The following is a 49,983-nucleotide window of genomic DNA, read 5'->3' on the forward strand; positions in this document are numbered from 1 at the left end:
CAAAAAGTCTGCAAGCTCTTCAGCGCCCTTTCGGCTTGAAACGAATATCACCGCCCCCCCCTCGCTGGCGCTTAGCTCTTCCTCAAGTAATGTCTGAGTATGGTGGCGCTTTTCTGACCGAGTACACGGCAGGACCTCGAAGTGCAGATTGGTACGCTCGTGGGTACCGATAAAGTGCTCGAAGGTGATGCCCAACTGCTCTTTGAAATGCTGCTCGATGTCCTCAAGCACATCGGGTTTGGCCGTAGCCGTAAAGCAGCCAATCGCCGCAAGCGGCCCGTCACCAGTGAACTGCTTGATGAAGCGCGAGACATAGAGGTAATCCGGGCGAAAATCTGCGCCCCATTTGGACAAGCAATGCGCCTCATCGAAGATCCAGGCACCTACCTGACGCTGGGAGATCGCGCGGCGAAAAGCCATATTGCGAAACTGCTCGGGAGATACCAGCAGAATGCCCACATCGCCTAATTGGATCTTCTCCAGCACCTCGGCCCGCTCGGGCATGGTCAACAGACCATTCAAAGTTGCAGCACATTGGACGTTACGAGCAAGTAGGCCGTCGACCTGATCTTTCATCCCTTCGGCCCCGCCGAACGGCGGGACCCCGGTGAACGGCAGGATCAGCGCCACCGGCAGGGCCACCGCGGCGGCGCCGACGAGCAGCCGCAGCCGGCGCGACGGCGGCGACACGGGCGTCGCGGGCTCGGCGGGGACGACCGCGGTGACCCGGCTGCCGCCGCCGGGCCGGGACCACACGGTCAGCGTCCCGCCGCACAGCCGGGCCCGCTCCTGCATGCCCACCAGGCCGTGGCTGCCGGCCCGCTGCAGCAGGCTCAGGTCGTCGGGCACGGCGAAGCCGGCGCCGTCGTCGCGGACCTCGAGGGTCACCTCGCCGCCGGCCCGGGTCAGCGTCACCGCGACCAGCTCCGCCCCCGCGTGCGCGGCCACGTTGCGCAGCGCCTCGCGCAGGATCCAGCACAGCTCGATGCCGACCTCGGGGGCGGCGTCGACGTCGGCGTTGTGCAGGATGACGCCGACGTCGCTGGTCACCGACCACTCCCGCCCGATCGCGGCGACGACGTCGGACAGCGGCGCGTCGGCCGGGTTGGACCGCAGCTCGTCGATGAGCACCCGGGCGTCGCGGGCCGCGTCGAGCGAGCCGTCGCGCAGCGTCGCCGCCAGCCGGCTGGCCCGGTCGGGCTCGGCGAGCGTGCCCGGCAGCGCGGCCGCGCCGAGGGCGATCGCGTCGAGCGTCTTGCTCAGCGAGTCGTGCATCTCCCGGGCGAGCCGGGCGCGCTCGGCGGCCGCGGCGGCGGCCCGGGCCTCGATCCGCATCCGCTCGCCGCGCGCCGTCCACGCCCGCCGCACCCGCATGGCGAGCACCGGCAGCAGCCCGGCGGCGGCGACGACCGCTACGGCGACGACCGGGTGCGGCTCCGGCCCGGCGGCCGCGGTGCCCGTACCGTCGCCGGAGCCGGAACCCGGCAGCAGCCACAGCAGCAGGACCGCCGCGGGAAGCCAGATCGCCGCGGCGGCGAGGCCGAGCAGGGTGCCCCCGACGGCCGCGGCCACCGCCAGGGGAAGCGTCGCAAGCCCCCCGGGGAGGGCGCCGGCCACCCCGAGCACGACCGCTCCCGTGGCGGTGAGGAGTGCGACGGCCGCACGAAGACGCACTGAGTCACGCATGGTTCGACGAGTATCACTCGCAGCGCGGCAACCCGCTACTGTCCCGTGGGAGCGCTGTCATCGGGGCGACGCGGCCGCCGGCAGCTGGCGCTCCAGGTCGGCGGCGGGGACGGGGCCGGAGAAGTAGATGCCCTGGGCCTTCTCGCAGCCCAGCAGGGTCAGCTCGCGCGCCTGGGCCTCGCCCTCGACGCCCTCGGCGACGGTGTCCAGGTGCAGCATCTGCCCCAGCCGCAGCACCGCCTGCGCGACCGCGGAGCCCTTCGACGTGCCGTCGAGCTCCGCGACGAAGCAGCTGTCGAGCTTGAGCGCGTCGACCGGCAGGCGGGTCAGGTAGCGCAGCGACGAGTACCCGGTGCCGAAGTCGTCCAGCGCGACCCGGATCCCGGCCGTGGTCAGCGCCTCCAGCTGCGCGATCGGGTCGGCCTCGGCGGTGTGCCCGCCACCGTCGGCGGCGCCGACGACCGCGCTCTCCGGCACCTCCAGCACCAGGTGACCGGGGAAGAACCCGGCCCGGTCGAGGATCTCCAGCACCTCGCCGGTGAAGCCCTGGTTGTCCAGCTGGCGGGGCGAGACGTTGACGTTGAGCTGGAGCGACGGCACCCGCCGCTGCCACGCCTTCGCCTGCGCGCAGGCCTGCTCCAGCACCCAGCGGCCCAGGTCCTCGATCACGCCGGCGCGCTCGGCGAGCGGCACGAACGTCTCCGGGACGAGCAGCCCGTGCCTGGGGTGCTCCCAGCGGACGAGCGCCTCCACGCCGGCGATCTCGCGGTGCGGGAGGGCGACGATCGGCTGGTACAGCAGCCGCAGCTGGCCACCGGCGATCGCGCCGCGCAGCTCGTGCTCCAGCGACAGCTCGGCCTCGTCGCTCAGGCTGCGGTCCCAGCACTGCCAGCGGGTGCCGCCGTCCCGTCGCTTCGCCTGCTGCATGGCGAGGTCGGCGCGGTGCAGCAGCTCGTCGGCTGTGCACTCGCCGGGGCCGCCGACGGCGACGCCGATGCTCGCCGACGCGCGCAGCGTCTGGTCCCCGAACGGGATCGGCTGCTCCGTCGCGGCCGCGATCCGCCGGGCGACGGCGACGGCGTGGTCGACCCGGCCGATGTCGTGCAGCACCGCGGCGAACTCGTCGCCGCCGAGCCGGCCGACCAGGTCGCCGCCGAGCACGCTGCGGCGCATCATCTCGCCGAACTCGACCAGCAGCCGGTCGCCCGCCTCGTGCCCGAGCGTGTCGTTGACCTGCTTGAAGCCGTTCAGGTCGAGCAGCAGCACGGCGGTGCTCCCGCCGGTCCGCTCGCCGCGGGCGAGGGCGCGGCCGAGGACCTCGTGGACGCGGGACCGGTTCGCCAGGCCGGTGAGCCCGTCGGTGACCGCCATCTCGCGGCTCTCCTGCTGCACGAGCGCCTGGCGCAGCACGACCAGCCCGGTGATGCCGGACGCGCCGGCGACGAGCCCGGCCCACTGGTACGCCTGCCCGTGCCGGACCGCGGCGAGCACCAGCAGCGCGTAGCCGACGGCGATCCCGGCGTACGGCAGCAGCCGCGTCCTGCCGGGCCACGCCCCGCCGCGATCGGCGGCCCGCCGGCTCGCCCGGCGGTTCTGCTCGACGGCGGCGACCGCCAGCAGGAACAGGGTCGTGCTCCAGCAGGCGAGCTGCCAGGCGGTGCGCTCGACCTGGTCGGTGTGGGCCCGCAGGTGGCCGAGGTGGCCGTCGCCCACGATGTACACGAGGATCCCGGCGGCCACGATGCCGAGCGGGCGGCGCGACGTCGGGTCGGCGCCGCGCAGGAGCACCTCGGTGAGCCCGAACAGCAGGGCGAGGTCGGCGGCGGGGCGGGCGGCCGCGGCGACGACCGTGCCGATCGAGGCGCCCTTCGCCACGATGTACGGCCCGACCACGAAGTACCACATCGTCACGGCGGCGCCGGCGAGGACGATGGCCGCGTCGAGGACGTACTTGTGGCGCTCGCCGCGGGTCGCGGGGTGCAGCGGGAACGCCCGCACCGCGAACAGCAGCACCAGCACGGACGCCAGGTGCGCCGCGTCGCCGGGCGACGGGAAGGGCCCCGGGCCGGTGACGGTGACGACGACCGGCACGCCGAGCGCGAGCCCGTAGCCGAAGGCCATGAAGCGCCAGGCGCGCCGGGTCCGCTGGTCGAGCCAGTCGTGGCGGGCCGCGCACACGGCGCAGACCACGCCGATCGCGCCGGACACGAGGATGCCGGCGCCCGCGGGCACGTCGGCCGGGACGCCGCCGCGGCCGAGCGCGGCGACGATGCCGGCGACGGTGAGCGCGTACAGGCCGCCGAGCACCCAGAGCACGGCCGCCCAGCGCCGCGTCCGCCGGTCCGCTCCCACCGCCTGGCAACCTCCGCCCGACACCGTCGTCAACCACCCATTCGGCGGCGGAGGGCCGCGGCTGAGCCAAACGGCCCGCGAGCCGCGGCGCCCGCTCAGGGACCCGGTCCCGGCCTCAGGCGGCGACCACCTCGAACACGGCCGCCTGCTGCGGGGCGAGCAGCGGCGCCGGCAGGCCCACCTCCGCCAGCAGCCGGCCCGGCAGGGTGGTCCCGCCGTCGAGCAGCCACGCGGGCGGCCGGACCTGCACGGTCCTGGGCGGGCCGCCGAGGGGCAGCGGCCGCACGGTGTACCGCCGGTCCGGGTCGAGCCCCGCGAACCGGACCGGGGGCGGGATCGCGGCGCCGGCGGCCCGCAGGGTCACCAGGGCGTACACGGCGGCGCCGCGATCGGCCGCGACGACGCCGTGCACGAGCCGGTCGGGGTCGTCGCCGCCGGAGCGGACCACCGTCCCGGTGTGCAGCAGCGGCCGGAGCCGCCGGTAGCAGCGCACCCACTCGGCGATCTCCAGCCGCTGCTCCCCCGACGCGGTGGTGAGGTCCCACTCGATGCCGGCGTGGCCGAACAGCGCCGTGGCGAGCCGGAGGCTCAGGTCGCTGGTGCGCCCGGTGACGTGCGCCGCGGGCGCGCCGACGTGCGAGCCGAGGTGTTCCGGCGGCACGAGGACGCCGGTCCAGCGCTGGATGCGCTGCCGCTCGAGGGGGTCGTTGCTGTCGGAGGTCCAGAACCGGTCGACGAGGTCGAGCACGCCGAGGTCGACGCGGGCGCCGCCGGACGCGCAGCTCTCCACCTCGACGTGCGGGAACCGCCCGCGCAGCTGCGCCAGCAGGCGGTAGAGCGCGGTGGTCTGCCGGTGCGCGGCGCCCTCCTGCAGCAGGTCCCGGTTGTGGTCCCACTTCAGGTAGGCGATCGGGTACTCCCGCAGCAGCGCGGTGAGGCCCTCCAGGACGTGCTCGTAGGCGCCGGACGACAGGTCGAGGACCCGCTGGTGCCGCCAGGTCGCCGCGCCGGGCGGGCCGAGCAGCCAGTCCGGGTGGGCCCGGGCGAGGTCCGAGTCCGGGGAGACCATCTCCGGCTCGACCCACAGCCCGAAGTCCATGCCGCGGGCGTGCACCGCCGCCACGAGCGGGTGCAGCCCCCGCGGCCAGCGGGCCGCGTCGACGGTCCAGTCCCCCAGCGCCCGCCGGTCGTCGGTCCGCCCGGTGAACCAGCCGTCGTCGAGGACGAAGCGCTCGACGCCCGCGTCCCCCGCCGCGTCGACGAGGGCCTGCAGGCGCTCCATGTTCTGGTCGAAGTAGACCGCCTCCCAGGTGTTCAGCACCACCGGACGCGGCGGGAGCGGGCCCCGGCGCGCACGGATCCAGCCGTGCAGGCGCTCGGAGAGGCCGTCGATCCCGGTCGCCGACCAGGCCGCCACCGTCCACGGCGAGGTGTAGGACCCGCCGGGCGGGAGCAGGATCTCGCCCGGGTCGAGCAGCTCGCCCGCGCCGAGCACCGAGCGGCCCAGCGGTTGCCGCTCGGCCCACAGCCGCTTGTCGCCGCTCCACGCGAGGTGCACGGCCCAGACCTCGCCGGCCCGGAAGTCGAAGCCGGGGACGCCGAGCAGCATGAGGAACGGGTCGTCGTGCCCGGGGCGGCCGTGCCGGGTCTCGCGGCTCCAGGCGCCGTCGCGCAGCGGGGCCCGCTGCGGCCGCCGCTCGTAGGCCCAGACGCCGCTGAAGTCGAGGATCTCCGCGGCCCGCGCGGGCACCGGCAGCACGACGTCGAGCGCGTCGAGCAGGAACGGGCCGGTGCCGTGGTTCGTCAGGGTGTGCCGCATCCGCAGGACGCCCTGCGGCGACAGCGAGATCTCGCCGACGACCTGGAGCAGCCCGTCGGCCGAGCGCAGGTCCGTCACGACGGCACCGGAAGCGGGGCGTTCGACGGCGGCGAGCCGCCACGTGGGGCGGGCCGTGCCCGTCGCCCAGGAGCCGCGCACCGCCGGGCGGCCCGTCCAGCCCTCCGCCAGCGCCGGCAGCGTCGACAGCCGCAGGGGCTCGTCGAGGGAGCTGGGCGGCACCGCGGGGACCGCCGCGCCGGCCAGCGCCGCCAGGTCGGCGTCGGCCAGGTCGCCCAGCGCGGCGCCCCAGTGCAGGATCGCGGGCGGCCGCGGGCCGCGGGCGTCCAGCACCAGGCTCGTGCCCGCGGCCTGCAGATGGATCAGCAACGCTGTCACCCCTCCATCATCGACCGCGGGGTGTCGAGCAGGTCCCCCGTTGCATCCCTGCTCGACACCCCTGCCGTGGGGCGCTCCCGGCCTGACCGCCGCCGGGAAGCGCGGGCGCGCCGGCCCGGAAGCCGGCGCGCCCCCTGTATCAGGACTGGACGTTGACGATCTCGCGGCCCGTGTTGGCGAAGAAGTACTGGTAGCCGGGGCTGCGGACCTGGATCTCGCCGAGGGCGTACGCGTCGCCCACCTTGAACGGTGCCGGCGAGGCCGTCACCGGGACCTTGACCTTCTGGGTGTAGCCGGTGCAGGCGATCTCGGACGTGCGGTTCGAGCCACCGGTGGTGATGTTGCCGACGGCCTGGGTGACGCTGACGTAGCCGGTGAAGACCCAGCCGGCCGGGCAGCTGACGTTCAGGGTCACGACGGTGGCCGCGCCCTTCGCCTTCAGCTGGGCCTGCTTGGCGATCTTCACCGTGCCGTGGCCCGGCGACTCGGACTGGAGGTTGACGGCCGCGCCGGCCGGGACGGCGAACGCGAGCACCCCACCGACCGCGAGCGCGGCGACGCCGAACTTGGACTTGGTGACCTTCATGGTGTTTCCTCCCCGTTGGGTAGTGGTGCGGACTCTTCGCCGTGGGAGGGACCCGCGATGCCCACCAGGACACCGACGAGCAGCGGGACGACCGCCAGCTCCCACAGGAAGTCAAAGGCGCTGTGCAGCGCGAGCGCGGCGATGGCGGCGACCGCCCCGGCCCACAGCGGGATGGGCACGCCGGCACGCCTGCCGGCGCGGACGTGCAGGATCAGGGCCGCGACGAACGCGAGCAGCAGCACGAGGCCGATCGCGCCCAGGTCGACGAGCCACTGCAGGTATTCGTTGTGGACCCACCGGCTCACGACCAGCTGGCCGGTGTGGTCGATCCAGAAGTACCGCCCCTGCCCCGGGCCGCTGCCGGCCAGCGGGTGGGCGGCGACCAGGTCCAGCGCCGAGGACGTGGCCCCGGACCGCCCGCGGGAGGCGAGGGTCGCCCGCCGGGCGAGCAGCGTGTCCAGCCCCGCCACGTGCCGCAGGCCCAGCAGCGCCGCGACCGCCAGCACCGCGCCGGCGCCCAGCAGCACGAAGGCGGGCAGCCGCGGCAGGACCAGCGCCACGACTGCGCCGGCGACCAGGCCGCCGACCGCGAGCAGCGGCCGCGGCGACGCGTCCGCCGGGAACGACGGGATGAGCGCCGCCAGGGCCACCCCCGCGCCCAGCAGGGCCGGGACGGCGTGGCGGAGCACGGGCCGTACACCGGCGGCGGCGGCGAGCACGACCAGCCCGGCGGCGAACGCGAGCGCACCCGCCCGGCTCAGCGTCGCGGCCAGCCCCACCTGCGTGAGATAGACGGCGCAGGGCCGCCACCAGACGTTTGGATCGTCGACCGCCAGCGCCAGGGCCAGCAGCGCGGCGGCCGCGAGGACCGCCGCCGCGGCGTTGGAGTAGGTCAGCGTGGACGCGGCGCGCCACATCGTCGACTCGACCAGCACCGACCAGCGCTCCAGCCGCCACGCGACGCCGGCCCAGCCGGTCACCGCGACCAGCGTGCCGAGCCCGACCAGGCCCGACATGAGCCATTGCCGGGCGGCCGGGCCGGTCAGGCGCACCGCCGCGAGCGCCGCGACGAGCGTGGCCAGGCTCGCCACGACCGCGGCCACGACCGGCAGCCCGCCGCTCATGACGCCCCGCAGCAGCGCCCACCCGACGACGGCACCGGCGGTGCCGAGGATCGCGACGAGCCCCGTGAGCAGGTCCCGCCGGGCGTGCAGCGCGAGGCCGAACGCGACCGCGGCCAGCACGGTCACCAGCGTCCTGCCCGGCAGGTAGAAGCCACCCTGAGCGACGACGCCGGCGGTCGCCGCGGCGACCAGAGCGATGTGGGACAGGACCGGATCCTGTTTGAGCACAAGCGTTTCCACCAGCACCACCCTTCCCCGTCAGGGTGCCTGTGCCGGAAACAGTATCGACGTCCGCGAAGATTCGCAGACCCCTATCCGATACAACCTTTTCGGCCGCCCAGGCGTTACAGGGCCCCGGCCGGCGGGCGCTGGGCGGCGGCGAACAGCAGGCCGAGCGCCGCGAACGTCACGACGAAGCTCGCCCCGTCGGCCGCGAACGGCAGCGTGGTGAGGGTCGGCGGGGCCGGCAGCCGGAGCACCCCGACCAGCAGCGGCGCGAGGAGCGACGCGAGGACCTGGCCGCCGAGCGCGACCGCCCACACCCGCTGGAACACGTGCCGGTCCGGCAGCTCGGCGTCGGGGCGGGCGGCCCGCGCCGCCAGCAGCCCCACCTGCAGCGCGAACACCAGGACCAGCAGCGTCAGCACCAGTTCGCCGGCCCGCCCGCCGACGTCGGCCAGCGACACGGCCCCGGCCGTCTCCCGCGCGACCCCGACGAGATCCCGGGCGGGTGCCGGCTCCCTGACGGCGACCTCCCACGGGTCGAACAGCCACAGGACCGTCGCGACGGCCACGACCGCGGCGACGCCGGTGCCGATCGGCCGGAGGGTCGCGGTCCACGACGACCGCCACAGCACCCGTCCCGCGCCGAACACCGCGCCCGCCGTGGCGCCGCACACGAGGGTCGCGGCGCCCGGGTCGCGGGTGAACGCGTAGACGGCCAGCGGCGGCACGGCGACGACGTGCGCCCGGACCGCCTCCCGCATGACCCGGTCCCGGCGCCACATGCACCCGAGCACCACGGCGCCGGACACGGCCACGGCGAGGACCGCCGCGGGGAGGGTCTGCCGCCAGTACAGGCGCGGCTCGAGCACGCCGTGCGGGGTCGCGACGACGGCGGCGACCGACCCGGCGAGCAGCACGCCGACCGTGGCGATCCAGAGCACCTGGTGCACCGGCCGGCGGGCGACTTCGTACACCGCGAGGAACAGCAGCGCCGAGATCATGAAGACGACCCATTCCAGGCCGGGAGCCACCGGCTCGCGGGCGCTGAGCCGCAGCACGAAGCCGATCTGCGCGAGCAGCATCGCGACCAGCAGCAGGCCCCGCAGCTCACCGGCGCCGGTGGCGGCGAGGCGGGCGGAGCGGGCGCCGGTGGCGGCGAGGCGGGCGGAGCGGGCGGCGGTGGCGGCGAGGCGGGCGGACCGGGCGGCGGTGATCAGGAACAGCCAGCCGCACAGGCCGACGCCCGCGAACGCCGCCCAGGCGACGCGGGGCAGGTCAGGGTCCCTGGCCGCCCACGCGAGGGTCAGCAGCAACGCGGCGAGCGCCTGTAGGCCTGCGCCGGCCGCGTCGCGGTACCAGTGCGGGTCCCGCAGCACCGCCCGGACGGCGCTCACTGCGCCGCACCCAGGAACATCAGGAGCATCACGAACAGCGCCGACCCGATCGCCAGGCAGATGACGAACACGGCGTACTCGCTCTCCTCGGTCCGCAGCACCGCCAGCTCCCTGGCCTGCCGCTCCGCCTGCCGGCGGGCATCCGGGGACCCGGACGGCACGCGCACCGGCTCCGGCATCGGCGGCTGCTGCGGTACGGGCTGCGGCACTGAATGCGGCACCGGCTGCGGTACAGGCTGCGGCACCGAATGCGGCACCGGCTGCGGTATCGAATGGGGCACCGGCCGGGGCAGCGAATGCGGCACCGGCGGCCGCCCGTTGTGGGCGGGCCGGTGCGGGACGGCGACGTGATACAGCGCGGCCTCCACGACCCGCGCGGCATTGTCGCGCGCCAGCGGGTCGACGAGCTCCGGCTGGTTGACGTCGATCCACGTCAGGTCGTCGCCGCCGTAGCCGCGCGACGACGCCTCGGACGGGACGAACACGATGCGCGGCAGGTCGGTCCCGGCCACACCCGCCTCCGCCGTCGAGAACGTCCACGGTGGACACTCGTCGGGCCGGAAGCAGCGCTGCGCGCCCCACAGCAGCGCCCGCCGGTACTGTTCCGGGGCCACCACCGCGAAGCGCCCCGTGGCGCCGTCGTTGAGGAGCCCGGCGACGAAGGTGACCAGCGGCCCGTGGCACTCCTCGAGCGCGGCGAGGATCGCGTCGTCGTCGTCGCTCACCGCCCGCCATCCCGGCGGCATCGCCGGGAACGGGCCCTCGCCGTCGGTCCCCTCGACCGGCTCGGCGTCGGTGCGGACCTTGACCGCGTCGGCGAACGTGAGCAGCCGCGGCGGCCCGAGCAGGGCCCGGGTGCGGGTCGAGGCGCGGTGGTGGCCGTCCCTGGCGGGCCAGCGGTGCAGCAGCGCCATGCCGTCTTCGTACTGCAGGTAGCAGGTGCTGCCGGTGTCGTACTGGCCCTGCGGCAGCGACAGCCGCGGCAGCAGCCGGTCGTACCAGAGCTCCTGCTCCGGCCTCGGCAGCGACGAGCGGGCGGTCATGAAGCCCTTCGCCTCCGACCACTGGAACAGCATCGTGTGCACCTGGCCGTTCACTCCGCCCTCCTCGTCACCCCGGCCGGCATCTCCGCACCCCGATGCAGCGTCCCGGTTGGCAGCGCGTCCAGCTGCGCCAGCAGTGAGAGCAGCGGCTCCAGGCAGCGCTGCGGCCGGGCGCCACGCGGGAAGCGCCCGCCGGAGTCGGCGCCGCCGCCGGTCGCCGAGGCGAAGTGCAGCGTGCAGTCGCGGAAGCGGGCGAACGGCGCGAGCAGCCCGGTGCGGCCCCGGCGGTGCAGGTACGCGTAGGCGTCCCGGCTCTCCTCGACGACCCGGTCCCAGTCCAGCGGCGGGACGGCCGTCGAACGGGCGCGGATCCACCGGTCGACCGGCTCCTCGAAGCGGCCCAGGTCGCTCTTCGTCACGACGATCGCGGCGGGCATGTCGAGCCGGCCGTCGGGGCCCTGCCGGGTGGCGAGCCGGTCGATCACCGCGCCGAACGTCGCGTCGATCGTGTCCATCTCCGGGTCGGCGACGAACAGCAGCGCGTCGACGGCGGACAGGAACTGCGCCGCCCGGGTGCGCTGCTGCCGCGGCTGCAGGGTCTCCCCGGCGACGTCGAAGAACATGAGCGGGCGCGGCCGGCCGTTGACGGTCAGCACGACGCCGTCGGTGTACTCGACCTCGGCCACCGCGCCGGTGTGCGGAAGCATGGTGCCCTTGTCGTACAGCGGCGTGATGTGCTGCTCGCGGAAGCTGTCGTGCCCGGCCATGTCGACCGCGCCGGTCATGACGTTGAAGTTGGTCAGCCCGCCGGCGTCGATGTCGCGCACGATGCCGGCGAGCAGGTGCGTCTTGCCCGCGCCGGACCTGCCGATGACGGCGACGTTGATCGGCCTGCCGCTGCGCAGGTAGCCCACCGGCAGGTAGTGGTCGGGGCCGTCGCCGGCCCGGTTCGGGCAGCGCTGGATCGCGTGCAGCAGCAGCGACTCGCGCTGCGCCTCGGACAGGTCCGGCGTCAGCTCCAGCGCCCGGTACTTGCCGTCGACCCAGCGGCGCAGGTTCGTCCCGGTCCACTGCACGTCGTCCAGGCACAGGTAGCACCGCCGGGGCGGGTACTGCGCCTCGGGCGCCGCCTGCACCGGCGGCCGCGACCGGAAGAACCCCCGCCGGGCCGGGCGGGCCTCCTCCAGCGCCGCGGCGGCGTGGGCCGCGCCGTGCCCGCCCGGCATACGGCCGGACCGCAGCTCCTCGTAGCGCCGGCGGCCGGCCGCCAGCCGGTCGTCGTGCTCGCCCGGGCGGCCGACCGGGGACGCGATCGACAGCCGCGCGAGCGCCTCGACGGCGGTCGGCCGGCGCGCCGCGACCGGCTCCAGCATGTCGCCGAGCAGCGCGCCGAACCGCGGCCCGAGGTCCTGCGGGCGGGGCGTGCCGTTCAGCGTCCCGGACACGATCCGCCCGAGCAGCACCCCGACGCTCCAGACGTCGTCGCGGGGGTCGGCGTTGCCTTCGCCGGTACGTTGCTCCGGCGGGCTCCACGGCGCGTCGCCGAGCGGCTCGCGGGGCTCCCCGGCGAGCGCCGCCCAGGAGAACCCGTCGAGGTAGGCGTGGTGCCGGTCCCAGCGCACGGTGTCGGGGCCGATCGCCCGGTGCACCACGCCGACCGCGTCGAGGCGGGCCAGGGCGGTGAGCACGTCCACGAGCACCCGGTCGATGTCCTCGTTGAGCAGCCGGCCGAGGTGGCCGGCCAGCGGCTCGCCGGGCACCGGCTGCCAGAGGACGAACGGCTCGTCCACATCGACCTTGTAGCCGACGATGCGCGGCAGCAGCGGCTGCTGGTCCCGCTCGCCGAAGCGGCGGTGCAGGCGCAGGCCCGCGCAGATCTCACCGTCGAGGCGGCGCTCCCAGGCGTCGCGTTCGCCGGGTGTGCCGCTGCCGACCAGCCGGCGCTGCAGGACCTGGTATCCACCGCCGGCGGCGAGGTGGCGGGTCCGGAACCGGAAGCCGCCGTTGTCGAACGGGCCGCCGGAGTCGTCCGGGTCGCTCAGGACCGGCCAGGAGACCTCGTCACCGGTCGGCGTGGTGAAGTCCAGGACCTCGTCACAGATCGCGCCGGACATCCCGGCCACCTCCGTCCTCGTCGGCGCGCTCGCCGCCCGCCGTGCCGTCCCGCTTGCCGGCGGGGCCCGCCGGATGGATCAGGCCCTCGGCGGTCGACCACGCGGCGTACAGGCCGGTGAGCGTCAGCACGCCGGCCACAACCGCCTGCCACGTCGCCATATCCGTCATGCGGTCGCCTCCAGCTGCTCGAACTCGACGCGGGCGCGCAGCGGCACCAGGTGCAGCATCCCGGCCGACGTGCCGGCGGTCGTCCAGACCAGCTCGGCGGGGCCAGGCCGGCGCCCGGGGTCCAGGCCGTCGACGGCGTCGGCGATCGCCTCCTTGGCGCTGCCGGGCGCGAACGCGACGACGACCGCGCCGGCCGGGTCCTTGCCGATCAGCTGCAGCTGGTCGTCGGCGCACAGCTGCTGCACCGGGCCGTCGTCCAGCGCCGCCCGGCGGAAGTCGTCCAGGCCGCGCCACCAGGCGAGGACGAGCTGATCGCGGTCGCCGCGCGCGGGCCAGCGGGGCGGCGGGTGCTGGATGCCGTCGTGCCGCACGTAGCGGTCGTAGCCGGTGGCGAGGTCGCGGGCGTCCTGCGCGACCCGGTCGGGCACGCCGTCGCGCTCGCCGCGCCTGATGTCGGCGGCGCCGCGCTCCACGCAGTCGACGGTGAGGGTGACGAGGTCGTGCCGGACGATCGCGTTGACCGCGCCGACGGTCGTCGCCGCCGTGTAGGGCGTCCCCTGCGCGCCGGCGTCCAGCGCCGATCCGTGGGCGAGCAGCTCGTCGCCGAGCGAGTGGAGCGTGCTGCCCAGCGTCCGCACGGCGTCGGAGGCGCGGGTACGGGCGTCGGTGAGCACCCATTCCACGGTCGCCTCGTCGTACACGTCGGTGAGCGCCCGCACGAGCCGGTCGGGCTGGCCGGCCGGCAGCCGCCACGCCGCGACCAGGCGGCTCCACCACAGGCCGGTCGCGACGACGGCGAGCAGCACGCCGGCTCCGGCGCAGGCCCAGGCGACCTGCGCCGGCACGGGCGGGTCGGCGCCGAGGTCGGCACCGAGGCCGCCGGTGAGCAGCAGCGCGGTGCCGGCCGCGGGCAGCGTCGCGCTGATCACCAGTACCAGGGCGACCATGGCGACGTCGCGGACGGCGGCGCGGCGGACCAGCCCGATCCGGTTGCGCCGGCCGCGCAGCAGCGCGGCGCCGAGGACGAGCAGCGCCACCACGGCACCGCCGAGACCGGCGGCGGCGGTGCGGCCGAGCGGCGACCCGGCCGCCGGCACGAGCGCGAGCAGCGGCGCGAGCACCATCAGCAGCGGCACCAGCGGGCTGCCGAACCCACCCGGCATCGCCGGGACGGAGCTCAGCTCCGCGAGGCGCTGGTCGGGGCAGGCCTGGTCGACGGACGGGGCCCGGACCGCGCTTCCGGCCGGGCCCAGCGCGCTGGCGGTCTCGAAGATCTCGGTGACGAGCTGCCGCAGCGGCCGGCCCATCCCGATCCCGCCCAGGGTCGTGCGCAGGACCTGGTCGACCGCGGCCGGCTGGTCGGTGACCGGCCCGCCGGGCGGCGGCGGCAGCGTGACCCCCTCGGCCCGCAGCTTGGCCCGGCGCTGCTCGTCGGGGCCGGCGTCGCCGGTGAGCAGCAGCCGCCGCAGCGCCTCGCGGTAGGTGTGCAGCGTCTCCGCGGACCGGCGGAACAGGCCCGGGATCCCGGGCCCGCGCTGCGGCAGCAGCGGCTGCCAGGGGCGTCCGGCGGTGGCCAGGGCCGCGCCGAGCGCCCGCGCGGCCCGTTCGGCCTCGCCGCGGTCGTGCCCGAACCCGCCGGTGGGCTGGGTCGGGTCCGGGTGGCCGAACCGGCGGGCCAGCTCGCCGCCGAGGGCCACCGGATCCTGGCCGCCCGGCTGCGCCGGGATGACCCGGTCGCCGCCGGTGACGATCGCCTCGACGGCCCGCCGCTGGGCGGCCACGAGCACGTCGCCGGCGACGCGGTTGGACACCACCCGGACCCCGGGGACGGCGACCCGCGACGGCATGGCGGCCGCGCGGACGGCCACCTCGTCGAAGAGCTCCTTCGCGGTCAGCGCCTCCAGGAGGTCGTCGAGGTGGTTGTACCCGGCGCCGGCCGGGACGAGGACGACGACCGGCGCGGGCCCGTCGCCGGGGTTCCAGGTGATGCCGTGCTCGTCGCCGACCCACAGGACGGTCGTGGACTGGTTGCGCAGGATCGTCGGCAGCCGGACCGGCACGCCCGACGCGTCGTCGGCCATCCCGACCGCGATGCACACGACGTGCCGCACGGCCCCGGCGTTGCGCACGACGGTCAGCGCGTCGCTGTGCGCGAGCAGGTCGGCGGCCCGGTCGACGATGACCACCCGGCTCAGGTCGACCTCCCGGACGCCGTCCACGCCGGCGCCCCGCCGCCGCACGTACTCGTTGAAGGTGCGGCACGCGGCCAGCGCCGCGTACTCGGTGCGCAGGTCGACCAGGAGCGTCCGGCTCTCCGGCGCCTGCGTCGTCAGCGTCGTCGTGGTCATCGCTTCGTCATCCCGGGCGTCGGGGCGTGGCGGGTCAGCACGGTGCGCTCCAGCTCCTCGAACGTGTTGCCGCTCGGCGCGGTGCCGAGGAAGGTGCGGCGCCGGGCGGCGGAGAACGTGTCCCGCCAGAACCCGAGCAGCTGCTTGCAGTACGGCTGGGTGCCGGCGGGCAGCCGCTCCAGCATGTCCGTGAGGATCTTGATCTCGCGCTCGGCGACCACGTCGACGACGTGCACGTAGAGCGGGTCCGGGTCCTCGACGGTCGTGGCGAGGCCGTTCGGGGCGGTCTCCATGAGCTTCTCGCAGAAGTTCAGCCGGATCACGTTGCTGTCGGTGAGGGTCCACTCCTCGTACGCGCGCAGCAGGCTGCCCCACGAGGAGGCGGCGCCGAACGGCTGCAGGTCCAGGACCATCCCGGTGGACGCGGGGGCGCCGCGGCGGGTGACGACCTGGATCCCGGCCGGCGAGTCCCGGTCGCCGCTGACGGTGATCTGCCCGTTCCACAGCGCGGCGAGGAACCGCTGCAGGATCTCCACGCGGTGCCGTTCGGTGGTGGCGAGCCAGTCCTGGTCGTACCCGAGCCGCTGCCGCCACGGGAGGTAGTGCTGCGGCTTCGGGTGCTTCGCCGCCTGGGACCAGTCGAGCAGGACCTGCCGCACCTCGGCGACCTCGGTGACGCCCATGCCGCTGCGGGCGAACACGACCGTGATCAGCTCGGTGTTCACGGCGCGGAACTCGGGCGGCGCGACGTTGTGCCCGTGCGGCAGGTGCAGCGTCTCCTGCAGGAACCGCTCGATGTCGTTGTCGGACGCGCTGGCCGGGTACACCACGAGCGTGTCCAGCTTCCCGGTGCCCTCCGGCACGAACGCCGCCGGGATCATGCCGGCCAGCGCCGAGACGAACCACTGCACGTCGTTGTGCGCGACGGCCGCCTCGTCGCGGGTCGCCGCGGCCCGCAGCAGCTGGCTCATGTGCGGCAGCAGCGGCGCCTGGTCCTGCAGCTGGTCGCCGCCGCGCAGGATCTGCACCACTTCCTGCTTGAGGATGCCGAGCAGGATCTGCAGGCCGTGCTCCGGGGTGCGGCCCGGGGTCAGGCACTCGGTCAGCGCGTTCCGCCAGCCGTCGGGGCCGAGGACCGCGGCGGCGATCTCACCCTCGGTCGCGTTCGGGCGGATCTTCTTGCCGGCGTACCGGTCGGCGAGCCGGCGCAGCATCCGCTCGTAGGTCAGCTCCAGCTCGGTGCGCAGCGGCAGCAGGAACGTGACGCCGACGCGCGAGCGGTACAGCTCGTCGGCCCGCCGGTTGTAGTCCTCCTCGCTCTTGCCGGCGTGGGTCGCCAGCACGTCCACGAGGGCCCGCAGCTTCTGGCCGAACCGCTCGACCCGCGGCCGCCACAGGGGGCGGTTGTCGTTCCAGGCGGCGTGCCAGCAGCGGTTGGTGCGGTAGCGGTACCAGGCGTTCTGCTCCTCGATGCTCTTGCGGACGGCCGGGTCCGCGACGGTCACCCGGATCACCCCGTACATGCTGTTCTTGATCGCGGCGGGCTGCGGCGGGTGGACGCGCCAGTCCTGCGACGGCGGCTCCGGCTGCTGCCGGCGGTTCTCCATCACCCCCTCCACGCCGATCTTGTCGATCTGCTCGGTGAGGACCGGGTCGCCGCAGACGACCCGCTTGAGCCGCAGCAGGTCGATCTGGCCGAGCACGTGCAGCCCGCCCTCGACCGGGTTGAAGTCCCGGGCCAGGTCCGGGGCCCGCCGCGCCAGCGACTGGTCGAGCACCTGCAGCCCCTCGTCCATCCGGGTGATCCGGGTGCGGAGCATGTTGACGATGTCGGTGGCACCCTTCACGGCGGCCGGCTCGCGGAAGGACTGCTCCTCCCGCTCCCAGACGGCGCCGACCCCGGAGGCCTTGAAGAAGTTCCGGATGTGCTCGACGTTCGTCTCGGCCCGCCCGGGCGGCGCGGGCAGCAGCTCGCGCACCCCCCGGGCCAGCAGCCGGCCGGCGAACATGTCGGCGAGGTCGTCGAAGGGCACGGTCAGCGACCCGACCAGGCTGGTGGAGACGCTGCGCTGGCCGATGCCGGTCTTGGAGGTCAGCTGCCGCTCGTGGCTGCCGTTGATGAACGTCGCGGCGAAGGACTGGTGCCCGTCGGTCCCGCCGAGGGCCTGCTTCGGCTGCTCCAGGCCGATCAGCGACAGGATCAGCGCGACGATCGAGCGGTGCAGGTCCTCCCGGTCGATGCCGGCGGTCTTGCTGAACAGGAACGCGGTCTGCGCCGCGCCCAGGCGCATGAGCACGTCGCCCTCGTTGGGGTACGTCACGTGCAGCCCGCGGCTGACCAGGTCGGCGCTCAGCGCGGTGTTGCTGCGGTTGTCCTGGTTGAGGTCGTCGATGAGCCGGAACAGGTCCAGCAGCGACCGGCCGGCGTTGAGCGAGGCGGCCATCCCGCCGCCGCGGCCCTCGTCGAACGCCGACGGCATCAGCACCAGCGGATAGATGTTCGCCCTGACCTTCGCGTTCTTGAACGCCGAGTCGATCAGGTGCAGGTAGTCGTAGAAGATGCCGGCACCCGTGCCGCCGGCGACCGAGAACGCCACGAACACGTCGACCGGCTCCAGCGAGGTGTCCCCGTCGCTGTTCAGCACCCGCAGCTGCGCCGCCGCCGTGTTGATCGCGCCGATCGCCTGCGTGATCGGGTGCCTGATCGCGTCGATGTTCTGCGAGATGGTCTCGAAGATCGCCGCCCGCCCGACCGTCGGCAGCTGCCCGGCGCCCAGCCCGAGCGGCACCACCATCGGCTCGCGCTCCGGGCCGGGCAGCCAGGTCTCCACGAAGTCGGGCGACTGGACCCGCAGGTTCCGGGCGACCTGCGGGTAGCTCTCGAACGGCGGCAGGAGGTCGTACGCGTAGGCGGCGGTCTTGCTCGCCACGTCGGCGTAGGACTCGTTCGGCACCGACCGGCGCCGCAGCTGGGTCAGCTCCTCCTGGCTCAGGTCGGCGTAGATGAACTGCAGGCAGTGCGGCAGCTCGTACGGCTGCAGCTGCTGCAGGTTGTACTCGGGACCGCGCAGCCGCATGCCGTCGGCGCCGCACAGCTCCTCCCGCAGCCGCCGCTCCAGCTCCGCACCGACCCGGCAGCCGGTGCCGCCCAGGCCTACGAACATGACCGGGTGATAGATATGCATGTGGTCCCCTACAGGTTCGGGTCGCCGCTGACGGCGGAGGTCGTCTGGATGTACGGGTCGCCGGCTGTCGGCTGCATCGGGTCTCGACCGGCGTCCTGCGCCGAGATGGCGTAACCGGGCAGGTGCGGCAGGTCGGCCGCCGAGCCGTTGGTGACGATCTCGAGCGGCTTGCCCGCGCCGGGCCACGTCAGCACCACGCCGCCCCGCCCGCCCGCTCCGGCGCGGCGTGCCGTGTAGGGGCCGCCGCCCTGGTCGACGGAGAGCAGGTTCGCCGTGTCGTACATGTCCCTGGGGATGTGGATGTCGAAGTCGAACCGGTTCGCGCGGGCGTCCGGCTCGGGCTCGATCGGCCGGCCCTGCTGCTGACCGGCGTGGTACAGGGTGAACCGCAGCCCCCTGACGTCCTGCCCGCGAGCCCGGGAGACGAGCGCCAGGGCCGCGGCGACCGCGGCACCGGCGAGCAGTACCGCCGCGGCCACGAACAACCAGAAGTACTTCTCCCAGATGGTCGGGGGCGGGGTGACCGTCACGCCGAGCGGGGTGTTCGTCACCACGTCCCCGCTCGCGGCGTCCACGAGCTGCAGCACGCCGCCGGACGGGCCGACGGCGTCCGAGGCGAACGCCAGGCTGAACTTGAACTCACTCTGGCCGGGTGCGGCCGCTGCCGTCGCCGGGGACACCGACACCGATCCGCTGTGGCTGAGGTCCTTGACGAGCAGGCGGACCTCCTTCGGGGTGGTGCCGCGGTTGGTCACCCGGACGACCCCGGACCGGGTGGACCCCGCCTCCACGGGCGCCCGGTCGAAGGCGATCTGCGCGTTGACGTCCGACTGCCGGCCGGGCTCGAAGGTCTCGGAGTGCTCGTCGGCGGCGACGCCCGTGCCGCTGGCCACGCCGCGGACGGTGTACTGCCCGGAGGCGTTCGCCGGAAGCTGGAACGAGGCGCTGTAGATCGCGTCGCCGGCCTTCTCGTCCGCGTCCTTGCCGTCGTCGAGCAGCGCCACGCTCGTGTCGACGCCGGCGCCGGTCAGCCGCGCCGAGAACGTCAGCCCTTGCAGGAGTTTCGGGTCGGTGATCTCCAGCGAGCGGGTGTGCGGGCGCATGAACACGGTGAAGGTCTGCCCGGGCGCCGGGCTCGGCGGGTCGAGGATGAACACCGAGCGCAGCACGCCCTGCCACAGCGCGCTCGCGGTGACCAGCTGCTTGGACATGCCGCCGGGCGCGACGAGCTTGACGGTCCAGTCGCCCGGCTTCGGGTTGCGGATCCGCAGCGCCTCGACGGTGCCGCTGTTGCCGGCCAGCTCGAAGGTCGAGCCGTCGACCTCACCGCTGCTCGGCGCCTTCTTCCCGTCCGGGTCGGTGAAGGTCACCGACACGGCGGGGTCGGCCTTGTAGACCGTGATGGTGCCGTCGGTCGCGATGGCGGGAATCCGCACCTTCAGGGTGACCTCGCCGCCGCCGTCCAGCGTCGTCGGCTCGGCGAACGAGCTACCGCCGCACCGTGCGGCGGCGAACGCCTCCTGCATCGCCTTGAGCAGCCGCGCGCCGCCGGAGTCCTGGACCGGCGTGAACGTCGGCGTGACCTCCCGGCCGTCGCAGTGCGCCCGGCCGCCGTTGGCGGCGAAGAACTCCAGCATGGCCTGGTCGATGTCGCCGCCGAAGCCGAGCGGCCACACCTGGATGCCGCGCTCCTTGGCCTTCGGCAGGACCTGCCGCCGCAGCAGGTCGTCGGCGTGCTGCTGCTGGGCGGTCTCGTTCGGGCCGTAGGAGGTGTCGCCTCTCACGTCCAGCTTGCCATCGGTGAGCAGGAACAGCAGCTTCGGCCGGTCGCCGGTGCCGAGATCGGAGATGCCCTGGTTGAGCGCGGCGACGAAGTCGGTGTCGTCGCCGTCGCCGTCGCTCGCGCGGCGGTTGATGTTCTGCTGGATGCACCGGCTCATGTTCTCGCGGTCGGCGGCACCGGCCCCTGGCTGCAGCTCGCACCGCTGCGACTCGACAGCGGGCTTCGAACCCTTGCTGGCGAAGCCGAAGACGACCACCCGCGACTGCGCCGACAGCTCGCCGAGCGCGATCGTGGCCGCGGCCGCCTTCTCCTGAAGGACATCCTCCTGGCGGAGACTGCCCGACTCGTCCACCGCCACGACGAGGTCGATGGGCTTGACCTCGCCCTCTTCCGCGGCCGCCGGCCCCGCGCCTGCGAATACACCGGCACAGGCGGCCAGGGCGACAAGTGCCACCCGTGCAGATACGCCTCGCGTCACGGTTTGCCGTCCTCTCTGCGGTCGAACCCCGTTTCGCCGCATCCCTGACGGACAGCGCTTCCGGCAGCACGTCTCCGCGACCGGTCGCGGTCGCATGTCCGTCAGTCAGGACGGATGGAGGGCACCTCGATGGAGGGGTTTTCTCGCAGGTACGGGCGGCGCGGACCACCCGGGCCGCGACGGGACGGCGGCGTGCCGGTTACGGCTGGGGGTCGCCCTGAGCGTCGTCCCGGGGCGCGCCGTCGGGGGCGTCGGCCTCCAGGGCGCGACGGCGGGACTCCAGGGTCCCGGCCACCGCTTCGGCGTCCGCGCCCGACGCCACGGCGTCGTCCCGCAGCGTGCCGAGCTCGGCCCGCAGGAGCTGGGCAAGCTGGTCGCGCTGCTGCGGTGACAGTTCCATGGCACACCGAGGTTAACAGCCACCGGCCCGGTGGGCAGACCGTAGCGGCGATTGACGGGGCGCCGCGGCCGTGGGTCAGGGCGGTGCGTCCGCCCGGAGCGCCCCGGCGGTGCGGGCGGGGGCGAGGGCGGCGGCGAGCCGGGCGGCGTACGGGCCGGCCGCCCCCACGAACGCGGGCGCCGCCGAGACGACGGTGGCGGCCGCGGGGTGACCGGCGGGCAGCAGCTCGGCCGCGGCCAGCAGGTGCCCGGCCGCGGTCACCCGGTCGGCGTCGCCGGCGCCTGGCTGCAGCCGGGCGCGCAGCAGGTGGGCCACGGCGAGGACGAGCCGGTCGACGCCCGCCGTGGCGGGGTCCGTGTCCCCGGCGCCGTAGACGATGGTGGTCGCCAGGCCCACGAGCTCGTCGACGGCCCCGGCCGCGGGAGGCTCCGCGGCCGCCCTGACCAGCACGGCGGCCAGCACGTGCAGCGCGCCCGGCCCGTCCGCGGCCCGGTCCTGGGCCCGGTCCAGGGCCTGGTCCAGGGCATGGTCCGGGGCATGGTCCAGGGCATGGTCCGGGGCTTGACCTCGGGCCTGGGCTTCGGTGCTTGCCGCCTCCGTGGCGAGGGCCGACACCGTGTCCAGCAGGACGAACCGCAGCGCGTCGAGGTCGAGCGGCGCGGCTGCCGGGGCGGCGAGCCGGGCGCGCAGGGTCGTGGGGTCCGTCGGGGTGTCCATCGCGCCGCCGCCCCCGTCAGTGTCCGCTGTGGATGAATCCGGCCCAGGCCACGACCCGCGCCGGGTCCGTGCCGGCCAGCTGGCGGGCCAGTTCCTCCGGCATCGCCGGCGGGACCTCGCGCCGGGGGTCGAGCATCCACAGCTGCGCGCGGCGCAGCGCGTCCCACGCCGGGCGGCGCTCGGCCATGAGGTGGTGGTGGAACATGTACACGAGGACGGAGGTGTCCTGGTCGGGGGCGCTCCACTGGGTGGACAGCACGGTGCGGACCCCGGCGGCGAGGAACGCGGCGCCGAGGCCGAACGCCGCGTCGTGGCCGCGCCCGGCGACGCCCGTGCGGCAGGCGGCCAGGACGACGAGGCCGATGGCCCGGTCCGGCACCTTCGCCAGCAGCGCGACGAGCTCCTCGGCGGTGAGCCGCCCGTCCGGCCCGGCGAGCAACAGGTGTGAGGCGGTGTCGCCGGCCGCCGGCTGGCTGACCCCGTGGCAGGCGAGGTGCAGCATCGCCCCGGCGCCGGGCCGGCCGGTGGTCAGCCAGTCGCGCACCTCGGCGGCGGTGCCGGCACCCGACGTGCTGGTCGTGCCGTCGGGGCGGCGGCCGACGTAGCGGGCGCCGGGGTAGAACGAACGGTGGACGGCCTCGGCCCCGGTCCGCGCCGCGACCAGGTCGGTGGTCCCCTCCCCGGTCCGCGGGTCGGCGACGACGAGGCCGACGGGCAGGAGCGGCACCGGAGACGCCGCCGCCGACCGGCACAGCATCCGCGCCGAGACGGTCTGCGAGAACGCCACGAGCCGCACGGCACGGGTCCCGTCGCCGCGCCGCGCCGCCTGCCACGGCACCCGGGCGAGGTCGCTCACCGACACGAGCACCACCCGCGGCGGCCGCCCACCGGCCGCCGGCGGCAGGGTCGGCAGGAACCGCTCCACGAGCGGTCCGACGGCGGCCCCCCAGGCCCAGTCGCACAGCGCGTCGAGGCTCCCCGCGACGGCCTCACCGTCCGGCGCCTCACCGCCCGGCGCAGCGCCGTCCAGGCCCGGCGCGGAGACCGCGGCGAGCAGACGTTCGACGCCGACGTCGGGGACCAGGTCCGGCAGCGCCATCAGGCCCGGCGGACCGACGGCCGGCACCATGACCGCCCAGCCGTGCATCCGGCCGACGCCGGGTGTCTGGTCGGTGCCGGGCACGAGGTAGACGAGCGCGTCGGTGTCCAGGGCCGCGAGGGCGGCGCGGATGTCGGGCAGTCCCGGCGGGTCGAGCAGGCCGGCGAGCGCCGGGTCGCCGCCGTCCTCGTCCTCGGACAGCGCGGCCAGAGCGGCGGTGCGCAGGTCGGCGGGGATGTCCCCGGCGCCGCCGGTGACCATCCGCCAGCGGGTGGCGAGTCCCGGCCGCCCGGCCCGGTCGAGCCGGGCGGCGACGTCGGCGAACTCGGTGGCGGCGAAGAGCGCGAGCCCCCGCCCGACGTCGAGCGCCCGCACGGCCCCGGCGAGGTCGTCACCCGCGAGACAGCGCCGGGCGATCTCCAGCACACTGCCGGCGGCGGCGCGGGCGGCGGCCCGGGCGGCGGCCGCGTCGCGCTGCAGGACCACGTCCCAGGCACAGCGGCGCAGCCCCGCCGGCACAGCGCCGCGCGCGAGGGCGAACCCGGCGTCCAGCGGGTCGTGCATGCCGTCCTCCTCCATGAGTCCCGGCAGCTGGGTCGGGCCGCCATCTCCACCACGCGACGAACCGGCCGCGCCGCCTTCACCGCACACCGCCCGATGGCCGGTCAGCCGCGGGTGGAGGGCGTGTTCCGGCTGCGGTGCGGCCGGGGTCCGGCCGCACCGCCGCGGGTGGTACGGGTCACGCCTGGAGGTCGATGCCGAGGATGTCCAGGACCGCCCTGGTGATGCGGGCCATCGCCGTCTCGTCGGCGAGCAGGAGCGTGATCCGCTCGCCGGGGTCCGCGCCGGTGCCGGGGACCAGGTCCAGGTCCTCGACGCCGCTGCCGGAGCGGAAGGTCAGGTCCAGGACGATGCCGACCGCCTCGACCGGGTCCTGGCCGGCCCTGATCCGGCGGTCGATCGCCTGGACCGCGGCCGCCGCCAGCTCGGCGAGCCGGGTTTCGTCGTTGTCGTGGCGCTCGCTGAGGGCCAGGTGCGGCTGCTCGAACAGGGCGGCCGAGTCGGGGTCCGAGCGGGGCGATGGCGTCACAGGTGCCTGCTTTCTGCCGAGCGGGCGCTCGACGAAGTTCGCGTACCACGTCGTGCTCTGCCGCATCGCCGCGAGGACGGTCTCCACGTCCGCCGCGACCGCCCGCTCGCTGCCGAGCGGCTCCCCCGTGACCTTCGAGCGCAGCTCGGCCCACGCGCTCAGCGGCCAGAGGCCGGTGCCGGCCGTGGCCGAGACGCCGACCCAGACGAGGATCTCGATGGCCAGCGCCGAGTGCCACGGGTCGTGGTGCAGCGCCGCGGCGAGCCAGGCGGGCATCCTCGGGCGCTGGAGCGCCCCGACGGCGCCCCTGCGGCGGCGATGGCCGTCGACGGTCGCGGGGGTGAGCCGGCGGACGATCCAGCCCTCGAGGTTGTGGATCGGCACCTTCGCGTTGCGGAGGAGGTCCTCCATGACCGCCTCGACGTCGTCCTGGAAACGATCGAGGCAGTCGGGGCGCAGCCCGGCGATCGACGCGGCACACGTCGGATGTCCGCGCTGCAGCTCGAAGCGCCGGGTGTGCTGTTCGAAGACGAGCGGCCAGACGACGTCGTAGGCGCCGGCCGTGAGGGCGGTGTAGTCGTTGCTGCCGATGGTGTCGCTCGCCCGGTGCGCCAGCTCGCCGACGCGGGCGAGATCGCGCACCGTTTCCGTCGATTCGGGCACCTCAGAATCCTTTCGCCTGCTAATGCTGCAACAGTGCCCGAGCGCCCCCGCACCGGAAAAGACCATTACGCAAAAGATCCCACTACCCGCATCCAATGACGTTCCTTCGGCTTTCTGCCGTCCGTCGATCGGTCGGGTCCCGGCACCCGATATCCCGACCCTTTCATTGGACAAAGACTGGCCAAGTTCTGCGCAATAGTGCGGACATTGAAGAGTGACGTGGTCTGAGCGGCGGAATGGGGGCTTACGCTGGCGCCCGTCGAATCTTCGCGGGAGCAGTTCGAGAGGGGGACCGGTGTCCGCAGAGGACGATCTCGTGCGCGAGCTGGTGCGAGTCCGCCGGGGGTGGGGGCTGGACAGCCACGACCTGCGGGGCCGGGTCGGCGAGCGGCTGGCCGCGCTGTGCGGTGTCGAGCCGACCGACAGCGACCGCGACATCCGCGACCGGCTGCTCACCTGGCTGGGCTCGCACGTCGTGGACCTCCCGGCGGAGCTGGCCCGCACGACCGCGGTGGCGTTCGCGCTGGAGCGCGACGTCCAGCACCGGCACCTCACCCAGCGGGTCGAGTGGCTGGCCCGGGAGCAGTCGTGCGCGCCGCGGACGGTACGCCGGCGGATGGACCACGCGCTGCGCCTGGTCGTCCGGGCCGCCCTGAACCGGCAGGAGCACCGGGGGACGGCCGACCGGCAGCTGCGCTCGCTGCGCGCCGTGCTGCACCTGGGCGACGGCACGCTCCAGCTGCACGAGGCGTGCGAGACCGTCGACGTCACCGCGCCCGCGAGCCGCCGTCCGGCGAGGCTGCCCGCCACGCACGAGTCGTGGCTGTCGCAGGGCAGGACCGGCTCGCACTACACGGTGGTGCCGCTGGTGCCCTGTGCGCGGTTCGAGGTCGAGGTGCGCCTGTCGCCCGGCACCCACCTGCGCATCCACCGGCTGGAGGCGGCACCCCCGGGCAGCGCCGGCGAGGAGCCCCCGGCCCTGGAGACCGCCGGCGCCGCCGTACACGCGGAACAGGACGGGCAGAGCGGGCAGGACGGGCGCCGCGGGCTGCGGCTGGTCTTCGACGACCTGGTGCCCAGGCACGGCTACGGGCTGGTGTGGACCGGCGGTGACCACGTCCCGTCCCCCTCTCCCCCGATGGACTAGTCATCGCGTTCCGGCGCCTAGTCAACGTTGCCGATATCGATCGTCTCCGCAGGTCGAGAGGCTTCTTGCGTACCTCTCGAGCGACGAGGAGCACGCAGATGACGACCCTTCGACCGACCTTCGAACCGGAGCCGGAGCCTCTGCACGCGGTGCTGGCCCGGCTCGTGCACCACGTGCTGAACGGCCCCGTCGCGCCCACCACCCGGCGGCTGCTGCACACCGCGTCCGGCGGCGACCCCCAGCTGCTGCGGGCCCTGGTGACGACCGCCCTGGCCGACGGCACCCTGGTGTGGCAGTCGGGGCGGTGGCGCTGGGCCCCGGACCTGTCGCAGGCGAGCCGGACGACCGGCCTGATCGAGGCCAGGGCGTTCACCATGAAGCCCGACCAGCTGGCCGCCCTGCGGACCCTCACCGCCACCGGCGCCGAGCCGTTCGCGGCCGTCACCCAGGCGCTGGGCGACCGCACCGACCCCGGCGACGCCGCCGACGAGACCCGGCTGACCCGCCGCGAGCGGGAGGTCCTCACGATGCTGGGCAGCGGCCTGAGCACCAGGGGCATCGCCCAGCGGCTGTGCCTGTCGCAGCGGACCGTGGCCAAGCACCAGGAGAAGGTGTACCGCAAGCTGGGCACCTCCGACCGGCTGACCACCGTCCTGCGGGCGCAGCGGCTGGGCCTGCTGAAACCCGGTGCCTGAGCCGTCACGCAGGCAGGGCCCGGACGCCGCACCCGGCGTCCGGGCCTCAGGAGCGCAGCGGCTCCGGGAGCCTCAGGAGATCTCGCTCGGCCTGGTGTCGCGGTCCAGCTCGTCGCCGTCCACGACGACGACCTCGGCGACGCGGCCGTTGAGGTACACGGTGACCGGCCGCTCCTCCTTGTCCAGCAGGGCCAGCCGGGCGGTGGTGGCGCTCTCCATCGCGGACTGGACGTTCTGGACGACGGAGGTGAACTGGTCGGCGTGGATGCCGTACTCGTGCTGGCCGATGACGATCCGCTTGGTGCCCATGACGGTCTTCCTCTCAGAAGGTGGTGCGTTGCGATGGACGCCGGGCAGGTCAGGCGACTGCCTCGACGGTGAACGAGAACGAGAAGTCCTGCGCGCGGCGCAGGGTCCCGTCGGCCGGGTGCCGCCCCGCGCCGAACCCTTCGTGGGCCAGCAGGGAGGTCCGGTAGAGCCCGATGCTGTCGCCGACGGCCCGGCGCAGCAGCTTGTAGGCGACGTTGACGACGACGGCCCCGGCACCGATCGCGGCGACCGCCAGGGCCGCCTGCGGCGCGGCCAGGGCGAGGCCGGCCAGGGTCGTCGCCGCGCCCTGCACCTCGGGGTCGCCGAGCTCGGCGCGCATCATGTCGCTGAGCTCGAGACTTCCGGCCGAGTCGCGGGACACGAAGACCGCGATGTCGAGGAAGTCGGTCGCCGGCCCGTGGTAGACCAGCAGCTTGTCCAGCGGCAGCCGGTCGCCGTCGCGGACGTTGGCGAAGCGCTGGGTCTGCGCGGTGTAGACCGGCGTGCCCGGGTGCGATCCGCCGGTCAGGACCACGGCGTCGACCCGGACGTCGGCGCCGAACAGGGCCCGGTTGCGGTGCACGACCAGCTCGCCGAGGCGGACGGCCACCCGTTCGGGCGCCGCGCCGCGCGCGGTGAACGACGGCGTGAGCAGTCGCGCCGCCGGGTCCGGACGGTCGTCGATCGCAAAGGTGACCTCCTCGGCCACCGGTGCGGGCACCGGGCTCAGGTCGAAATCGATGAAGCGGACGGTGTACTGGATCTGCGGGCCGGACGACATCACCATGTCGCGCGTGCCCCCTACAGCGATCTGACGGACAAGCTGTTCGAGCGGCGACGGCCAGTGGCCCTTCCGGTTGGTGTACGCGGCGCCCTGCTCCAGCACGGACAGGTCCTGCGGGCGGTCCGACGCCACGACGACGAGGCTCTCCGGGCGCACCGCGCTCGGGTCCAGCCCGTCGGACCAGCTCAGCTGTACCCCCTCCAGCCGCCCCGTCATGTCGTCGAGGCCGAAGAGGTAGAACTGCCCCGGGTCGAGGCGGATGCCCGACGGGCTGAACCTGGTCTGCAGGGTGATCGCGCCGCCGACGCCGATGTCGACGAGCGCGACGTAGACCGTCCGCTCGCCGCTGTTGCCGATCCGGACGAAGACCCGCTCGTCGCGGTACAACACCTCCCCGGTGTGGCGCAGCGGCTGCTCGGCGCCGTCCACGACGCGGCCCCACTCCAGGCTGATTTGCGCGTCCAGGGCGAACCTGGGGTCGTCGTGCAGCTCGCGCAGCCGGGCCGCGCGGGCGAGCCGCACCAGGTCGATCTTGACCAGGCCGGCCTGCGCGCCGCCGGCCGGGCGGGGCGGGTGCAGCGGGCCGACCCGGTCGCGCAGCGCCATGCCGCCTTCGCCGTCGAGGACGACGTCCGCGACGGTGGCCTCGCCCGGCTCCGCCGGTCGCAGCAGGGGCGTCGTGCCGACGGCCAGGCGGAGCTCATCGGCCCGCGGGTCGTCGGGGATCCCGACCGGCAGGCTCGGCTCGGACGAGCGGGTCTGGAACGCCCGGGCGCCGGGTGGCACGGCGGTCCACGTGCCGGCGAAGGTCAGGTGGGCGTGCACCTCCAGGGAGCCGACCCGGTCGACGACCGCCGTCCCGACCGCGTGGGCCGGGTCGGCCTCCACCGCCCCGGCCGGCATGACCGCGAACTCGTCGCCGAGCCGGATCCCGAGCAGCGGCGCGACCTGCAGCGAGATCCGCTCCGGGTTGGCGCCCGGCACGACCCGCAGCGCGCCGGCCGCGTCCGGGACCCGGGTGGAGAAGATCACCCGGTCGGCGGCGACCCCCTCGGCCTCGGGCCGCTGCGCCGGGGCGAGCGCGAGGACCTCCCGGCGCACCCGGTCCATCAGCGACGACCAGGTCACCGGCAGGTCACCGGCGTCGCGCAGCGCCCGGACGAACGCGTCGGTGAACATGCCCGTCCGCACGCCGTGGGCGTTCGTGTACTCGTACGCGGCCTCCTCCGGCGCGCAGGCGACCAGCCGCACCGCGAGGTCGCTGCCCAGGATGTCCCTGGGGAGCCCGCCGAGGCGCTTGAACCTGTCGAGCTCCTCGGCGACGTGCTCCTCGGCCCACTCGTACGGGTAGTGCAGGGCCTTGACCCTGAAGTCGTCGCGCGACACCAGCGCGGAGTGGCACGCGTCGATCATGACCGCGACGTTGTCCGTCTTCCCGGTGAGCAGCGCGAGCAGGCTCGACAGGGTGGCCGCCGTGATGCCCCGGAAGTCGCCCTCGGTCGACTTCTCCAGGTCGTTCGGCACGATGAACTGCACCGAGGGCCGGCCCTGCCGCGACGGGTGCCGCTCGTCCGGCGGGGCGAGCAGCCGCCCGCCGTGCCCGCTGTAGTAGACGAAGACCGAGTCGCCGGCGCCGGTCTGGGCGATCAGCTGCTCGTAGGCGTCGAGAATCCCGGCCCGCGAGGCCGCTTCCCCGGTGCACCGTTGAATGGTGAATTCTCGCCGCGAGAGCGCGTCGGCGATCGCGTCGACGTCGTTTTCAACTCCGGCGAGCCCGTTGGTCTGCGCGCCGATCAGCAATGCCTTCCGCGCCACAACGCCCCCTCAGCAAGGTGGGTGAAGAAATCCACCCCGGACGTTATTGGCTGCGCGGTGCGGCAGTCACTAGCCGACGACTACGTTGGTTCACGTATTGCGCAGGACCGCCCTTGTGGGCAAGCGCTTCCGGTATCGGGCGACACCGACTCCTACGAATCGGCGAACAACTGCAGCCGTTGTGCCGCCATCGCGGCCATCTGCCGGTTCTCGACATCCGCTTTCCGAAGGATGCTGCCGACATGGACCGCCACGGTCCGCTCGGCGATACCCAGCCTCCTGGCGATCTTCCGGTTGGTGTCGCCGGCGGTCAGCAGTTCGAGCACCTCCATCTCCCGGCCGGTCAGCCCCCAGGGGACCGCCGGTCGCCGCTGCTGCGGAATGGCCGCCTGCGGCGGGACGTCGGACGTCTCGGCCGGCCGCACCGGCTCCAGCTCGACGCCGGCCGCGCCGGCCAGCTCCTCGACCGCCCGCAGCAGCGGTTTCGCCGACAGCTCGCGGGCCAGCCCGTACGCGTCGCCGGCGCAGTGGGTCACCGTCTCCTTCGGGCCAGTGCGCACCGCCGCCTCGGCCGCGCGCCACAGGGCGTAGGCGCGGTGGTACGGCCGCTCCAGCCGGGCCCAGCCGGCGGCGACCCGCTCCCACTGCCCGGCGGTGGCGGCGGACCGCGCCCGGTCCAGCTCCGCCCGGCACTGCGCCGACAGGACGTCGACCTCCGACCCCGGCTCGGCCGGCCGGGCCCGGTCGAGCAGCGGCTCCAGCGCCGCCAGCCGCCCGGCGAGCGCCTCCTGGTGCCGCTGCCGCCCCTCGCTGCGCGGCACGTCGGCGGCCGCCCGCAGCGCGCTCGCCAGGAACCGCAGCAGCGACAGCACGTGCTCCGTGCCCTTGAGCAGGTCGATCCAGCGGTCGACGGCCTCGGCCGCGGCGTCGTGCTCCCGCTGCCAGAGCGCCAGGTCGATGAGGCAGCAGGCGAGCGGGCTGAGGAACCGGGGGTCCGTGCCGGCGTCGGCCCGCAGGTCCCGGAGCAGCTCGGCGGCGCGGCCGAACCGGCCGCGGGCGACGTGGATCTCGGCGAGGGTGAGCCGCGGGTACCGGGTCTCCCGCACCGGCCGATCGCGGATCGCCCCGGTCAGCAGCGACTCGGCCTCGTCCCACCGGCCGAGCATGACCAGCGTGGTGCTGACGTTGTTGGCCAGCACCCGGGTGCTCTTGGTCTGCAGCCCGGCCGCCTCGCAGCGGTCGAGCTCGTCCAGCGCGACCGCCGCCGACTCGGCCAGCCGGCCGGCGTGCTCCAGGGCGACGGTCAGGTTCCCGTACGCCCGGTGCAGGTCCTCGAGCTGGCTGACCTCCTTGGCGATCGCGACGGCGGAGAGCAGGTCCGGGATGCCCTGGTCGGGCTCGTCGAGCAGGGTCAGTGCCACCCCGACGGTGTTGAGGGCGCGCCCCTCCTCGGCCCGCGCCCCCGCCTTGCGGGCGTGCCCGACGGCGGTGCGGGCCGCCGCCAGCCCGTCCCGGTAGTGCCCGGACTGCAGCTGGACGGTCGCGAGCGCGGCGAGCACGCGGGCCTTCGCCGCGCTGGGCGGCTCCAGCGGCAGGAGGGTGTCGGCCCGGCGGTAGGCGACCACCGACGCCTCGTTGTCGCCCTGCTCCCACAGGTACCGGCCGAGCCGCTCCTGCAGCTCCCCGGCGCGCACGGGCCGCCCGCCCGCGTCGACCCCGTCGATCGCGCGGCGCAGCAGCTGGAGGGCCTTGTCGAGGTCACCGGCCCAGCGGGCGGCCTCGGCGGCGGAGGCGAGCAGCCGGTCCTCGGTCGTGCCGGCGACCGCGGGCGCGTCCGGGACCAGCTGCCAGAGCCGGTCCAGCACCCGCTCGTAGTGGCGCTGCGCGACCCGGAACGCCTGGCTGCGCTCGGCCTCCGCGGCCGCGGCGAGCGCCGCCCGCAGCGCCTGCGGCCAGCGGCGGGCCTCGAACCAGTGGTGGGCCAGCGTCGCGGCCGGGTTGCCCTCGGCGGCGAGTGACGGGTCGGCGGTGAGCGCCTCGGCGAGCAGGGCGTGCAGCTCGCGCAGGTGCCCGGGGCCGAGGTCGTCGAGGACCACCTGGCGCAGCAGCGCGTGGCGGAAGTCGTACGTCAGCCGCTGCGGGTCCAGCTGCAGGATCTGCCGGTCGTCGCAGACCCGCAGCGCGTTGTCGAGCACGCGGGGACGCAGGTCGCAGACCGTCGCCAGCAGGTCGTAGCCGACGGGCTGGCCGGCCACGGCGTCGGCGTCGACGACGTTCCTGGCGTCCTCGCCGAGCGGGTGCAGCCGCGACTGCAGCAGGTGCTCCAGCGAGTGCGGCAGCTGCCCCGCGGACGGGTCGGTGAGCCGGCCGTCGACGATGAGCTCCTCGGCGAAGAACGCGTTGCCGCCGGTGAGCCGGTGGTACTGCCGCACGACGGCCGGCTCGAGCTCCTCGGCGACGGACGCGCCGAGCAGCTCGCCGAGCTCGGTCTCGGTGAAGGCGGGCAGCCTGATGTGCTCCACCCGCGCCCACGTGGTCTCCGCCAGCAGCGCCATCAGCCGGCTGCCCTCGATGTCCCGGCCGGGCCGGTAGCTGAAGACGAACAGCACCCGCTCGTCCGTGCGGTACTGCACCAGGTACGACACCAGGTCGAGGGTCGACGGGTCCGCCCAGTGCAGGTCCTCGAAGACGAGGATGGTGGGGCCGTTCGCGCCGAGATGGTCGAGCATGCGCAGGACCGCGCCGAAGACCCGCATCTGCGACACGGGCTCGGCGGCGGCGCCGATCGCCGGTCCGCCGCCCGGCAGGCCGGCGATCAGCTTGGTCAGCTCGGTGTACGCCGGGCCGCCGTACCTCGTCACGTAGTCGTCGCCGTGCGCCCGCACGAGCCGCCGGATCGCGTCGACCAGCGGCGCGTACGGCACGCCGACGCCGAGGTTGACGCACGCCCCCGACAGCACGTGCAGCCGGCCCGCCGGCCCCGCGGCGGTGACGGCCTCCGCGGTGAACTCGCTGATGAGCCGGCTCTTGCCGATGCCCGCCTCGCCGGCGATCAGGACGGTGCCGGTGCCGGCGGCACGGCCGGCGTCACGCAGGAGATGCCGGAGCCGGTCGAGCTCCGTGCGACGCCCGACGAACGCGCGGGCCGTCCGATCGCCTGCCATTGCGACATCGTGCCTCCGCCACCGGCCGATGTCAGCCGGGGCCGTGCCGAGTTCCCCCTCGGACGCCGCACGTCGAACCGAAGCGGTGGCGCCCGATAGCGACACGGACGGCAGAAGCCAGGAGAACGGAGGGTGGCGATCAACCCCGGTCGTCGTTGACGGCGCTGAGCCGCTCGGCGACGATCGTGCAGAGCTCGGCCGGGTCGGCCCCGGCCGCGACGGCGGCGCCCCAGGCGGCGGCGAGCTCGCCGGCGAGCAGCCCGGTCAGCCGGCACTGCGCGGTGCAGGGCAGGCCGCCGTCGGTCTCGTTGTCACACATGTCGATCTCCGGTCGCTGCTTGTGCGCCAGGGCCGGGCGACCGGCCGAAGCTCGCTGTCCGTGTGCCCGGATCCGCTGGGTCGGGGATGGGTCACACGCGTGGTCATGGCCGTTCACCGCAAGCCTCCTGTTGTCAGCAACCGGTCGAGGACGGTGGCGACGCCGTGCCGCCGCACCGCCTGGTGCACCGTGCGGAACCCGCCGCCGTAGACCGGGTCGGGGTTGGTGCTGAGCCGGCTGCGCAGCTCCAGCGCCATAGGGGTGCCGTGCCGCCGCAGCCACGCGTAGGCGAAGAGCTCGCACAGGCCCTCCTCGATCACGTCGTCGACCGGCGCCCGGCCGCGCAGCGCGAGCCAGGCGTGGCCGATCTCATGGGCGACCGCCCGGCCGAAGTAGGTCGGCGGCAGGCCCGCGACGATGCTGATCCCGGTCACCCGTGTCCCCTCCGCTGCGCCGGTCGTCTGTTCCGTGAGCCCGAGCAGGACCCCCGTCGTCACCAGCCCGGCGGTCGCCGCGGCCTCCTCCGGGCTGACGATGCGCACCCGCACGCGGTCCGGCAGCTCCAGCCCGATGTCCGTCATCTGCCGGCGTACCGACGGCAGGTGCAGCCTGGCGTCCTGCTGGGTCTCCACCGCGTCGGCGAGGCACGTCGGGCAGCGCATCATCCCGGCGGCGAAGGGCCGCCAGCCCCGCGGCGCCGGGTCGGCGTGGGTCAGGGCGCAGAACATGCACTCGGCCAGGACCGGGTGGGTGGCGCAGGTGACCTCGCCGTGCAGCGACTGCCGGTATGCCAGCACCGGCCGGCTCCCGCAGACGGTGCACACCGGCGCCACTACAGCGGCGTCCATCTGCCGGTCACCTTGTCCCGGACCCATCCCGTCGTCGATCTGATCGGCGGCTTCCCCGGTACGACCACCGGCGGGCGGGGCTGGGGCACCGTCCTCGCCGGGTCGGCCGCGGGTGGCGGCTTGCCGGTGAGCCGGTAGCGGAAGTAGTAGCCCCAGTCCTCGATGGGCGGGCGGGCGGCGGGCACCTCGCTCAGGGTGGCCCGCAGCAGCCGCCGGCCGTCGTCGTCGAGCGCCGCGTCGGCCCGCGCCGGGTCGCGGGTCGTGGACTGCTGGTCGCCGCTGCTGAAGACGCGCAGGACGAACAGGCCGAACTTGTAGCAGTCGGACTGGGTGGTCAGCCACCCCTCCGGCGCGTCCCAGTCGGGCGCGTCGAGCTGCGCGACCTCCGCCATGGTGCCCTTCTTCCGGACGCCGTCGCAGTCGACGAGCATCACCGACGGGTGCCCGCCGAGCCGGAACAGCTCGTTGCGGGCGTTGAGGTCGCCGAAGACCAGGTCCTTGGCGTGCAGCCAGTTCAGCGCGGCGGCCAGGTCGCGGCAGATCGTCAGGCGCTGCTCCACCGTGACGACCGGCATCCCGACCAGCGCCGCCCGCTGCGGCGGCACCAGCAGGTTCTGCACCTCCCGCGTCGACGTCTTCTTGGCGCCCGTGCCGGGCAGGGTGCGCAGCTGCATGAACGACGGGTCGATCAGCGGCATGATCACCCCGCTGACCTGCTGGCCGTTCTCCACGACCCGCAGCGGCCAGGCGGTGAAGCCGTCCAGCTTGGCGCGGCCGGCCGGCTCCAGCCCGTTGCGGAACTTGACCAGCTGCCGCGGTCCCTGCCGGGCCTTGGACTCCGGCTTGTACTCCTTGTAGACCAGCGGGCCGGGCGCGTCGGGGAGCCGCAGGTGCGGTGCCTCGTACACCCTGGCCTGCCCGCCCGTGCCCAGCAACTGGCCGAGCGCGCCGAGCTGGCCCACGGTGACGACTTCGTCGGCCACCGCGTCACACGGCCCAGATCGCGACGGCGGTGCGATCGTCGTCGTGGGTCTTGCGGGCGAAGTCGACCTGCGCGGCGAACTGCAGCGGCGCCGGCGGCTCCCGCCACGCCTCGGCCAGGAACCTGCCGACGGTGCGGGTGCCGTCCTCCAGCGGGTCGCCGAGCCCGTCACTCATGAGCACCACGACGTCGCCCTTCTGGACCTTGGTGGTGATGGCTCTCCCGGCGGGCGGCCGGCTGAGCGGCAGCGCCTGCGTCACGGAGGTGGCCGCGCCCTCCCCGCTGTTCTTGGTCTCGAACATCGGCTGCCAGTGCCCGTCGTCGCGCAGCACCCACGCCGAGGAGTCCCCGACGGCGTAGAAGTACGCGTCGACCTCCGGCTCCACGGGGCGCAGGTCGATCACCCCGAACAGTGCGGTGGCGGCCAGGTGCCGGGCGATCTCGCCGGCGTCCAGCTCCCCGCCGTCCGGTCCCGGCTCGACCAGCTTGTTGCCGAGCCGGACGATCTCGTCGCTGAGCTGCGTCACGATCTCCGGCCAGTCGATCTCGGCCGGGGGCTTGCGGGCCAGCGCGAGCGAGACGAGCTCGGCGCCGATCCGCGTGACGACGGTCGCCGCCTTGTGCGACAGCTTGCTGTTGGACACCCCGTCGGAGACGACGGCCACGAGGTGGCGGCGGTCGTCGGTGCAGCGGAACGCGTAGTCGTCCTGCCGGACCGTGCCGTTGTACCGGTGGCTGAGGCCGCGCACGCTGGCCGCGCGCAGCTGCAGGACCCGGCGGTCGGTGACGTCGTGGAGGTACACGCCGTCCAGGACGGTGTCGCGGCGGTCCCACTCGGCCGGGTCGGGCCGCGGCCGCACCCTCAGCGCGGCGGCACCCGGGTCCCCGACGGAGTACGGCGTGAACCCACCGACCCAGTCAGGCTCCGGCCCCCGGCCCGGCGACTGAGCCTGGGGTTGGACCTCGGCCCGCGGTTCGGGCTGCGGCTGAGGTTGGGGCTGCGGCTGAGGTTGGGGCTGCGGCTGGATCGGGGCCAGGGCCTTGGTCAGGGCCGGGGTCTGTGCCTGGACGGAGGTCCGCGCCGGGGTGTGCGCCTTCACCGGAGCCTGCGCCCGGGCGGACCCGTGCGCCGAGACCTGGGGGGCCCGGGCCGGGGACTGGAACGGGGGCTGGGCCTCGGTCTCCTGTTTCGCCGGTGACGGGCGGCGGGGGGTCGAGCGGCCCAGCGCGGCGTGCCCCTTGACGATGCGCCGGGCCGTGGCGACCGGATCCATCGGCGCGCCGTCCCAGTCGTGGCCCCGGTGGTACACCAGCCGGACGACGGCGAGCGGGTGCGCCGCGCTCAGCCCTTGCAGCGCAGACTCCCACTCGTCGTCCCCGGCCTGCGGCCCGTCGGCGAGCACCAGCAGCAGCGGCGGCTGCGCGGCGAGGCCGTCGGCCTGGAAGGTGGCCAGGTCCTCCTTCATCCACCCGGCGACCTTCTGGAAGGCGGCGCCGTAGGCCCGCTCCCCCTCGACGGTGAGGGGGAGCGAGTCGCTCGCGTGCGCCGGCTCGGCCCGCAGCAGGACGCGCCGCACGGTGCGGCCGAAGCCGACGGCGGTGAGCCGGACCCGCGACCCGAGGTCCGGCTCCTTCAGCACGCCGATGAACCCCTGGACGAACGCGTCGACCGAGTCCTGCTTCGACGGGTTCGCCGGCTCGGCGGCCAGGTCCACGAGCAGGTACAGCGGCAGCAGCTCCGGGCTCATACGAAGTCGTCCGGGTCGTACTGCTTGATGCCGGCCGGCAGGCTCGACTTCGGCGGCAGGATGGTGCCGGTGCCGCCGCCGGCGAGGCTCAACCCGGACTGGATCATGCTGGAGATCAGGATCTCGGCCACGCCGGTGATCGCCTTCGCCGGGTCGTGGCCGGGCTCCATCATGTACAGCGACATCGTCTTCGTGCCGGTCGACGGGTGGATGAGCGAGCCCATCACCTTGATGTCGGCCTGGTCGACGCCGCACGGGATGAAGTTCGGGTAGATCCGCGCGGACGTGAGGGCGGCGAACGCCCGCTCCCACACCTGCTTCTGGTCGGTGGGCTCGCCGTCGCTGATGAACCAGACCGCCGGCCGGTGCACGACGTACTGGTCGGCCTTCAGCTGCGCGACGTTGGCGTCGATCTCCCGCTGCAGGGTCTGGAACGCGGCGGCGTAGCTGGTGCCGCCGCGCACCGACAGCGCCGGCAGCGTGAGGTCGGGGTCGAGCAGGTCGCACAGCGGCAGCCGGACCTGCGCGTCGTCGGAGAAGTCGATGAGCCCGAAGCGCACCTTGTCCGACAGGATCGGGTTCTCCGCCAGCGCGTCGACGATCGCCGGCAGCATCCTGTTGGCGCTGTCGAGCTTGCTGCCCTGCATCGACAGCGACACGTCGACGACGAGGTAGAACGGCAGGAGCTTGGCTCCGGAGTGATCCATGGTGTTCCTCTCGGTCGGGTTGGGGATCAGGGGGCGCCACGGTCGGCGGACAGGCCGCTCACCGCGGTCGCCAGATCGGTCACGGCCCGCGCCTGGTCCTGCAGCCGCTCCAGCTCGGCGGCGACCCTGGCGTTGCCGCCGTCGAAGCGCTGCGGCCAGATGGACGACATGTCCTGCCGGCAGAGGTTCTCGTAGTCGCGTTCGCTGCGGTTGGTGCGGATGACGGTGTCGAAGAACCGGTCGGCGGCGGCGGCGAGGATCCGGGTCATCAGCCGCACCTCGTCCAGCAGCGCGGTCTCCAGCTCGACGACGCAGTGCTCGACGACGGCGGTCAGCTCGTCGTACAGCCCGTCGACGCCGGCCGCGGCCGTCTGCTGGAACGCGGCCCGCTGCGGCACGGCAGGGTCCGGGTGGCCGAACTGCCCGACGACGCGGGACACGCGCTTGCGCGACCCGTCCGGCATCACCACCCACTGGCTGCCGCCGGTCGGCGCGGCCTGCTGCGCCGGCACCGCCTGGGGCGGTGCGGCCTGGGGCGGTGCGGCCGGTGCGGCCTGGGGCGGCGCCGCGGAGCGCGGCACGGACCGCGGCGGCGGGGGCCACTGCGACGACGACGGCGGCGCGGACGGTGGCGCGGACGGCGCCACGACGGTGTCCCAGTGCACCTCGCGGACGATCGGCTGGGTGACCCGCAGCACGACGCTGCCGTAGTCCTTCTTCAGCTCGCACATCCGGTGCAGGGCGCCGGCGAGGATCCTCGCCTGCCGGTCACCGGCGGTGGCCCGCAGGTCGTGCAGGGCGTTCGGCCCGGCCGGCACCAGCTCCGGCGTCAACCGGCCGCGCAGCACCTCCGCCACGTCGTCCCACAGCTGCTGGACCGACGCGGCCAGCGACAGGTCGATCCCGCTGAAGATCTCCCCGATCCTGGTCCGCGCCCGGTAGTACTCGTCCTGCTTGGTCTCCAGCGGCCCGTGGACGAACTGGCCGTGGATCTTGGAGGTCCAGGTGGCCCGGTCGCCGTGCCCGAGCCCGCCGCGCGTCCAGGCCCGCGCCTCGCCGACCGCCTCGGCGATCGCCTCCGTCAGGGTCCGGCCGGCGTCGCCCGCGGCCAGCGCCGCGTCGTACCGGTCGACGAGCCGCGACAGGTCGTCGGCGAGGTCGTTGCGCAGCTCCTCGGCGAGGGTCCGGAACTCGTCCTCCCGGTTCGGCAGCAGCTGCGCCAGGTCCCGGCTGCTGCGCTGCACCTCGGCGGCGAACGCGGCGACCGCGCCGGCGACCCCGGACGCGACCGACACCGCCGCCCGGACCACCGCGCGGTCCATGTCCGCCAGCTTCGCCGCCAGGTGCCGCAGCAGCGGCTGCAGCAGCTCCTCGACGACCTCGTCGCGGACGGCGACGTCCGCGGTCAGCACGCGGATGTCGCGCTCCAGCGAGGCGTCCCGGACGCTCTTGACGGTGTTGTCGAAGTACTCGCCCTCCGGGTCGTTGGCCCGGTCGCGGTTGACGACGACCACGTAGTAGTCCTCGAGCGGCACGCCGCCGCGCGCGGAGTCGGCGAGGTTGCGGGTGTAGGAGTCCTCGGCCAGGTAGCTGGCGCCCTTGCGGTCGCCGCGCTTGACCATCACCAGCAGGTCGATCTCGTTCTTCACCTGCTGCAGGAACTGCCGGTCGATGTCCAGCCCGGCCTCGCCCGAGCCGGGCAGGTCGATCAGGCCCAGCCGCGTCGCCGTACCGTCGAGAAAGGACTGCTCGATCCGCACGCTGCGGACCGCGTGATAGGGCTGGACCTCCACCGGGTCGCCGGTCTCCTTGCGCGGATAGGCGATGTACGGCCGGAGCCGCTCGAACGGCACGGTGACCATGCGGTCCGGCCCGAGCAGCAGCGCCTCGTAGCTGGCCAGCGACCGGTGCGCGGCGTGCAGCTTGCGCAGGTAGTCGTCGGCCTTCGCGCCGGCGGCCTCGGCGCTGCCGGCGGCCGGGTAGCGGTAGTCGCGGAAGCCGGCGACGTCCTGCGGCACCGGCCCGAGACCGGCCTGGTCGTGCAGCGGGGCGAGGTACCCGTCCCGGAACGACGCCCAGGTGTGCAGCATCAGCGTCGCCGACGGCGTGCCCTCGGTGTGGTAGATGCTGCTGGCCGCCGCCGTCGTCGGGTTGAACCGCGTCGACGGCACCACCGTGTCCGGCAGGTTCGTGATCGTGCGCAGCAGCGTGCTCTTGCCGACCTTCGTCGCGCCGATCACGCCGATGTTGACGGTCTCCCGCCGCACCCGGGCGGCCGCCGCGTCGATCTGCCGGCCGGCGTCCACGATCCGCCCGCCCGTGCCGGCGAGCGCGCGCCCCTGCTGGAGCAGCCCGCCGACGTCGGCGATGATCCGCGCCCGCTCCGCGACGTCCTGCTCCCGCCGGACCGCCTGGTCGGCCGCCTCCAGCAGCCCGACGAGGCGGTCGAGCCCGCCGGTCATCGCCGCCCAGCCGACGCTGAGCCGGTCGACGAACGCCCGCTGGCCGCGCCGCCCGTTCAGCGCCTCATTGATCCGAAGGTGGATGTCGGTCTCGGCCACGCCCCAGCTCCTTCACTCGTCGCTCAAGGCTCACTTGACGGACAGCGCGGCGGTCGCCGCTGTCCGTCAGAAGCCGCGTGCGAGTGAACGCCCGACATCCCGATGGAGGCTGAGTGACGTGTCCATGCTTGGACAGCGGCGCGCGCGTGGCGACGACACGGTGTACGTCCGAGCGACGCCGCAGAAGGTCGAACTGACCGAGACCTACGCCGTCGACCAGGAGATCTCGCGCAACCCCACGATCGAACAGGTCGGCGACGGCGCCGGCCGGATCGAGGTCACCGTCCCGTACGACGGGTACGAGTTCTTCACCCGGCAGGCCGTCGCCGACGTGGAGCGGGCGGTCGGCGCGCGCGGCGCCGGCGAGCGCCGGGGCGTCATCGGGCACCTGCTGCTCGCCGACCACACGAACACGTCGGGGCTGCGCAACGTCATGCGGCCGCACGGCCAGGCCGGGCTCGTCCCGCTGAGCATCCCGGTGGCGGACCGCGACGGGACGCTCGACCTGAGCGGCGGCCGGCAGGCGAGCGTCGTCACGCTCGACTACCAGCCGGACAACCCGCCGGTGTACCCGGTGGCGCTGACGGTCGAGCTGGACGACCTCGACACCCTGACCGGCACGTTCGACACCATGCAGACGCTGATGACCCGCGGGCGGGAGAACCCGTCGCTGGTCATCGAGCGGCTCCAGCAGGAGGCCAGCTTCTCCAGCGCGCTGCTGCTGACGTTCCGGGTCAAGATCGCGCTCCCGGTCAAGGCCGGCTACCCCGCGCTGCGGCCCGCGGTCACCGACATGTCGGTGGAGTGGCCGACGCTCACCTCGATGCGCAGCACCGAGCTGTACATCGAGAACTTCGGCGGGAAGCCCGATCAGCGGATCCGCCGGGCGCCCGTGCGGTACAACCCGGTGAAGGGCCGGCTGGAGTGGAAGGCCGTCCCGATGCGCGAGGTGAAGGAGGGCGGGCCGGGCAACGGCGCCGGCACCCGGGTCTTCCTCAGCGCGAGCTGCCTGCTGAAGATCGGGCACCCCGGCGAGCTGTTCGACCAGGACCAGCTCGAGGTGACCGCCCGGGTGCGGGTGCCGGACTACCTGCTGTCCGGGATGGAGGCCCGCCTCTACGACGCGGCCGGGCACCCGCAGCGCACGCAGCCGAAGCTGGCCACGAAGCTGAACGTCCGCACCATGGTCTACCCGGCCGACATCTTCGCCGGGCGGGCGTTCTCGCCGTACCACCAGTTCGTCGTCGACGACATCCTCCCCGACGAGAAGCGGATCACCGACGTCGTCACGGTGCTGCGCAACTCGAGGTTCACGGTCGACGAGCCGCGGCCGAAGGAACCGCAGGACCCGCTCGCCCCGACGTGGCTGGTGGTGGCGCACCGCAGCCAGGGGCCGGACAGCCTGGACCTCCTGGTCGCCGTCGAGGGCGAACGCACCACCCAGGGGCACAAGCAGCTCCTGCGCTCGGACTACGAGGTCAGCGGGATCAGGGACAGCGGCCGGCTCAAGGTGTCCGTCATGGCGACGCTGCCACGGGACCACCGGGAGCTCACCCGCGAGATCAACGCCTTCCAGAGCAAGCTGCGCGAGCGCTACCACTCTCACCAACTGTCCAGGAAGTCGGCGGGATCATGACTGAAGAACTGGTGGACCGCGCGCCCCGGGTGCGCTGTTACGAGTGCGGGTCCGACCGCGTCTTCGCGGTGTGTCACCACTGCCAGCGGCCGATGTGCGACCACCACAGCCCGCTCGCCTACCGGCAGGGCGGCACGCTGGTCCGGATGCCCGGCGGGTCGGCCGAGGAGGCGCGCCCGGCCAGCAAGGAGCTCGCCGGCCTGCACCTGGGCGGCCTGCGGGAGGCCGTCTACCACTGCAAGGACCACGTGCACATGGTCCGCGGCAGCCTGATGCCCTGGGTGTACGGCGGCGCCGGCGCCGCGGTGCTCGGGCTGCTCCTGCTGTGCGTCGCCGCGAAGTTCGGCCTGTTCCTCATCCTGACCGGCGGGCTGGTCGGCGGCGGCGCCTGGCTGCTCGGCCGGGCCATGGCCACGCGGATCGTGCGCCCGCCGCTGCCGCTCGTCCCGCAGGTGAACACCGTCGAGCTGCTCGAGCGGCTCGCCGGGTACGTCCGGCTCGAGGACGGCGAGTACACCAGCACCGTGGAGTCCCTCACCGGGCAGTTGACGGCCGAGATGTCGGCCAACGAGGGCCACGCCGCGCTCCGCGCCTACCGCAGGAAGTTCGGGGTGCCGGCCGCCGAGCCGGTGCCGTTCTCCGGCGGGTACCTGATGCTGCAGGGCGACGTCGGCCTGGCGTTCCGGGCCGGGCAGGCGCCGGTGCTCAGTGGCGGCACCGGCGTCTCGATCGGCGGCGAGTCCGCCGACGAGCACGAGCTGTTCCCCGCCGACCCGCAGCTGCCGCAGCGCGAGAGCACCCTCGCGATCGACTACGAGGTGCAGGACCGCCGCAGCCCGCGCGAGATTCCACTGTGGATCGTGCCGTCCCTGGTGCCGGCGTCGGACCGGCGGGCGCTGGAGATCGACCTGCACTGGAACCGGCTCGGCCCCGAGCGGGAGCAGCGGCTCAGCCTCGCCGTGTTCGACCTCATCGAGCTGGAGGTGCCGGCCAGCTGGGGCACCGTGGAGAGCTCCGCGCCCGGCCAGGTGGCGATCGGGCGGTCCGGCGGGCGGCGGACGATCCGCTGGAAGCAGCTGCCGCCGCCGCAGCCCGGGGCGCGCAGCCTCACGTTGCAGCTGCGGTTCGAGCGGCCCATCACGGAGGTGCCGGAGTCCACGGACCCGGACGACGACGGCAGCCGCAGCCGGCTCACGCTCTCCGGGAAGGTGGAGGCCACCTTCGAGGGGCTGCTGTCCGGGGTGACCGGCGTCGGCGTCTACCTGCCCGGCGGCGGGCCCGGCCACGCGCCGCGGCCGAAGACGCGGACGAAGGTGGCGGTGACCTTCGACGCCAGCCTCCGCTCGATCCGCTACCAGGACGACCGGGTCGTGCCGGACGAGAACCACGACGACGACCTCGCGCACGGCCGGCACCGGGCGGACGAGTTCCACGGGGTGCTGCCCGACTCGCGGACCGTCGCGGAGCTGACCAACGCGATCAGCTCCGACGGCTACTACGTGAAGAGCGTCGTGGAGCACCCGCCGTTCCGCGACGACGTCCGGATGGGCGTGGTGAACCGGGTCTGGGACATCGCCGGGCGGATGTACGTCGGGCTCTTCCCGATGGACTTCGACATCAACCTGCGCGGCGACGAGATGGCCGTGCAGGACGGGTTCACCGGCAACACGGTCGTGCAGGTGACGGTCAAGGGCGCGTACGCCAAGGGGACCCTGGTCGACAGCCGGGAGTCCGCCGACACGACCGGCGCCGTCCTGGACCTCGCGGACGCGACGGTCGAGACGGACCTGCAGGGCGACGAGCTGCTCCGGCGGATCGAGGACACCTGGGTCAGCCTGCACACCAGGGTCACGGACCTGCTGGCCGCCCGGGCCGAGCGGACCGTCCGGCGGCACGCGCTGCCGGGGGCGGCGGAGAAGATCCACCACGGCGAGCTGGTCGACTCCGTCCCGGAGCACGTCGTGCGGGCCGACCCGATGCCCGCCGTGTCCGCGACGGCAGTGCCCATGCAGACCGCGTCCATGCCCACCGTGCCCGTGCCGGCGGCGCCGGTGCCGGTCGCGCCTGGGCATGTCGCGCCGAACGGCGGGCCGGCGCCGGGAGACCGGCGCGCCGAGCTCATCCGGCAGCGGGAGGCCGCGGACGACGCGGTGATCAACGGCCGGATCAACGAGGACACGCACGGCCGGATCGTCGCCCGGATCGAATCGGAGCTCAGCAGGCTGGAGGCGTCACGATGAACATCAAGTGCGGGGTCAACGGCGAGGCGCGCGACGATCACCAGATCTTCGTGTGCCACCACTGCGGCATGCCGGTGTGCGAGGAGCACGGCTGGGTCGTCCCGGCCGACGACGCGTTCGCCGAGTTCTCCCACGTGCTGTCGGTGCTGCCGGACGTGCCGCCGCCGGCCACGGGCCTGACGCTGCCGCGGCCCGCCATGCACTGCCGCGACTGCGTGGACAGGTTCCACAAGGGCACGGTGAAGCGGCACGGCTGGGCCGACCCCCGACCGGTCGGCCGGCCATGATCGAGGTCTCCGTCACGCCCGGCGACGTCGTCGCCGGGCGCGCGACGCCGCTGTCGATCCGCTTCGCGAACACCGGCCGCGGCTCGTGCTTCAACGTCGTGTTCAAGCTGCGGCTGCCGACCGGGGTCGTGCTGATGAGCGGCTCCGGCCAGGTCGAGATCCCGGCGATCCGGGCCGGCCAGACCCACACGCACACGGTCACCGTCGCCGCCCGGCGGGCCGGCGCGTTCGAGCTGACCAGCACCAACTTCTCCTACCGCGACGAGAACGACAGCCCGGTGCGGGTCAACGACTTCCGCGCCGGCCTGACCGCGACGGCCGCGCCGGCGCCGGAGCGCCGCAGGCAGCCCTCCGGCCGCCTCCGCGTCGAGTGCGAGGACCGCGAGCTCGACCTCGGCGCGTGGGACGAGCTGTCGGTCAGGGTCACCAACACCACCGGCGTCCCGCTCGACGACGTCATCGTCGACGTCGTCGGCCCCTTCTCCGGCGACGGCAAGCGGTCCCGGATCGCCGTCCTGGCCGACGGCGCGACCGCGAGGTGCACCTTCGCGGTGAACGCGGCCCAGGGCGGGCGGCACGTGCCGGTCACCGTCAGCACCACGTACGGCTACCGGGACCTGGGCGGGGACCTCCGCACGGCCCGGCAGGAGGACCACGCGACCGTCGTCGTGCGGGCGGTCGAGCCGCGGCAGGAGTCCCCGTCGGTGCAGACCGTCCTGTACCTGGCGGCCAGCCCGCGCAACCTGCCGCAGCTGCGGTCGGACCTGGAGATGCGCAAGGTCAAGGAGCGGCTCCAGCTGAGCCGGCACCGGGACCAGTACCGCATCGAGCCCTTCCTCGCCGCCCGCTTCGACGACATCAGCCAGGCCCTCGTCGACTACGAGCCGCAGATCGTGCACTTCTCCGGCCACGGCGACAGCGACGGCAACCTGTGCGTCGAGGACGAGACCGGCAACAGCACCAAGATCACCCCGGAGGGACTCGCCGGGCTGTTCGGCCAGCACAGCTCGACGATCCGCTGCGTCGTGCTCAACGCCTGCTACTCGCAGCGGCTCGCCGAGGCGCTGACGGCGCGGATCGACCACGTCGTCGGCATGCGCTACCGCATCGGTGACGAGGCGGCGATCGAGTTCAGCGTCGGCTTCTACCTCGGGCTGTTCGCCGGCTGGGCGGTGCCGGACGCGTTCGCCCGCGGCCGGACGCACCTGCTCGCCCGGCCGGCGCTGTACCGCGAGCACGACTCGCCGCTGCTGTTCCCGCCAGCGTGACCGGCGGTTTTCAGACCTTCTCGATCCAGAACTGGATGGACTTCGGCGGCAGGGTCAGCGCCAGGACCGGGCCGGTCTTGTCGCCGAGGCCGCTGTTGTACTGCGACGGCGTGTACTGCTGCCCGTGGAAGGCTCGCGTCGAGCCGGTGTCCACGGTGTACGAGACGGACGCGGTGCCCCGGTTGGTGAAGGCGAAGACCAGCTTGCCCTGCGGCGTCTTCCAGGCCATGATCCGCTGGTCCTGGCGCACGGTGCCCTCGTCGACGTGGTGGCGCACGGAGTTCCACGGCAGGTACTGCACGAAGCCGGCGACGGCGTGCCAGTTCTGGCGGTTGTAGTCCCAGTGCCCCTTGGCGATGTTCGCGTACTTCGTGAAGTCGTTGTCGTCGTACGGGCGCCAGAAGCCGAGCGAGTAGCCGGCGGCCTCCGTGTTGTACGTGGGCTTGAGCGCATGCAGCCAGAACCACGTCGGCGAGTTCTGGAACGTCATCCAGTTCATGATGGACTGCGCGGTGTTGATCATCCGCCAGTCGCTGGTGCCGCCGGACAGGTACTCGAACTCGTTGTTGTAGACCACCTTCCCGGCCGCGTTGCCGGTGAACGCGCCGGCGGTCAGCTGCTCGTTGCTGTCGGCGCCGATCCGGTGCCAGCTCCAGCCGTCCACATAGGACAGCGCGGTGGCGTCGGCACGGATGAGCGCGCCGCCGCGGCCGTTCTGCCCGGCGTTGGAGTCGGCGTGGATGTGGATGTCGGGCCGGCTCGCCCGGATCTTCCCGGCCGCGACCTTGAACGCGGCGTAGTACTGCTCGTTGGAGTAGCCGCACGCGGAGTACGCCAGGTTGGTCAGGTGCGGCTCGTTCTGCAGCCCCCACATCTTCACCGGGATCCCGTTGGCCTCCAGGTACTCGATGTCGCGCACGAGCGCGTCGCCGAGCTGGTCCAGCGCCGCCGGTGTGGTCGAGGCGAGCGTGCCGCCGATGTAGCTGTTCGTGGACTTCCAGCCGGGCGCCGGCGACCAGTACTCGGCCGCGACGCCCTCGATCCCGGACTGCTGGATCAGCTCGCGGATCTCGGCCATCTGCTCGGGCCACCGGCCGACGATGTTCTTCCGGTCGGCGGTCAGGCCGCGCAGGTACAGGCCGAGGGCGAGCCGGCAGTAGCGGAACCCCCGGTCGGGGCGGACCTTCAGCATGTCCCGGTAGAGGCGGGTGCGCTCCTCGGCGACCAGGTCGTGCGGCACCGACGTGGTCGCCTCGGGCAGCCCGTTGTTGCCGGAGCCGATCGAGTCGAACTGCAGCTCGACGCCGAGCCCCCAGATCGTCTGGCGGGGCTGGTCGTGGCGGATGACGTAGTCGGCGGCGGCCGCGGACGCGGGTGCGGTGCGGGCGGCCGTGCCGAGGACGGCCCCGGCGCCGGCCGATGCGGCCAGGCCGAGGGTGGAGCGGCGGGTGAGTGCCATGGCGGTGGACCTCCTCGTTCGAAGTTGCTATTCGGGCTCCCGCAGCGGCGGAAGGCCCAGGGACTTGCGCGGCGCCGGACGGAGCAGGCTCGCCGCCTGTACCGCAGAAGCGCCGCCGTCGAGCACGATTTCGGTCCCGGTCAGCAGGGCCGCGGCCGGTGAGACCACATAGGACACCGCGGCGGCGACGTCCTCGGGGGTGCCGAGACGGCCGAGGTGCGCCTCCCGCTGGCGCGTCTCGTCGTCGGGGTCGGTGAGGCGGGACAGCGTCGCGGGGGTGCGGATCCAGCCCGGTGCGACGCTCACGGCGCGGATGCCGTGGGCGGCGTAGTCGACGGCGAGCTGGCGGGTGAACGCGGCGAGTCCGGCCTTCGCCGCCGCGTACGCGGGCAGGCCCGGCGCGAACGTGTGCCCCAGCACCGACCCGATCGTGACGATCACGCCCTCGCCGGCGGCCATCATGCCGGGCAGGACCTGGCGGGCGCACAGGTAGGCGGACGTCAGGTTGGCGTCCAGGATCCGGTGCCAGTCGGTCGGCTCGGTGCGGTGGACGGGCGCGCCCTCGGTGCTCCCCGCGCACGTGACGAGCACGCCGACGGTTCCCATGCCGGTGAAGCGCCGCTCGACCGCGGCCGGGTCGGTGACGTCCGTGTCGTCCTTGTCGATGCCGACGACGTCGTAGCCGTCGGCGTGCAGGCGGGCCGCCACGGCCGAGCCGATGCCGCCCGCCGCCCCGGTCACCACGGCGATGGTCATGCCCTGAACACCTCGTATCTCGCGATGAGCGACTCGTCGAGCGCGACGCCGAGGCCGGGGCCCGCCGGCACCGCCAGCGCACCGTCCACAAGGGACGGCTTGGTGAGCGGGAGGTCGTCGCGCAGCGGGTTCGGCAGCCGGTTGTACTCGTAGATCGGCACGTTGGGGGTCGCGGCGGCGAACTGCAGCGCCGCGGCGAGCCCGACCGCCGAGCCGACCCCGTGCGGGGAGACGGTGACGTGGAAGGCGTCGCACAGCGCCGCGATCCGCCGCGCCTCGGTGATCCCGCCGGCCCGCGCCAGGTTGGGCATGACCACGTCGACGGCGCGGGCGAGCAGGAAGTCGCGGTACCCGTACCGGCTGAACTCGCTCTCACCGGTGACGACCGGGATCCGGACGGCGGCGCGCACCTCGGCGAGCCCGGCGACGTCGTCCGTGGCCAGGGGCTCTTCCAGCCACCGCACGCCGAGGCCGTCGAGCGCCTGGCCGAGCCGGATCGCGGTCTTCACGTCATACGCGCAGTTGAGGTCGACGTGCAGCGCGGCCCGGCCGGCGAGGGCGTCGACGACCGCCGACGCGTGGGCGAGGTCGGTGGCCTCGCCGCGCCCGAGCTTGAGCTTCATCGCGCGGAAGCCCTGGTCGAGGAACGCGTGCGCGCGCTCGGCCGACTCGGCCACGTCCGGCAGGAACGGGATCGGGCTGGCGTAGACCGGGACCGTCTCGCGGACCGGCCCGCCGAGCAGCCGGTGGACCGGCAGCCCGGCGGCCTTGCCGCGCAGGTCCCACAGCGCCAGGTCGACGCCGCTGATCGCCTCCAGGTAGAACCCGCCGGTCCGGCCCGCGCCGGACTGCGCGCCGAACATCAGCTCCCACAGCGCCTCCGACGCGCCCGCGTCGCGCCCGACCAGCATCGGGGCGAGCAGCGTGCCGACGATCGTCGCGGTCACCCGCGGCTCGGGCAGGCCGTAACACTCGCCGATCCCCTCGATGCCGTCGACCGTCCGGATCCGCACGAGGGTGGTGTACTGGCCGAGCCGCGGCAGGACCCGGTGGCTCGACGCGGGGGTCGTGAGCCAGTCCGGGACGGTGTCGTAGAGGTCGGCGAACGGCGCGGCGAGCGCGATGGCCTCGACGGAGGCGATGGTGAGACTCATTTGATGAGGGCGTTCATCCGGTCACGGGCAGCCATGAGCGCGTCCTTCGGGGTCTTCTTGCCGATGAGGATGGCCTGGACCTCTTCGGCCAGGACCTTCTCCATCTGGGAGAACTGCGGGTAGATCCAGAACGGGCTGGCGCTGGAGTTGACGCCGATCTGGCTGGTGAAGTCGGTGGCGAACTTGTCGTTCTTCACCTCGGTGGCGGCCTGCCCCGCGTTGGTGGTCGGAGGGAGGCCCGCCTTGGTGAACCACGGGATCGAGTAGCCGGTGTCGGTGGTGATGGTCTTCGCGAAGTTCGCGGCCGCGGCCGCGCCGGCGCCGTTGACCACCACGATGATCTGCCCCCAGGCGAGGTGCCGCGGCTTGTCGCCGGCGTTCTTCACCGGGCGGGCGACGGGGACCATCTTCGTGCCGAGGTCCTTGTCGGGTGAGGATTTCGTGACGGCGGCGCGGCCGCCGATGGCGTCCTCGTAGAAGGCGGTCTTGCCCTGGGACATGAGGGCGCGGGCGTCGACGCGGTTGACGTCGGGGGCGATGAGCTTCTGGTCGTAGAGCTTCTTGTACCAGGTGAGCGCCTCGACCGACGGGTCGTCGCCGATGACGATCCTGTCGTTCTCGACGATCGGCGACCCGAACTCCCACAGCCACGGGATGATGTCCTTGAGCTGGTCGACCTTCGTCATGCCCGCCCACGGCACGACCCCGCCGCCGAGGCCCTTGACGGCGGTGAGCGCCGCCTCGAACTCGGCGATCGTCTTCGGGGCGCTCGTGACGCCGGCCTTCGTCAGCAGCTCGGTGTTGCTGATCAGGCCGATGCCGGCGGTGGTCCACGGCAGGCCGTACTGCACGCCCTTGGACTGGCCGAGCGCGAGCGGGGCGGCCGCGTAGTCCTGGCCGGTGGCGACGCTCTTGAGGTCCAGGAGCTTGCCGGTGGCGGCGAGGGTGGCGAGCCAGGCGACGTCGAGCTGGACGGCGCCGGTCAGCTGCCCGCCCTGCACCTGCAGCAGGACCTGGTTGAGGTAGTCGTTGTAGGGGTACGACGGCGTGCTGATCTTCGTCCCGGCGTTCGCGGCGGCGTACCTGTCGATCGCCGCCTGCAGGGGCTCCTTCGTCACGGCCTCGTTGTAGGCCCAGCTGGTCAGCGGGAACTCTTTGACGCCGTCGTCCTTGAGGCCTTCGGTGCCGGCGGGCTTCGGGGTGCTGGTGGATGGGGCGCAGGCGGCGAGGACGGTGCCGAACGCGCCGAGCTTGAGTATGTTGCGGCGGCTGAGTGACATGGGTGTGCTCCTGGGCTGGGGCGGGGTGTTCAGCGGCGGGGTGCTCAGCGACGGGGGGTCAGCCCTTCACGGCGCCGGCGGTGAGGCCGGCGACCAGATAGCGCTGGAGGATGGTGAAGCCGATGACGACGGGGAGGGACACGACCAGGGACG

At 74.0% G+C, this 49,983-nt stretch carries 35 protein-coding genes; 6 read left to right on the top strand and 29 right to left on the bottom strand.

Features of this window, described 5'->3' with window-relative positions; genetic code table 11:
- The 16 genes from AB0J72_RS52040 to AB0J72_RS52115 form a co-directional block, all read right to left on the bottom strand.
- Positions 1–1,686: ATP-binding protein (locus tag AB0J72_RS52040; protein WP_363414394.1), on the bottom strand; the 1,686-nt coding region annotated here is incomplete at its 3' end.
- Positions 1,687–1,743: 57 nt separating this feature from the next.
- Positions 1,744–4,038: a bifunctional diguanylate cyclase/phosphodiesterase gene (locus AB0J72_RS52045; RefSeq protein ID WP_363414397.1), complete on the bottom strand. Its 2,295-nt coding sequence runs from the start codon at positions 4,036–4,038 to the stop codon at positions 1,744–1,746.
- Positions 4,039–4,153: 115 nt separating this feature from the next.
- Positions 4,154–6,253, bottom strand: coding sequence for an alpha-galactosidase (locus AB0J72_RS52050; protein ID WP_363414400.1), 2,100 nt, complete (start codon positions 6,251–6,253; stop codon positions 4,154–4,156).
- A gap of 139 nt (positions 6,254–6,392) precedes the next feature.
- Positions 6,393–6,839 (bottom strand): hypothetical protein, encoded by a 447-nt coding sequence (locus AB0J72_RS52055; protein WP_363414403.1) that lies wholly within the window; start codon positions 6,837–6,839, stop codon positions 6,393–6,395.
- A complete protein-coding gene (locus AB0J72_RS52060; protein WP_363414406.1) occupies positions 6,836–8,203 on the bottom strand; it encodes an O-antigen ligase family protein in 1,368 nt (455 codons plus the stop codon). Before AB0J72_RS52060 ends, AB0J72_RS52055 begins: the two co-directional genes overlap by 4 nt.
- 104 nt (positions 8,204–8,307) lie before the next feature.
- On the bottom strand, positions 8,308–9,582 hold the full coding sequence (locus tag AB0J72_RS52065) for a hypothetical protein (protein ID WP_363414409.1): 1,275 nt from the start codon (positions 9,580–9,582) through the stop codon (positions 8,308–8,310).
- Positions 9,579–10,679 (bottom strand): hypothetical protein, encoded by a 1,101-nt coding sequence (locus AB0J72_RS52070; RefSeq protein WP_363414412.1) that lies wholly within the window; start codon positions 10,677–10,679, stop codon positions 9,579–9,581. The genes AB0J72_RS52065 and AB0J72_RS52070 overlap by 4 nt, the downstream gene beginning before the upstream one ends.
- Complete coding sequence (locus tag AB0J72_RS52075; RefSeq protein WP_363414414.1) at positions 10,676–12,739, bottom strand: hypothetical protein; 2,064 nt, start codon at positions 12,737–12,739, stop codon at positions 10,676–10,678. Before AB0J72_RS52075 ends, AB0J72_RS52070 begins: the two co-directional genes overlap by 4 nt.
- A complete protein-coding gene (locus tag AB0J72_RS52080) occupies positions 12,720–12,908 on the bottom strand; it encodes a hypothetical protein (protein WP_363414417.1) in 189 nt (62 codons plus the stop codon). The genes AB0J72_RS52075 and AB0J72_RS52080 overlap by 20 nt, the downstream gene beginning before the upstream one ends.
- The gene (locus tag AB0J72_RS52085) at positions 12,905–15,256 is read right to left on the bottom strand and encodes a hypothetical protein (protein WP_363414420.1); all 2,352 of its coding nucleotides are present in this window, start codon (positions 15,254–15,256) and stop codon (positions 12,905–12,907) included. The genes AB0J72_RS52080 and AB0J72_RS52085 overlap by 4 nt, the downstream gene beginning before the upstream one ends.
- On the bottom strand, positions 15,253–18,420 hold the full coding sequence (locus tag AB0J72_RS52090; RefSeq protein WP_363414423.1) for a tubulin-like doman-containing protein: 3,168 nt from the start codon (positions 18,418–18,420) through the stop codon (positions 15,253–15,255). The genes AB0J72_RS52085 and AB0J72_RS52090 overlap by 4 nt, the downstream gene beginning before the upstream one ends.
- Positions 18,421–18,449: 29 nt before the next feature.
- Positions 18,450–20,678, bottom strand: coding sequence for a vWA domain-containing protein (locus AB0J72_RS52095; RefSeq protein WP_363414426.1), 2,229 nt, complete (start codon positions 20,676–20,678; stop codon positions 18,450–18,452).
- 223 nt (positions 20,679–20,901) lie between these two features.
- Complete coding sequence (locus tag AB0J72_RS52100; protein ID WP_363414429.1) at positions 20,902–21,102, bottom strand: hypothetical protein; 201 nt, start codon at positions 21,100–21,102, stop codon at positions 20,902–20,904.
- A gap of 75 nt (positions 21,103–21,177) precedes the next feature.
- A complete protein-coding gene (locus AB0J72_RS52105; RefSeq protein WP_363414432.1) occupies positions 21,178–21,819 on the bottom strand; it encodes a hypothetical protein in 642 nt (213 codons plus the stop codon).
- Positions 21,820–21,835: 16 nt separating this feature from the next.
- A complete protein-coding gene (locus AB0J72_RS52110) occupies positions 21,836–23,482 on the bottom strand; it encodes a CHAT domain-containing protein (RefSeq protein ID WP_363414435.1) in 1,647 nt (548 codons plus the stop codon).
- 175 nt (positions 23,483–23,657) lie between these two features.
- The gene (locus AB0J72_RS52115) at positions 23,658–24,671 is read right to left on the bottom strand and encodes a hypothetical protein (protein ID WP_363414438.1); all 1,014 of its coding nucleotides are present in this window, start codon (positions 24,669–24,671) and stop codon (positions 23,658–23,660) included.
- Positions 24,672–24,966: 295 nt separating this feature from the next.
- Between AB0J72_RS52115 and AB0J72_RS52120 the strand changes: the two genes are divergently transcribed.
- Together AB0J72_RS52120 and AB0J72_RS52125 are read left to right on the top strand one after the other, a co-directional pair.
- On the top strand, positions 24,967–25,818 hold the full coding sequence (locus AB0J72_RS52120) for a hypothetical protein (protein WP_363414440.1): 852 nt from the start codon (positions 24,967–24,969) through the stop codon (positions 25,816–25,818).
- A gap of 98 nt (positions 25,819–25,916) precedes the next feature.
- Entirely contained in the window at positions 25,917–26,513 is a 597-nt protein-coding gene (locus AB0J72_RS52125; RefSeq protein WP_363414443.1) for a LuxR C-terminal-related transcriptional regulator, read from the top strand.
- Positions 26,514–26,585: 72 nt separating this feature from the next.
- Here the strand turns inward: AB0J72_RS52125 and AB0J72_RS52130 are convergent, their stop codons facing one another.
- The 9 genes from AB0J72_RS52130 to AB0J72_RS52170 form a co-directional block, all read right to left on the bottom strand.
- Positions 26,586–26,822, bottom strand: a complete 237-nt coding sequence (locus AB0J72_RS52130; RefSeq protein ID WP_344511402.1) for a hypothetical protein — start codon at positions 26,820–26,822, stop codon at positions 26,586–26,588.
- Positions 26,823–26,871: 49 nt separating this feature from the next.
- Positions 26,872–29,421: a caspase family protein gene (locus AB0J72_RS52135; protein ID WP_363414447.1), complete on the bottom strand. Its 2,550-nt coding sequence runs from the start codon at positions 29,419–29,421 to the stop codon at positions 26,872–26,874.
- Positions 29,422–29,573: 152 nt separating this feature from the next.
- Complete coding sequence (locus AB0J72_RS52140) at positions 29,574–32,585, bottom strand: AAA family ATPase (protein ID WP_363414450.1); 3,012 nt, start codon at positions 32,583–32,585, stop codon at positions 29,574–29,576.
- A gap of 139 nt (positions 32,586–32,724) precedes the next feature.
- Positions 32,725–32,904 carry a hypothetical protein gene (locus AB0J72_RS52145; protein WP_363414453.1) on the bottom strand — a complete coding sequence of 60 codons (180 nt, stop codon included), beginning with the start codon at positions 32,902–32,904 and terminating at the stop codon, positions 32,725–32,727.
- A gap of 113 nt (positions 32,905–33,017) precedes the next feature.
- Positions 33,018–33,752, bottom strand: a complete 735-nt coding sequence (locus AB0J72_RS52150) for a protein DA1 (RefSeq protein ID WP_363414456.1) — start codon at positions 33,750–33,752, stop codon at positions 33,018–33,020.
- Entirely contained in the window at positions 33,737–34,735 is a 999-nt protein-coding gene (locus AB0J72_RS52155) for a protein kinase (protein ID WP_363414459.1), read from the bottom strand. Before AB0J72_RS52155 ends, AB0J72_RS52150 begins: the two co-directional genes overlap by 16 nt.
- Positions 34,736–34,739: 4 nt before the next feature.
- On the bottom strand, positions 34,740–36,482 hold the full coding sequence (locus AB0J72_RS52160) for a protein phosphatase 2C domain-containing protein (RefSeq protein WP_363414462.1): 1,743 nt from the start codon (positions 36,480–36,482) through the stop codon (positions 34,740–34,742).
- On the bottom strand, positions 36,479–37,189 hold the full coding sequence (locus AB0J72_RS52165; protein WP_363414465.1) for a VWA domain-containing protein: 711 nt from the start codon (positions 37,187–37,189) through the stop codon (positions 36,479–36,481). Before AB0J72_RS52165 ends, AB0J72_RS52160 begins: the two co-directional genes overlap by 4 nt.
- 26 nt (positions 37,190–37,215) lie before the next feature.
- Positions 37,216–39,750, bottom strand: coding sequence for a hypothetical protein (locus tag AB0J72_RS52170; RefSeq protein ID WP_363414468.1), 2,535 nt, complete (start codon positions 39,748–39,750; stop codon positions 37,216–37,218).
- A 118-nt stretch (positions 39,751–39,868) separates the two neighbouring features.
- On the opposite strand from AB0J72_RS52170, the gene AB0J72_RS52175 reads away from it, so the two are divergent.
- From AB0J72_RS52175 to AB0J72_RS52190, 4 genes are read left to right on the top strand one after another with little or no spacing between them, the layout of a single operon-like run.
- Complete coding sequence (locus AB0J72_RS52175; protein ID WP_363414471.1) at positions 39,869–41,386, top strand: hypothetical protein; 1,518 nt, start codon at positions 39,869–39,871, stop codon at positions 41,384–41,386.
- Positions 41,383–43,626: a hypothetical protein gene (locus tag AB0J72_RS52180; RefSeq protein ID WP_363414474.1), complete on the top strand. Its 2,244-nt coding sequence runs from the start codon at positions 41,383–41,385 to the stop codon at positions 43,624–43,626. The genes AB0J72_RS52175 and AB0J72_RS52180 overlap by 4 nt, the downstream gene beginning before the upstream one ends.
- The gene (locus AB0J72_RS52185) at positions 43,623–43,913 is read left to right on the top strand and encodes a hypothetical protein (protein ID WP_363414477.1); all 291 of its coding nucleotides are present in this window, start codon (positions 43,623–43,625) and stop codon (positions 43,911–43,913) included. Before AB0J72_RS52180 ends, AB0J72_RS52185 begins: the two co-directional genes overlap by 4 nt.
- Positions 43,910–45,181 (top strand): CHAT domain-containing protein, encoded by a 1,272-nt coding sequence (locus tag AB0J72_RS52190; RefSeq protein WP_363414480.1) that lies wholly within the window; start codon positions 43,910–43,912, stop codon positions 45,179–45,181. The genes AB0J72_RS52185 and AB0J72_RS52190 overlap by 4 nt, the downstream gene beginning before the upstream one ends.
- A gap of 10 nt (positions 45,182–45,191) precedes the next feature.
- Here AB0J72_RS52190 and AB0J72_RS52195 read toward each other — a convergent pair whose 3' ends face one another.
- Genes AB0J72_RS52195 through AB0J72_RS52210 form a run of 4 tightly spaced genes read right to left on the bottom strand, consistent with a single transcriptional unit; the run spans position 45,192 to position 49,830 of the window.
- Positions 45,192–46,640, bottom strand: a complete 1,449-nt coding sequence (locus tag AB0J72_RS52195) for a hypothetical protein (RefSeq protein WP_363414483.1) — start codon at positions 46,638–46,640, stop codon at positions 45,192–45,194.
- Positions 46,641–46,667: 27 nt separating this feature from the next.
- Positions 46,668–47,396 carry an SDR family oxidoreductase gene (locus tag AB0J72_RS52200; protein ID WP_363414486.1) on the bottom strand — a complete coding sequence of 243 codons (729 nt, stop codon included), beginning with the start codon at positions 47,394–47,396 and terminating at the stop codon, positions 46,668–46,670.
- Positions 47,393–48,550: a mandelate racemase/muconate lactonizing enzyme family protein gene (locus AB0J72_RS52205; protein ID WP_363414489.1), complete on the bottom strand. Its 1,158-nt coding sequence runs from the start codon at positions 48,548–48,550 to the stop codon at positions 47,393–47,395. The genes AB0J72_RS52200 and AB0J72_RS52205 overlap by 4 nt, the downstream gene beginning before the upstream one ends.
- A complete protein-coding gene (locus AB0J72_RS52210) occupies positions 48,547–49,830 on the bottom strand; it encodes an extracellular solute-binding protein (protein WP_363414492.1) in 1,284 nt (427 codons plus the stop codon). The genes AB0J72_RS52205 and AB0J72_RS52210 overlap by 4 nt, the downstream gene beginning before the upstream one ends.
- Positions 49,831–49,983 lie beyond the last annotated feature (153 nt).

It is taken from the genome of Dactylosporangium sp. NPDC049742, from assembly GCF_040674675.1.
GTDB classification, from domain to species: domain Bacteria; phylum Actinomycetota; class Actinomycetes; order Mycobacteriales; family Micromonosporaceae; genus Dactylosporangium; species Dactylosporangium maewongense.

What these genes read in the sequence shown, in the direction of transcription:
- AB0J72_RS52055 (WP_363414403.1), bottom strand. Translation starts at nt 6,839, where the DNA reads ATGAAGGTCACCAAGTCCAAGTTCGGCGTCGCCGCGCTCGCGGTCGGT.
- AB0J72_RS52075 (WP_363414414.1), bottom strand. Translation starts at nt 12,739, where the DNA reads ATGTCCGGCGCGATCTGTGACGAGGTCCTGGACTTCACCACGCCGACC.
- AB0J72_RS52080 (WP_363414417.1), bottom strand. Translation starts at nt 12,908, where the DNA reads ATGACGGATATGGCGACGTGGCAGGCGGTTGTGGCCGGCGTGCTGACG.
- AB0J72_RS52085 (WP_363414420.1), bottom strand. Translation starts at nt 15,256, where the DNA reads ATGACCACGACGACGCTGACGACGCAGGCGCCGGAGAGCCGGACGCTC.
- AB0J72_RS52090 (WP_363414423.1), bottom strand. Translation starts at nt 18,420, where the DNA reads ATGTTCGTAGGCCTGGGCGGCACCGGCTGCCGGGTCGGTGCGGAGCTG.
- AB0J72_RS52100 (WP_363414429.1), bottom strand. Translation starts at nt 21,102, where the DNA reads ATGGAACTGTCACCGCAGCAGCGCGACCAGCTTGCCCAGCTCCTGCGG.
- AB0J72_RS52105 (WP_363414432.1), bottom strand. Translation starts at nt 21,819, where the DNA reads ATGGACACCCCGACGGACCCCACGACCCTGCGCGCCCGGCTCGCCGCC.
- AB0J72_RS52110 (WP_363414435.1), bottom strand. Translation starts at nt 23,482, where the DNA reads ATGCACGACCCGCTGGACGCCGGGTTCGCCCTCGCGCGCGGCGCTGTG.
- AB0J72_RS52125 (WP_363414443.1), top strand. Translation starts at nt 25,917, where the DNA reads ATGACGACCCTTCGACCGACCTTCGAACCGGAGCCGGAGCCTCTGCAC.
- AB0J72_RS52130 (WP_344511402.1), bottom strand. Translation starts at nt 26,822, where the DNA reads ATGGGCACCAAGCGGATCGTCATCGGCCAGCACGAGTACGGCATCCAC.
- AB0J72_RS52140 (WP_363414450.1), bottom strand. Translation starts at nt 32,585, where the DNA reads ATGGCAGGCGATCGGACGGCCCGCGCGTTCGTCGGGCGTCGCACGGAG.
- AB0J72_RS52145 (WP_363414453.1), bottom strand. Translation starts at nt 32,904, where the DNA reads ATGTGTGACAACGAGACCGACGGCGGCCTGCCCTGCACCGCGCAGTGC.
- AB0J72_RS52150 (WP_363414456.1), bottom strand. Translation starts at nt 33,752, where the DNA reads ATGGACGCCGCTGTAGTGGCGCCGGTGTGCACCGTCTGCGGGAGCCGG.
- AB0J72_RS52160 (WP_363414462.1), bottom strand. Translation starts at nt 36,482, where the DNA reads ATGAGCCCGGAGCTGCTGCCGCTGTACCTGCTCGTGGACCTGGCCGCC.
- AB0J72_RS52165 (WP_363414465.1), bottom strand. Translation starts at nt 37,189, where the DNA reads ATGGATCACTCCGGAGCCAAGCTCCTGCCGTTCTACCTCGTCGTCGAC.
- AB0J72_RS52180 (WP_363414474.1), top strand. Translation starts at nt 41,383, where the DNA reads ATGACTGAAGAACTGGTGGACCGCGCGCCCCGGGTGCGCTGTTACGAG.
- AB0J72_RS52185 (WP_363414477.1), top strand. Translation starts at nt 43,623, where the DNA reads ATGAACATCAAGTGCGGGGTCAACGGCGAGGCGCGCGACGATCACCAG.
- AB0J72_RS52190 (WP_363414480.1), top strand. Translation starts at nt 43,910, where the DNA reads ATGATCGAGGTCTCCGTCACGCCCGGCGACGTCGTCGCCGGGCGCGCG.
- AB0J72_RS52195 (WP_363414483.1), bottom strand. Translation starts at nt 46,640, where the DNA reads ATGGCACTCACCCGCCGCTCCACCCTCGGCCTGGCCGCATCGGCCGGC.
- AB0J72_RS52200 (WP_363414486.1), bottom strand. Translation starts at nt 47,396, where the DNA reads ATGACCATCGCCGTGGTGACCGGGGCGGCGGGCGGCATCGGCTCGGCC.
- AB0J72_RS52205 (WP_363414489.1), bottom strand. Translation starts at nt 48,550, where the DNA reads ATGAGTCTCACCATCGCCTCCGTCGAGGCCATCGCGCTCGCCGCGCCG.
- AB0J72_RS52210 (WP_363414492.1), bottom strand. Translation starts at nt 49,830, where the DNA reads ATGTCACTCAGCCGCCGCAACATACTCAAGCTCGGCGCGTTCGGCACC.